54 protein-coding genes and 1 pseudogene (1 of these 55 running past the window's edge) are annotated in these 57,671 nt (G+C 37.6%); 41 read left to right on the top strand and 14 right to left on the bottom strand.

Translation table 11 applies throughout. The features are described 5' to 3' along the window. The first annotated feature begins 279 nt into the window (after positions 1 to 279). The 17 genes from V7127_RS03095 to V7127_RS03175 all read left to right on the top strand — a co-directional run bounded on the left by V7127_RS03095 (position 280) and on the right by V7127_RS03175 (position 19,163). Positions 280 to 1,365, top strand: coding sequence for a CotH kinase family protein (locus V7127_RS03095; protein WP_335483488.1), 1,086 nt, complete (start codon positions 280 to 282; stop codon positions 1,363 to 1,365). An 11-nt stretch (positions 1,366 to 1,376) separates the two neighbouring features. After that, a complete protein-coding gene (locus V7127_RS03100) occupies positions 1,377 to 1,745 on the top strand; it encodes an SET domain-containing protein (protein WP_335347159.1) in 369 nt (122 codons plus the stop codon). Positions 1,746 to 2,042: 297 nt separating this feature from the next. After that, entirely contained in the window at positions 2,043 to 3,488 is a 1,446-nt protein-coding gene (locus V7127_RS03105) for an HD-GYP domain-containing protein (protein ID WP_335483490.1), read from the top strand. A gap of 145 nt (positions 3,489 to 3,633) precedes the next feature. Then, entirely contained in the window at positions 3,634 to 3,846 is a 213-nt protein-coding gene (locus V7127_RS03110) for a hypothetical protein (protein ID WP_335483492.1), read from the top strand. Between the two features lie 67 nt (positions 3,847 to 3,913). Then, on the top strand, positions 3,914 to 4,051 hold the full coding sequence (locus V7127_RS03115) for a hypothetical protein (protein ID WP_335483494.1): 138 nt from the start codon (positions 3,914 to 3,916) through the stop codon (positions 4,049 to 4,051). 83 nt (positions 4,052 to 4,134) lie between these two features. Then, positions 4,135 to 4,950, top strand: coding sequence for an alpha/beta fold hydrolase (locus tag V7127_RS03120; RefSeq protein WP_335483496.1), 816 nt, complete (start codon positions 4,135 to 4,137; stop codon positions 4,948 to 4,950). 114 nt (positions 4,951 to 5,064) lie between these two features. After that, positions 5,065 to 6,201: an MGDG synthase family glycosyltransferase gene (locus tag V7127_RS03125; RefSeq protein WP_335483498.1), complete on the top strand. Its 1,137-nt coding sequence runs from the start codon at positions 5,065 to 5,067 to the stop codon at positions 6,199 to 6,201. A gap of 244 nt (positions 6,202 to 6,445) precedes the next feature. Then, complete coding sequence (locus V7127_RS03130) at positions 6,446 to 6,973, top strand: phosphatase PAP2 family protein (RefSeq protein ID WP_335354109.1); 528 nt, start codon at positions 6,446 to 6,448, stop codon at positions 6,971 to 6,973. Beyond that, on the top strand, positions 6,973 to 7,095 hold the full coding sequence (locus tag V7127_RS03135; protein ID WP_335483500.1) for a hypothetical protein: 123 nt from the start codon (positions 6,973 to 6,975) through the stop codon (positions 7,093 to 7,095). The genes V7127_RS03130 and V7127_RS03135 overlap by 1 nt, the downstream gene beginning before the upstream one ends. Positions 7,096 to 7,361: 266 nt before the next feature. Then, positions 7,362 to 9,506 (top strand): bifunctional metallophosphatase/5'-nucleotidase, encoded by a 2,145-nt coding sequence (locus V7127_RS03140; protein WP_335483501.1) that lies wholly within the window; start codon positions 7,362 to 7,364, stop codon positions 9,504 to 9,506. A gap of 378 nt (positions 9,507 to 9,884) precedes the next feature. Further along, positions 9,885 to 11,849, top strand: a complete 1,965-nt coding sequence (locus tag V7127_RS03145; RefSeq protein WP_335483503.1) for a helix-turn-helix domain-containing protein — start codon at positions 9,885 to 9,887, stop codon at positions 11,847 to 11,849. Between the two features lie 99 nt (positions 11,850 to 11,948). After that, the gene (locus tag V7127_RS03150; protein ID WP_335483505.1) at positions 11,949 to 13,169 is read left to right on the top strand and encodes an MFS transporter; all 1,221 of its coding nucleotides are present in this window, start codon (positions 11,949 to 11,951) and stop codon (positions 13,167 to 13,169) included. A gap of 33 nt (positions 13,170 to 13,202) precedes the next feature. After that, positions 13,203 to 14,624 (top strand): M20 family metallopeptidase, encoded by a 1,422-nt coding sequence (locus tag V7127_RS03155; RefSeq protein WP_335483557.1) that lies wholly within the window; start codon positions 13,203 to 13,205, stop codon positions 14,622 to 14,624. Between the two features lie 118 nt (positions 14,625 to 14,742). Continuing rightward, a complete protein-coding gene (locus V7127_RS03160; RefSeq protein ID WP_335483506.1) occupies positions 14,743 to 15,750 on the top strand; it encodes an asparaginase in 1,008 nt (335 codons plus the stop codon). Positions 15,751 to 16,049: 299 nt separating this feature from the next. Next, the gene (locus V7127_RS03165; RefSeq protein ID WP_335483559.1) at positions 16,050 to 16,928 is read left to right on the top strand and encodes a radical SAM/SPASM domain-containing protein; all 879 of its coding nucleotides are present in this window, start codon (positions 16,050 to 16,052) and stop codon (positions 16,926 to 16,928) included. A gap of 448 nt (positions 16,929 to 17,376) precedes the next feature. Continuing rightward, a complete protein-coding gene (locus V7127_RS03170; protein WP_335483508.1) occupies positions 17,377 to 17,922 on the top strand; it encodes a histidine phosphatase family protein in 546 nt (181 codons plus the stop codon). 452 nt (positions 17,923 to 18,374) lie between these two features. Continuing rightward, positions 18,375 to 19,163, top strand: a complete 789-nt coding sequence (locus V7127_RS03175; RefSeq protein ID WP_335483510.1) for a nitroreductase family protein — start codon at positions 18,375 to 18,377, stop codon at positions 19,161 to 19,163. A gap of 291 nt (positions 19,164 to 19,454) precedes the next feature. Here the strand turns inward: V7127_RS03175 and V7127_RS03180 are convergent, their stop codons facing one another. Continuing rightward, complete coding sequence (locus V7127_RS03180; protein WP_335345813.1) at positions 19,455 to 19,919, bottom strand: hypothetical protein; 465 nt, start codon at positions 19,917 to 19,919, stop codon at positions 19,455 to 19,457. Positions 19,920 to 20,133: 214 nt separating this feature from the next. Next, a complete protein-coding gene (locus V7127_RS03185; RefSeq protein ID WP_335345812.1) occupies positions 20,134 to 20,493 on the bottom strand; it encodes a winged helix-turn-helix transcriptional regulator in 360 nt (119 codons plus the stop codon). A 126-nt stretch (positions 20,494 to 20,619) separates the two neighbouring features. On the opposite strand from V7127_RS03185, the gene V7127_RS03190 reads away from it, so the two are divergent. From V7127_RS03190 to V7127_RS03205, 4 genes are all read left to right on the top strand, one after another. Beyond that, entirely contained in the window at positions 20,620 to 21,000 is a 381-nt protein-coding gene (locus V7127_RS03190; RefSeq protein ID WP_335345811.1) for a DoxX family protein, read from the top strand. Further along, positions 20,997 to 21,350, top strand: a complete 354-nt coding sequence (locus V7127_RS03195) for a DoxX family protein (RefSeq protein ID WP_335345810.1) — start codon at positions 20,997 to 20,999, stop codon at positions 21,348 to 21,350. The genes V7127_RS03190 and V7127_RS03195 overlap by 4 nt, the downstream gene beginning before the upstream one ends. A gap of 14 nt (positions 21,351 to 21,364) precedes the next feature. Then, the gene (locus V7127_RS03200; protein ID WP_335483513.1) at positions 21,365 to 22,132 is read left to right on the top strand and encodes a DODA-type extradiol aromatic ring-opening family dioxygenase; all 768 of its coding nucleotides are present in this window, start codon (positions 21,365 to 21,367) and stop codon (positions 22,130 to 22,132) included. A 206-nt stretch (positions 22,133 to 22,338) separates the two neighbouring features. Further along, positions 22,339 to 22,413 carry a 23S rRNA (pseudouridine(1915)-N(3))-methyltransferase RlmH gene (locus tag V7127_RS03205; RefSeq protein ID WP_335483561.1) on the top strand — a complete coding sequence of 25 codons (75 nt, stop codon included), beginning with the start codon at positions 22,339 to 22,341 and terminating at the stop codon, positions 22,411 to 22,413. A 126-nt stretch (positions 22,414 to 22,539) separates the two neighbouring features. Here the strand turns inward: V7127_RS03205 and V7127_RS03210 are convergent, their stop codons facing one another. Then, entirely contained in the window at positions 22,540 to 23,178 is a 639-nt protein-coding gene (locus V7127_RS03210) for a hypothetical protein (RefSeq protein ID WP_335483515.1), read from the bottom strand. Between the two features lie 482 nt (positions 23,179 to 23,660). On the opposite strand from V7127_RS03210, the gene V7127_RS03215 reads away from it, so the two are divergent. Further along, on the top strand, positions 23,661 to 24,479 hold the full coding sequence (locus V7127_RS03215) for a chemotaxis protein (protein ID WP_335483517.1): 819 nt from the start codon (positions 23,661 to 23,663) through the stop codon (positions 24,477 to 24,479). A 584-nt stretch (positions 24,480 to 25,063) separates the two neighbouring features. On the opposite strand, the gene V7127_RS03220 is transcribed toward V7127_RS03215, so the two are convergent. Next, a complete protein-coding gene (locus V7127_RS03220; protein WP_335354120.1) occupies positions 25,064 to 25,861 on the bottom strand; it encodes an SDR family NAD(P)-dependent oxidoreductase in 798 nt (265 codons plus the stop codon). 427 nt (positions 25,862 to 26,288) lie between these two features. Here V7127_RS03220 and V7127_RS25840 point away from each other — a divergent pair. The 4 genes and pseudogenes from V7127_RS25840 to V7127_RS03235 form a co-directional block, all read left to right on the top strand. After that, a pseudogene (locus tag V7127_RS25840) lies at positions 26,289 to 26,657 on the top strand (ATP-binding protein); the annotation flags it as partial. A gap of 282 nt (positions 26,658 to 26,939) precedes the next feature. Further along, complete coding sequence (locus V7127_RS03225) at positions 26,940 to 28,280, top strand: hypothetical protein (protein WP_335483519.1); 1,341 nt, start codon at positions 26,940 to 26,942, stop codon at positions 28,278 to 28,280. Positions 28,281 to 28,585: 305 nt separating this feature from the next. Next, entirely contained in the window at positions 28,586 to 30,829 is a 2,244-nt protein-coding gene (locus tag V7127_RS03230; RefSeq protein ID WP_335483521.1) for a patatin-like phospholipase family protein, read from the top strand. Between the two features lie 287 nt (positions 30,830 to 31,116). Further along, complete coding sequence (locus V7127_RS03235) at positions 31,117 to 31,530, top strand: ester cyclase (RefSeq protein WP_310196776.1); 414 nt, start codon at positions 31,117 to 31,119, stop codon at positions 31,528 to 31,530. 519 nt (positions 31,531 to 32,049) lie between these two features. Here V7127_RS03235 and V7127_RS03240 read toward each other — a convergent pair. Beyond that, positions 32,050 to 33,978 carry an electron transport protein gene (locus V7127_RS03240; protein WP_438823964.1) on the bottom strand — a complete coding sequence of 643 codons (1,929 nt, stop codon included), beginning with the start codon at positions 33,976 to 33,978 and terminating at the stop codon, positions 32,050 to 32,052. Positions 33,979 to 34,198: 220 nt separating this feature from the next. Between V7127_RS03240 and V7127_RS03245 the strand changes: the two genes are divergently transcribed. From V7127_RS03245 to V7127_RS03260, 4 genes are all read left to right on the top strand, one after another. Beyond that, positions 34,199 to 35,089, top strand: a complete 891-nt coding sequence (locus tag V7127_RS03245) for an SDR family oxidoreductase (RefSeq protein WP_335344738.1) — start codon at positions 34,199 to 34,201, stop codon at positions 35,087 to 35,089. Positions 35,090 to 35,336: 247 nt separating this feature from the next. Next, positions 35,337 to 35,651, top strand: coding sequence for a helix-turn-helix transcriptional regulator (locus V7127_RS03250; RefSeq protein ID WP_335483563.1), 315 nt, complete (start codon positions 35,337 to 35,339; stop codon positions 35,649 to 35,651). A gap of 74 nt (positions 35,652 to 35,725) precedes the next feature. Beyond that, positions 35,726 to 36,355, top strand: coding sequence for a hypothetical protein (locus V7127_RS03255; RefSeq protein WP_335483525.1), 630 nt, complete (start codon positions 35,726 to 35,728; stop codon positions 36,353 to 36,355). 25 nt (positions 36,356 to 36,380) lie between these two features. Further along, the gene (locus V7127_RS03260; RefSeq protein WP_335344740.1) at positions 36,381 to 36,635 is read left to right on the top strand and encodes a zinc ribbon domain-containing protein; all 255 of its coding nucleotides are present in this window, start codon (positions 36,381 to 36,383) and stop codon (positions 36,633 to 36,635) included. 232 nt (positions 36,636 to 36,867) lie between these two features. On the opposite strand, the gene rluF is transcribed toward V7127_RS03260, so the two are convergent. Further along, entirely contained in the window at positions 36,868 to 37,575 is a 708-nt protein-coding gene (gene rluF, locus V7127_RS03265) for a 23S rRNA pseudouridine(2604) synthase RluF (protein WP_335483527.1), read from the bottom strand. Between the two features lie 510 nt (positions 37,576 to 38,085). Next, positions 38,086 to 38,523, bottom strand: coding sequence for an Rrf2 family transcriptional regulator (locus V7127_RS03270; protein WP_335344742.1), 438 nt, complete (start codon positions 38,521 to 38,523; stop codon positions 38,086 to 38,088). A 260-nt stretch (positions 38,524 to 38,783) separates the two neighbouring features. Here V7127_RS03270 and V7127_RS03275 point away from each other — a divergent pair, with 260 nt between their 5' ends. From V7127_RS03275 to V7127_RS03310, 8 genes are all read left to right on the top strand, one after another. Continuing rightward, positions 38,784 to 39,695: a VOC family protein gene (locus V7127_RS03275; protein ID WP_335483529.1), complete on the top strand. Its 912-nt coding sequence runs from the start codon at positions 38,784 to 38,786 to the stop codon at positions 39,693 to 39,695. Between the two features lie 623 nt (positions 39,696 to 40,318). Next, positions 40,319 to 41,506, top strand: a complete 1,188-nt coding sequence (locus V7127_RS03280; protein ID WP_335483531.1) for a M20 family metallopeptidase — start codon at positions 40,319 to 40,321, stop codon at positions 41,504 to 41,506. A 439-nt stretch (positions 41,507 to 41,945) separates the two neighbouring features. Then, the gene (locus tag V7127_RS03285) at positions 41,946 to 42,098 is read left to right on the top strand and encodes a hypothetical protein (RefSeq protein WP_335344745.1); all 153 of its coding nucleotides are present in this window, start codon (positions 41,946 to 41,948) and stop codon (positions 42,096 to 42,098) included. Between the two features lie 131 nt (positions 42,099 to 42,229). Further along, positions 42,230 to 42,616 (top strand): nuclear transport factor 2 family protein, encoded by a 387-nt coding sequence (locus tag V7127_RS03290; protein ID WP_438823962.1) that lies wholly within the window; start codon positions 42,230 to 42,232, stop codon positions 42,614 to 42,616. Positions 42,617 to 42,724: 108 nt separating this feature from the next. Next, positions 42,725 to 43,609, top strand: coding sequence for a VOC family protein (locus tag V7127_RS03295; protein WP_335483533.1), 885 nt, complete (start codon positions 42,725 to 42,727; stop codon positions 43,607 to 43,609). Between the two features lie 328 nt (positions 43,610 to 43,937). Further along, positions 43,938 to 44,774, top strand: coding sequence for an EamA family transporter (locus V7127_RS03300; protein WP_335344747.1), 837 nt, complete (start codon positions 43,938 to 43,940; stop codon positions 44,772 to 44,774). Positions 44,775 to 45,232: 458 nt separating this feature from the next. Then, on the top strand, positions 45,233 to 47,569 hold the full coding sequence (locus V7127_RS03305; RefSeq protein ID WP_335483535.1) for a helix-turn-helix domain-containing protein: 2,337 nt from the start codon (positions 45,233 to 45,235) through the stop codon (positions 47,567 to 47,569). A gap of 336 nt (positions 47,570 to 47,905) precedes the next feature. After that, positions 47,906 to 49,333: an MFS transporter gene (locus V7127_RS03310; RefSeq protein WP_335483537.1), complete on the top strand. Its 1,428-nt coding sequence runs from the start codon at positions 47,906 to 47,908 to the stop codon at positions 49,331 to 49,333. Here V7127_RS03310 and V7127_RS03315 read toward each other — a convergent pair. Continuing rightward, entirely contained in the window at positions 49,330 to 49,560 is a 231-nt protein-coding gene (locus tag V7127_RS03315; protein ID WP_335483539.1) for a hypothetical protein, read from the bottom strand. The two genes, V7127_RS03310 and V7127_RS03315, sit on opposite strands and share 4 nt — an antisense overlap. Positions 49,561 to 49,628: 68 nt before the next feature. Between V7127_RS03315 and V7127_RS03320 the strand changes: the two genes are divergently transcribed. After that, positions 49,629 to 50,816, top strand: a complete 1,188-nt coding sequence (locus V7127_RS03320) for an amidohydrolase (protein ID WP_335354129.1) — start codon at positions 49,629 to 49,631, stop codon at positions 50,814 to 50,816. 208 nt (positions 50,817 to 51,024) lie between these two features. On the opposite strand, the gene V7127_RS03325 is transcribed toward V7127_RS03320, so the two are convergent. From V7127_RS03325 to V7127_RS03335, 3 genes are all read right to left on the bottom strand, one after another. Next, the gene (locus V7127_RS03325) at positions 51,025 to 51,888 is read right to left on the bottom strand and encodes an RNA polymerase sigma-70 factor (RefSeq protein ID WP_335354130.1); all 864 of its coding nucleotides are present in this window, start codon (positions 51,886 to 51,888) and stop codon (positions 51,025 to 51,027) included. Positions 51,889 to 52,154: 266 nt separating this feature from the next. Continuing rightward, positions 52,155 to 52,598, bottom strand: a complete 444-nt coding sequence (locus V7127_RS03330; RefSeq protein ID WP_335354131.1) for a carboxymuconolactone decarboxylase family protein — start codon at positions 52,596 to 52,598, stop codon at positions 52,155 to 52,157. A gap of 29 nt (positions 52,599 to 52,627) precedes the next feature. After that, positions 52,628 to 53,281 (bottom strand): FMN-dependent NADH-azoreductase, encoded by a 654-nt coding sequence (locus tag V7127_RS03335; protein ID WP_335483541.1) that lies wholly within the window; start codon positions 53,279 to 53,281, stop codon positions 52,628 to 52,630. A 200-nt stretch (positions 53,282 to 53,481) separates the two neighbouring features. On the opposite strand from V7127_RS03335, the gene V7127_RS03340 reads away from it, so the two are divergent. Both V7127_RS03340 and V7127_RS03345 read left to right on the top strand, forming a co-directional pair. Further along, positions 53,482 to 53,970, top strand: a complete 489-nt coding sequence (locus V7127_RS03340) for an RrF2 family transcriptional regulator (RefSeq protein WP_335354133.1) — start codon at positions 53,482 to 53,484, stop codon at positions 53,968 to 53,970. 168 nt (positions 53,971 to 54,138) lie between these two features. Continuing rightward, complete coding sequence (locus V7127_RS03345; protein ID WP_335483543.1) at positions 54,139 to 55,479, top strand: cyclic 2,3-diphosphoglycerate synthase; 1,341 nt, start codon at positions 54,139 to 54,141, stop codon at positions 55,477 to 55,479. A gap of 151 nt (positions 55,480 to 55,630) precedes the next feature. Here V7127_RS03345 and V7127_RS03350 read toward each other — a convergent pair whose 3' ends face one another. The 3 genes from V7127_RS03350 to V7127_RS03360 form a co-directional block, all read right to left on the bottom strand. Then, entirely contained in the window at positions 55,631 to 56,773 is a 1,143-nt protein-coding gene (locus V7127_RS03350) for a glycosyltransferase family 4 protein (RefSeq protein ID WP_335483545.1), read from the bottom strand. Between the two features lie 11 nt (positions 56,774 to 56,784). Further along, complete coding sequence (locus V7127_RS03355; protein ID WP_438823963.1) at positions 56,785 to 56,982, bottom strand: phosphatase PAP2 family protein; 198 nt, start codon at positions 56,980 to 56,982, stop codon at positions 56,785 to 56,787. A 62-nt stretch (positions 56,983 to 57,044) separates the two neighbouring features. Beyond that, positions 57,045 to 57,671 carry the 3' end of a UDP-glucose dehydrogenase family protein gene (locus V7127_RS03360; protein WP_335483549.1) on the bottom strand. Its footprint extends 711 nt past the window's final position, so 627 of the gene's 1,338 nt are visible here — the last part of the coding sequence; the start codon falls outside the window, past its right edge; the stop codon is at positions 57,045 to 57,047.

The raw sequence follows: 57,671 nt of genomic DNA on the forward strand, positions 1-57,671 counted from the left end.
CCTTTCTTGCCAGTTCCTTCACCAGTTCCTGCAGCAAAAGGGTTTTGCATTAAAAAATCCTCAAGTCCATTAGATTCCGCTTGGTTAATTAAATCTAAAACATCGATTCTCTCCAATTAGAGAACCTCCTTTCTAATAAAGTTCCTTTAATGTAAGGTACTGTATTGTATGAAACTTTATTGAAGTTGTCCTAGATTCCTGTCCAATTCTAATCCCTTTATGATCAAATATTTTCTTACCCTCATAAGATGGAATATCAAATCATAGAGGAATGATTGAATGACACAAAATATACCTGTCATCGGTATTATGATTAAGCCTCGGCATTATAAAAAACTGATGAACGATGTATGGAACGAAAGGCTGTTACCTTCCAAACTGGTGATAGACGGTAATGAGTATGAAAGCGGTATTGCCTATCGGGGAGATCACGTACGGACATTTCCTAAAAAATCGTATCGAATTAACTTTGAAACATATAATCAAGAGTTTAGCGGGATTGAAATTCATCTTAATGCAGAATATCGTGATCCGTCATTGATTCGCAACAAACTATCATTTGATTTTTTCCAAACGATTGGCTGTCTTGCTCCAAATTCTAGACATGTTTTCCTTGAGCTCAATGGAAAGCCTGAAGGTATCTATTTGCAGCTTGAATCCGTAGATCAATGTTTTCTACAAAAAAGACAGCTTCCAAATGGGCCAATTTTTTATGCAACTACCTATCACGCAAATTTTTCATTATTAACGCCGGAAAATGGACCAAAATCTTCCCTTTTCTCTGGATATGATCAGAAGGATGGTAGTGAAAAGGATATTCATGACTTAGAAACATTCATAGCCAAAATAAATACGATTCCTCGGGAAAATTTCAGTGAAGAAATAACGAAGTACCTGGATGTGAAAAAGTATCTGATATGGCTTTGCGGGGCAGTTTGTACACAGAACTTTGATGGTTTCATTCATAATTATGCCTTGTATCGTAATAGCGAAACGGGATTGTTCGAAATGATTCCTTGGGATTATGATGCAACCTGGGGGAGAGACTGGGATGGAGAAATAATGGAATACGATTACGTCCCCGTCCGAGGCTATAATACGCTTACAGCACGCCTGCTTGATCATAAGGAATTCCGTGATCAATATCGCCTTATGCTTGAAGAAATTCTGAATACGTCATTTACTATCAGTGCATTGGAACTGAAAGTGACAAATATGTATAACCAATTGCGAACGTATATAACTTTAGATCGGTATAAAAGCAGAAAATCTATCAATCTATTTGAAAGTGAGCCAGAACTGATCCTTCAATTTATTTCAAATCGGAATCGTTATCTTCTAGAACAGCTTAAGAATTTGAAATAGGAGGCCATAAAGTGGGACCAATTATAGTAAAAAATGCAGGAAAGTATGGCAGGGGGATATTTGCGGATCGTTATATTAAGAAAGGGGAATTGCTGGAGAAAGCCCCGGTAATTATTATTCCTGACCAAGAATGGAAGCAAATGAGAAAAAGTGTGCTACAAAACTATGTATTTCGTTGGGGAGAAGATAAAGCCATCGCTTTAGGATATGGTTCTTTATATAATCACTCCTATACTCCTAACGCAAAGTATATTACCAATATTGAAAACCAAACTTTAGACTTTTATGCCAGGAAAGATATTCAAAGAGGAGAGCAAATTTTTGTAAATTATAATGGAGATCCAAGTGATCAGTCGCTATTATGGTTTGACGTTTTCTAGGGTGCCTTTCATCACCTTGGTCAGTCCTTGCTGTATTCACGCAGTGATGGACTGACCCTAATACTTGGCTTTTTTATTCTTTGCTTTCGGCAATTTGGGCATTTTCTGATATATCCTCGAATGGGATCGATAAAAAGGACGAGCCAGTTAAAAGTTTAATTAGTTACATATATAGAACCCTAAGGAGGTCTATCCGTTTTTAATAAAGTTGATAGAATATACGAGTTATCTAAAAATTTAGTATAATATGATAGTATAGAAGTACTACAAACTCATATAAAACTTGGAGGAAATAAATTGAAAAACTATAGTTTTATTGGACCTTTAGTAGCAGTTGCCCTACCGTTTGCCATATTTGGATTTTTAAGAGGTGGGCTTTGGGATGATCCTTTATTTATAATGCCCAGAGGACACTTTTATATTGTAAGTGCAGTTTCTATATTATCTACCATACTTGCTATAGCTGTTGGGGTTGTTGGGAAAAGACTAAGGAATATTAAGGTTAGCTTTTTAGCTTTATCCTTCATTTCTCTAGCTCTTGTGTTTGCTTTACATGGTTTATCTACACCACACTTTTTGCTCCCTGAAACACATTTACCAGGTGTTGCATCACAGTTAAGTATGTTATTAGCCACTATATGGTTATGGTTATCTTCTTTACCCTCTGATCATAAACTTGTTGAAAAACTATCACAGCGACAAAGTATGCTTGTTCCAGGTTGGATATTAGCCTTAAGTATTTTTGGCATAGTATCAATGAGTTTTCCAAACATAATGCATTTCATTCCATTAAATGTAAAGCCTCTTAATTGGTTTGTTACTGCTATCGTCTTACTGCTAAATATAATTACTATTACTCGATATTATCAAACTTATAGATTTTCACGGTTCCCCCTCCAGATATCGATTGTCTATAGTGCAGGCTGGTTTATTGTATCCCAGCTTATCATGATTTTGGGAGAGATATGGAGGCTAAGTTGGTGGATGTATCATTTTCTATTATTAGCATCAATGATTGTTATGCTTATTGGATTAATTAAGCAGTATGTAGTGAGGGGGAGTTTTGTAGGTGCTATCCGTGCATTATTTACTAACGATCCATTTGAAAGAATTACAAATAGTGCTTCGCCAAGTGTTAAAGCTCTAGTAGTTACTACAGAAAAAAAAGATACATATACAATGGGCCATACTTTTAGAGTAACCATGTATGCATTGAAACTAGGAGAAGAACTCAAGTTAAAACCAGAACAATTAAGGGCAATAGCTCAAGGAGCACTAGTTCATGATGTAGGGAAAATAAGTATCCCAGATTCGATTCTCAACAAGCCTGGTAAATTATCTAGTGAGGAAAGAGAAATTATAGAGACGCATCCAGTGAATGGTTACGAAATGTGTAGAGGCCTTGGTTTTATGAAAGAAGAGCTCAGTATCATACGTTCTCATCATGAAAAATGGGATGGCAGCGGTTATCCTGACAAGCTTCAAGGGGAAGAAATAGCGCTTTTAGCTAGGATAGTAGCTGTTGCGGATGTTTACGATGCTCTTACTTCTGAAAGATCCTATCGAAAAGCATGGACCCATAACGAAGCCGTAAAGTACTTAATTGAGCAAAAAGGCATTCACTTTGACCCTAAATGTGTAGATGCATGGGTTAACTTGTGTGAACGAAACCCGACTGTTTATCAATATCCATCTAGTACAATAAATAATGATACTACTGGTACATTGATTTCTTCATTTTAGATTTTTTGTGCTATTTGCAAAAAAAGTCTAGAATAAATTGTTCCGAAGCTAATCCGCATGTAATATTAATATAGAACATAAGCCAAATACCGATAAATGTTTTACTTTTTAACACCTTATTCTTGAAAAGACACAATTCTATGACATGGTGTTATATGTCATTAGGGCTTTCTTCACGATTACGATTTTAATTAGTATATTCGTTGTTAAACCTGATAAAGTATACTTGGAAAGTGAAGAATCAAATAGGAAAGAAGAAATGGCAGCAGGTCAATCATTTAAAAACAAAAGTAAAAAAGGATGCCTTGATATTGAAGGCATCCTTTTTTGTGCCCTAATAAATGTGATTTTTATGTAAAGCCAAATTCTTTGCTTTATTACAAAACCATTTCTCCATTTATATTTATTTAGAGGATGACACATTATTGCAAGCAGATGATATGGAGTTTTCTAACCTTCAAGATCTTTTTGGTACAACCTATATGCATACAGATTTTATTTTAATCGCAGGGAAAGAGGTTTTGGATATGAAGGAACTTTTTAAGCAAGTGAAGTATATTTAAAGGGACCAGAGTCTCATACCATTAATACATGTTGGAACAGTGATATGCACAAAATATCTCAAACAATGTTGGAGATGTGAAGGATGCAATTAAATCAAACGTATATCAAACTTTGTAATGTGAAAATCTATTGTGAATACTGGTTAGATGAAAAGCCTCCACTTCTTTTAATTCATGGATTTGCTTCTTCTATTTATACATTTAATCTTCTGATCCCTTTATTAAAAGAATATTTCTCAATCATCGCCATTGATTTACCTGGATTTGGCCGCAGTGAAAAATCGGCCTCCTTTGTGTATTCCTTTCAAAATTATGCCCAGATCGTTGCCGATTGTATCGATTACTTTAAATTAAAAGAGGTGGATATTGCAGGACACTCGATGGGTGGCCAAATTGCATTATATACAGCGAAAATCATTCCTGAAAAAATAAAGAACTTGGTGTTATTATCGAGTTCCGGCTATTTAAAAAGAGCAAACAAAGCGTTAATTTTATGTACCTATCTCCCTTTTTTTCACTACTACATAAGAAGAAAAGTCCAAAGTAAGGAAGTGCGGGAACATTTGAAAAACGTATTTTATAAGCAATCTCTCATAACGGAAGACTATATTGAGGAATATGGAAAACCGTTGCAGGAAGATGGGTTTTACATATCCCTGATGAGATTATTAAGATACCGTGAAGGTGATTTACCAAGTAAGGAATTAAAAAATATTACGATCCCAACATTATTACTTTGGGGAGAAGAGGATCAAGTCGTTCCAGTTCATATTGGTCATCAATTAGCAAATGACTTGCCTAACGCAAAGCTCATTACATATGAAAAAACGGGCCATTTAATTACGGAAGAACGTTCAAATGAAGTTTTTAAACAAATTTTAGCCCATACATCAATTTAAAAGACATTCAGTCATCTTAACTTTATCTTAACAGAAACCTAATAAACTCTTGGTAAAATGATAGTGGTATTTAATGATTTCCAGTTTCGGTGATAGAGGAGTGAGTTCCGCATAATGAAAAAGCCAAAAGTATTAATTTTGACAACAAGTTATGGCAATGGACACGTACAAGTAGCTCGAGCACTCGAAGAACAATTTACTCTTAAAAAAACCGCTGAAGTTGTTATTAGGGATATCTATCAAGATACAAATCCACGTTTACATGAGTTTACGAAAAAACTATATTTGAAAAGCTACACAAAGGGGGGCGGGCAACTATATCGCTTATTTTATTATGGCAGTCAAAAAATTTCTAAACGAAAATTATCTCCTCATTTTCCATATGGTTATTCGGAATTAAGTAAAATCATTACGGAGGAGCAACCTGATGCCATAATTAATACATTCCCTATTCAAACGGTTCCATATTTTCTATTAAAGACAAAAAAGACGATCCCCACATACAACGTTGTCACAGATTATTGTCTTCATTATTCATGGATTCATCCTAGAATTGATAAATATTATGTAGCGACTCCACAGTTAAAATTACAGCTCATAGAAAATGAAATGAACGAAGGAAAAATTGTTGTTTCAGGGATACCTGTACTGGATCAATTTCAACAAACATATTCCCTTCCTTATCTTTTTAAAAAATATCAAATCACCCCCAATTTAAAAACAATCTTATTGATTGCAGGGGCCCATGGAGTATCAAAAGAAATCAAATATATTTGTGAGAATTTAATAAGAGACAAAAAAACTCAGATCCTAATTGTTTGCGGAAAAAATAAAAAACTGTATGAACAGTTGCAAAATAATGATCAACGAGAAAAGCAAATTCACGTGTTTGGCTATGTTTCTGAAATGGCTGAATTGCTGCAGCTAGCAACATGTGTAGTAACAAAACCTGGGGGAATAACGTTAACAGAGGCGATGGTAAAAAACGTCCCAATCGTTTTATTACCAGCAACACCAGGTCAAGAAAACGAAAATGCTATGTTTTTTCAAAAAAACAGTGCAGCGGTCTCATTTGACAAGTTGGAACATTTGGTTAAAGGAATTCACAAGCTAACTTTAGACAAAGTGAAATTACAACAAATGAAATCATCATTAGGAAAGATTCATATGCCTCATGCAGCCGAAACGATTGTCAACGATGTTCTGCAAGAGTATTGGCAGCAAGCAAAAAGCATCAAAAGTGCGAACTGAGACAGGAATTGGCTCGGAGATGTTCGGGTTATTCGGAGTGCGTGTCACAACTGAAAGAACGGCATCTCGTCCTTTTCTCTTGGATTGAGATGCCTTTTTTTGTTTTTCATTAATTTCTTATTAAGATTTTTGTGAAAATTAAGCTATTTGTTAAAAATGATCAACACTAAATTTATACTCCGTTCATATTTCCCTTACATCCCTCGGGTACAATCAAAGTAATTCATAGGAGGGGGGATAACAAATGATAACGAAATGGGTTCATCATTTACATCAATTTGAATGTAATGTCTTTTCACTTATTAACAATCGTTTCGACCAAAAAGGCCTAAATTTATTCTTCCGTCAAATCACTCATTTCGGTGGAGCAACGGCAACCATTAGTCTTACCATCTTCCTCATTTTATACCTTGATTTTCCAACTAAAAAATGGGGCTTTGAAAGTGCCATCTCTCTTCTGATAAGTCATCTCTTCGTGGTTTTCATGAAAAAAATATACCCTCGAACACGTCCATATCTATCTTTAACCAATGCTCGAGTGGGCGAAAATCCGCTGATGGACCATTCCTTCCCATCAGGCCATACGACAGCTATTTTCTCAATAATTACTCCTTTAATCTATCATTTACCAATACTTGGATTTTTTCTTTATCCACTTGCATGTTGCGTGGGAATATCGCGAGTTTTTTTAGGCTTACATTATCCCTCAGATGTACTTGCTGGTGCCATTGTAGGAACAGCTTTTGGGTTACTCGCCATTTATATCATTTAATGGAAGAGGGGGGAATCAAGTTTGCATTAGGTCGATCATGGGATGCGATCTTCTCTGATTTATTGTTTCAATATGATGAGGTGATTGCACGAAATAGGCACAGGAAGGTAGCTAATCTATAAAACTACTGTAAAGGGTATGATAGATGAGGAAGTTAACGTCATTGGAATAGGATATGTTTGGTTAGTTACTGGTGTATGTCTTGCTGAGGCATGGAACTGTGTCATCTCTTTTGATTGAATCTGAAATGGGACTATGAGACTAATCGTAAATCATGGCACTAGGAAAAAATGATTATTTTCCGTGGATTTACATGAAATTAACATGGAATTAACCTTCTATATAAATAACCAGATTATTATGGGGTCATATTAGGAGGAGTAAAATTATGAGAAAACTATTTTGTAAAAGATTTATTAATTTACTAGTTATTGCTCTACTAGTTCTACCAATCTTCTCAAGTCTCGCCATTCGTGCGCATGCAGAAGATACAATGTCGGTTAAATTACTTTCTGTGAACGATTTACATGGCAAGATTGATGTTACAGGAACTATAAATAATGTAAATTATGGACGAGCTGATTATTTGGCCACTTATTTAAAAGCCTATAAAGCTACCAATCCAAATAACACACTAATTATCCATTCTGGAGATATGATTGGCGGCAGTTCTCCGGTTTCAGCCTTACTTCGAGATGAGCCTACAGTTGAAATCATGGAAGCTATCGGATTTGATGTAGGAACTGTAGGTAACCACGAATTCGATAAAGGTACACAAGAATTCCTTCGGATGGTATATGGCGGTGACCATCCAAACGGCACAAAAGGATATACAGGGATGAACTTTCCGGTTGTTGCCGCTAATGTGGAATACAAAGATACTGGAAAGCTCATATTAGATCCTTACGCCATTAAAGAAGTAGATGGTGTAAAAATTGGATTTATTGGTGTAGCTACGGTTGAAACACCTAATATGGTGATGGCCTCTGGTATTAAGGATATTCGTTTCACGGACGAAGCAGCAGCTGTTAATAAATATACGGAGGAGCTAAAAGCACAAGGAATTAAGGCAATTGTCGTTTTAGCTCACGTTCCTGGAAATCAAAGCGATGAAACGGCCACTGGTCAAATTGCAAATTTAGCGAAGAACGTAGATGACGAGGTAGATGTCATTATTGCTGCTCATAACCATGTGAAACTTAATGCGATTGTAGACAACAAACTTATTGTCCAAGCTTGGGAATATGGAAAGTCCTTTGCGGATATTGATTTGAAAATTGATCGTGTTACAGGTGACATTGTTGAAAAACATGCGGAAATCGTTGATGTTATTCAAGAAGGTGTAACTCCTGATCCAGAGGTTAGTGCAATTTTAGCCAAATATAAAGAAATGGTTGGACCAAAATTGAATGAAGTAGTGGGTTTTGCTGCTACTCCAATGAATGGCGGATACCCTATCAAAGGCATCATTGGTGACAATGCTCTTGGAAACTTGATTGCAGACGGAATGAATTATGAAATGAAGTCTGATTTTGCCTTAATGAACGGCGGGGGAATCCGTGACGTTTTGGCCCAAGGCGAAATGACTTGGGAGAATCTTTTCAATATCCAGCCATTTAATAACACACTGGTTACGGTCACCATTCCAGGATCAGCATTGGAACCTATATTGAATGCTCAGTTTTCATCCTATGGACCGGATGTCTCTATTGGTGGATTCTCATATACGTGGGATAGTGCGACAAGGAAAGTAGTAAATATCTATCTTCCTGATGGATCACCAATTGATAATAATGGGACCTATACGCTTACTGTCAACAATTATATGTATGAACATGGGACTGATAAATATAAAATTCGCCAATATGGCAATGACCCAGTTCAAGGACCTGAAGATTTACAAGCCACTGTAAATTTCGTGAAAAGCTTTAATAGACCAGTCCATTATGTAGCGGAAGGAAGAATCTCGGAAGACTTCAAGGCACCCGAACTGGCGGATGCAGTATTACATGGGGCTGACTTTAGAGATGGATCGTATCTTCATGAAGTCAAAGTATCCTTGGCAGCAACAGATGCAGGTATCGGGGTTTCGCATATTGAGTATAGCTTAGATAACGGTGTCACTTGGCAACGTTATGATGAGGGGTTAACGATCAATAAAGAAGGTAAAAACTCTATTCAATACCGTGCGATCGATAAAGTGCATAATGTTTCAGAGACGAAAACTCTTGAGGTATTCATTACATCTGCATCAATCGAAAATACGATTTCTTTAGTGAAACAAGCAGATGGGAATAATGGAATTAAAACATCGCTTATTGCTCAGTTGGAAAATGCAATCAAAACTTTTGAAAAAGATAAAGAAGATGAAGCTTATCAATCTTTAGAAAAAATTTACTTGCATATTAGCAAGCTTCCAAATAAGCATTTAGGGGAAATGGATAAAAGCGAAATCATGTTTATGCTTCAATACATCATTGAACATCGAACAGAAATTAGCTGGAGTGAGTTACCAACCTTGTTAGCGAGTTAATTTTTGATTCGAGCCTTTTAAAATAAACAAAGTGGTGCGATACCAGAATATAGGGATTGAAAAAAACAGATAGAGGGCTAAACTGCACCCCAATTGTTAGACACACACATCTAACAGTTGGAGGTGCAGTTTTTTGTTTCGGTGAACCGTATCATAAGTAAATGAGGTTTTTTAATTCAAAATGACTTTAATTATAAAAATCATCCATTATATAATAAAAGGGATAGACTAAATAATAGATCCTGTTCTCTGACATTGTGCAAGATCCTTATGGGATCTTGATTTTTTTCGTACAAGTTAAGAGATATTCTACAATTTGATGAGATTCTACTTGAATATATTAGAAAACTTACACTTTAAAAATGGGGGGTGATGATGATGGATTTACAACTATTTTTTCGTAGGACGCTAAAGAAGTTTCAGATTTCATTGTTTTCACTTGGTTTCAAGGAAGAGTGGCAGCCGTCCATTGAGTGGATTGTTCAGGAGGAAATACAAGGTAAACGCTATTCATTTTACTATGCCGATACATTGACAGTATTGTTTGAAGTGAATAGATCTCTAGCGGAAGAGGAACTTGCCTATTTTCAGGATTTATTTGAAATTATATTTATCCAAAAGAGTATTTATTATAAAGAAAATGAAATTCAAAAACTTCAAGAAGGGCTACAAGCCATTGTGACAAATGTGCAAGTGGAGTCGTTGCTTGAGAATATTCTACAAAATGCAGTTGATGCTATTCCGGCAGCTTCCACAGGCATTTTAACGCTCTATAATGAGCAAACCAAGATACTCGAAAATATCGCAACAGTCGGTTTGAATAAAGAGATTCGTCATGCTAAATTTCAAATTGGTGAAGCCATTGTGGGAAAGATCTTTGCTGAAGGAAAATCGAAGTTATTTACGAACCGTGCAGAAATCGATACATACTTCCATGATGTTTCTGAAAAAAACTTAGCATTGCTGGCACCGGAAAAAAAACTTAACCAGTCTAGTGGACTCATTGCTGTACCGATTAAGTTGTCTGAAAAAACGGTTGGTGTTATTTTACTCCACCAGCAAAAAAATCAATGGTCCTTTTCCGAGTTAGATGTGAAAACAATGGAGCACTTTGCCTCGCAAATGGCACTGGCCATTTTTAATGCACGTATATACTATCAACTCCAGGAACGCGAAAATTATTTATCCATTCGCAATCAGATTCACGATACGTTAATTTCCCTTTCTTTATCGAACAAAGGTATTCCAGCCATTGTAAAAGAAATTCAGTCCATCCTTCAAATGACTCTGATCTATTATGATTTCATATATAAGGAGGAAATTCAGACCCATCCTAATAAAAGGGCAGCTGCATTTCTCGATGGGCTGTTAAAGAAATTTCAAGTTTGTCCAGAAGGAAATTATGTTGAAATGGAAGGGGAAGCTTTTTACGCACAACCAATTATCCTTGATCATTTAATTGTAGCAGTCCTAGTTGTCGATTCAAAGCAGGAGATTTCCGAGACAGATCGTATGGTGCTTGAACAATGTGCAATGATGATTTCCAACGAGATTCTGAAGAAACAGTCGTTGATGGATCGCTATTTGGAACATAATCAAGAACTCTTTCATCGTATTTCTTCTGTTCCAAGCACGGAGGCCATCCAGCTATTAAATCAAAAAATAGACTATCATTTTAATCAATCCTTCTGTATGATCGTTGTCAGGATCATCCAGGCTAAACATTCTATTTCTTCTGAGTTGGAGCTTCATAAGCTCATTGTTGCTATCGAAAAGCAGCTAAAGGATTATGGAATATTTTTATTCGGGACAAACAATCAAATTACCATTTTTGTACCATATCATGATCAGGTGGATTATAAAACGATTAAAAAGGAAATATCCATCCTGATTAACAACTTTTCGACATTTTCCCATGTACCTCTATACGCTGGTATTAGCACTGGTCAACAGGATTTGGCGTATATAAAAAAACTAACAGATGAAGCACAAAAGGCATGTGATTATGGGGCTCGTAATCAAAATACTCGTGTGATTTCTTATGATAGTCTTGGAATCAATACATTATTTTTGACACAATCAAAGGAATATATGGAGGGCTTTGTGAATGAAATATTTGATCCTCTTCGTCAGGAAAGAAACGATTTGGCAAATACGCTAAGGGCATATGTTGCATGTAATGCCTCTCCAAAGAAAACAGCAGATCAATTATTTATTCATATTAATACGCTTTATCAGCGACTAGATAAAATGGAAAAAATTTTAAACCTTTCATTTGATAATCGCGAGCATTTATTAAGAATACAACTAGCATGCTATTTATATGATAATTATCTTAATTGATATAGAAGAAGCTCCATAGTTTTTTTATAAACTATGGAGCTTCTTCTACATTTATATCTTTTATACTAAATTAAATATTCGAAATATTGGAGGGATTGGATGAAGAACAAGTCCGTAATCTTAGCACTTTTATTTTTTGGATGGGCCTTAGGTAATTTCGATCGTTTTGTTATTAACTATGCGATTGTTGATATTTCTAAAGATTTATCTCTTAATGCAACACATACAGGAATTGTATTGAGCACATTTTTCTTAGGGTATGCCATTATGCAAATACCAGGAGGCTTGTTGGCAGATAAATTTGGCTCACGTAAAATAGTTACCATTTCGGTTCTGTTACTTTCACTATTTACAGGGTTAACAGGGGTTGCCAATTCTTTATTTATGCTTTTAGCCATACGTTTCCTATTTGGCTTAGGTGAAGGAGGCTTTATGCCCGCTTCTACGAAAGCGATTTCAGAAGCCTTCCCACGTAAAGAACGTGGACGTGCACAGTCCATATTATTGTCAAGCGGTGGTGTTATGGCGATATTAACACCCGTTATTTCAGCCTATTTATTGACCTCTATTGGATGGCGGCCGCTATTTATAGGCGTTGCCTTTATCGGTGCCCTAATTGTAGCACTCTATCTCTTTTTCTTAAAAATACCACATGCAACAACAAGTCAAGATTCATCCAGTGTGCAAGTACAACAAGGTAAAAGTCCCTTAAAGACAGTATTAAAAATGCCATTGCTTTGGAGTATTTTTGTCTCCTTCTTTGCCATTTATACGATTCAGTGGGGGCTTACAAGCTGGATCCCTAGCTATTTGTCAAAAGTGCGCGGACTAGACTTAGTATCGATTGGCTGGGCTCAAACCATTCCAGGTGTTGCTATGCTTATAGGAATGTTACTGGGTGGCGTTATGATGGATATAATTCCAAAGGGAAAAGAAAAGATGCCTGGTATTATCGGTACAGTTCTCATCGCTGTTTTAATGTACTTTATGTTTACAGCGACATCTATTACAAGCTTTATTATTTTCCAAACAATCGTCACTTTTTTTATTGCTGTCGTCATTATTCTACTAAACGCCTTCCTTCTTAAAAATACACCAACTTCAGTGGCAGGATCTGCAATGGGATTTGTAAATGTAGGAGGACAGCTAGCTGGCTTTTTTGCACCTACAATAATCGGCTTTATTGTTGATGCATCAGGAAGCTTTGACATGGCATTTTGGATGCTGATTGGTTTTGCTATTGTCTGCTTGATTGCAATCTGCACATTCCGTACAACAGAGCAGCCTGAGCAAGAGAAACCATTATCAAGCGTATCTTAATAAGGAGGTTTTCATATGACAACTTCAACTTCAATGTCATTTTCTCAATTTGTTAAAAATGCGATTAATGATAAAAAACAACAATTTATTGAGGTCAGTGATTTTATTTGGGCACATCCTGAAATTCGCTTCGAGGAGAAGCAATCCTCTAATGCCATGAAAGATGCCTTAATGAAGGAAGGGTTCGAAGTTCAATCTCCTGTTGCCGGGCTTGATACAGGTTTTGTTGCCTCATACGGTTCAGGACACCCGATTGTTGCCATTTTAGGTGAGTTCGATGCACTAGAAGGGTTAAGCCAAAAAAAGGGGACTTTAAAGAACGCTCCGATTGTCGAAGGCGGGCATGGCCATGGATGCGGTCATAATTTATTAGGCACAGGATCACTTGCAGCTGTCGTGGCCATAAAAGAATATTTACAGCAGTACAAATTGAGTGGAACGGTTCGTTATTATGGATGTCCAGCAGAGGAAAGCGGCGGAGGCAAAGTTTTTATGGTACGAGAAGGATTATTTAACGATGTAGACTTCGCTCTTAGCTGGCATCCTGGCAATTACGCTGCCCCTTTAAATATGTCCTTTCTTGCAACTTATACAGTTAAATTCTCCTTTGAAGGTCGAAGTGCTCATGCAGCAGCTGCGCCTCATCTTGGACGAAGCGCGTTAGATGCTGTTGAATTAATGAATGTTGGTGTTAACTTTTTGCGCGAGCATATTATCCCTGAAGCACGTATCCATTACGCCATTACCAATGCAGGCGGCGATGCACCAAACGTTGTACAAGCTCATGCTGATGTTGTGTACTCCATTCGTGCACCAAAACGGGCGCAGCTTGATGAGATTTTTGAACGAGTCATTGATGTTGCAAAAGGCGCTGCGTTAATGGTTAGTGTAAGCATGAGCTATAAATTGGAAGGAGGCTATTCAGAAGTCATTCCAAACTCAACTATGGCTAATGTCATGTATGAGAAAATACAGGAAATTGGACTGCCGGCGTATACACAGGATGAAATGGATTTTGCACGGGAAATTCAGCAGACTTTAGGTGATAAGGATATTCAACAAAATGTGATGCAGTTTGATTTTGAAACAAAGGAAAAACTTCTTGCGTCACCGATTGCTACGGTTATCCCGCCTCTGTCTAAAACTGAAGAGCTTATGGCTGCTTCGACTGATGTAGGAGATGTCAGCTGGATTGTCCCAACCATGCAATGTAATACAGCGACATGGGCGATTGGAACCGCGCCGCATACTTGGCAGGTTGTATCACAAGGTTCAGTTTCCTATGCACAAAAGGCCATGCTCCAAGCCGGAGAAATTATGGCAGCAACGGCACTTGAGATCATGCAATCCCCTGATATACTTGCTGCGGCCAAGGCTGAGCATAAGAAACGGCTTGGGGGTCAAACCTATTCAGCACCAATCCCAGCAGATCTCCAACCACCAAAGCTAAAGTAATTCATTGTGCGAGCGGCTGTTACATAAGCCGTTCATATTTTTAAGTAAAAGCAATTATTTTTAGAACCATACAACGGTTCATAAATACACCTTTAAGACCACTTTGGAGATGTTGCTTATGAAGAAAATATTAATGCTTGCTACCGGTGGAACCATTGCATGTGTGGAAGGAAAAGAGGGGCTTGCTCCGGAATTATCCGTTGAAGATTTGCTGCATTTCCTTCCAGAAACATTCGATAACATAAAAATCGATGGAAAAATTTTAATGAATATAGACAGTACAAATTTGCAGCCTGAGCGTTGGGTGAAAATTGCTGAATCAGTTTATAAAAATTATGATGAATACGATGGATTTGTCATAACACACGGAACTGATACGTTAGCCTATACATCATCAGCACTATCTTATATGCTTCAGGGTCTGAACAAACCAGTTGTGCTAACCGGATCTCAAGTTCCAATTAGTTTTAAAAAAACCGATGCCAAGAAAAATATAGCAGACGCCTTACGATTCGCCTGCGAGGATGTTGGCGGCGTGTTTATCGTTTTTGATGGCAGAGTCATTATAGGAACTCGTGCGGTTAAAATGCGGACAAAAAGCTATGATGCGTTTGAAAGTATCAATCATCCATATGTTGCTTCTATAAATAAAAGTGATGTGAACTATCACTGGAAACCCGCACCCAGTGAAAATAAGGTTGTATTCAATGCGAATTTATGTACGGACGTCTTTCTAATGAAATTATATCCTGGCGCTAAGCCTGAGATTTTTGATTGCTTAAAAGACTTATATAAAGGAATTATTATTGAAAGTTTCGGAAACGGCGGGCTTCCTTTTGAAGGAAGAAACCTGCTTGCGAAAGTCGAGGAGCTAACGGATAAAGGAATTGCTGTAGTCATTACGACCCAATGCCTGGAAGAAGGGGAGGACTTGCTCTTGTATGAAGTGGGACGCAAGGTAGCACAGCATCAAGTTATTTTTTCCGGAGATATGAACACGGAAGCAATCGTTGCCAAATTAATGTGGGCGCTTGGGCAGGCTGATTCTTTAGCTAAAGTTAAGGAAATCATTGAGACGCCATTGGCAGGAGATTTAACCGTAAAATCAGAAAAAGTGGAACAATAATATGGGTTACTTTTCCATTTGTATGTTATTTACCTAATCGTTCGCTGGATGTGAAGACCATTGGAGATAATTCTCTGATGGTTTTTTATTTATATATAAAAAGTACAAGTGAAGGAGATCCTGTGCAGATAGTAGTAGGATCAATAATAGGTAAAAGACAAGTGCGTTTTTTAAAGCTAAAAATCGGTAACGGTAGTTTCCTTAAATAAGCAATTATCCAATAATGAAAAATATGCTGTAATAGTGATAGAATAATAGTCATCCTGCTCTAAGTAGTCAAAAAAAGTGAGGAATTGATGGTGAAAAAATTTAAAAAGTTTTACTTAGAGATTACAAGTGTATGTAATCTTGCATGCAGCTTTTGTCCGCCAACAGAACGACAGAAGCAATTCATTTCTGTGGACGATTTTTCTAAGAGACTAGACCAAATTAAACCACACACAGATTACATTTATTTACATGTTAAAGGTGAGCCACTGCTCCATCCTAAAATAGACGAATTGTTAGACTTAAGTCATGAAAAAGGATTTAAAGTCAATATCACAACCAATGGAACATTAATTAATAAAAAGAGGGAAAAATTATTAAATAAACCTGCGTTAAGACAAATGAATTTTTCACTCCATAGCTTTGATGGCCATATTGGTTCTAAAGATAAGGAAGGGTATGTGAGAAGTATCCTTTCTTTTATTAAAGAAGCAACAAGCCAATCAGAAATGATAGTTTCCCTGAGGTTATGGAACCTTACACAAGACAATACAACGAATATGGAAAGAAAACGAAACAGAGAGTTATTAGAGATAATTGAGAAAGAATTTGATTTAGACTACAAAATTGAAGAGAAGGTCGAACCAGGAAGCGGCGTGAAAATTGCGGAACGTATCTTCATCAATCAAGATTACGAGTTTCAGTGGCCTGCGTTACATGAAGAAGAAGATGATGGGAAGGGCTTCTGCTATGGCCTGCGAAATCAAGCAGGTATTTTAGCAAACGGAACGGTTATTCCTTGTTGTCTAGATGGTGAGGGAGTGATCAATCTTGGAAATATTAATGATCATTCATTTTCTGATATTATCGAGATGGATAGAGCAAAAAACCTTGTAGATGGTTTTTCACGAAGAGTGGCAGTGGAGGAACTATGTAGAAAATGCGGATATCGCAAAAGGTTTGGAAAATAGATTTGCAAATCGCTTGGTTAGTAAGTTAGGTAGGGTCATTTCCACTTATTATCTCATTTAGATATAACGAGGTGAACCTTATCACAAATAATGGTAAAGCAGAGAATGGAAATTCAAATAAATAAAGAAACTTTATCAAGACTGGCTTTTTAATAAAATGAATCTGGTGGAAGAGTTAGTTTTCCAACTACACTTGGCTTTGCAACAGTGTGTTTAGTATTATTTTTGGGTTTACTCATTCTTCTTCCAGACTAAGATAATTTACTTCCATTCATTTGATTGCTATGACAATCAGTTAATTATTTAAAATAATTCTATGATAAAAACAAACGGGAAAAGGTATTAATTATTCCTGTTTGTTTTTTTTAACTGATTAAATTACCCATGTTAAATAAAATACATACATTAGCAGAAAACCAGAATGTTTACATGAAAGGAGAAGATTGCTTTGAATGGATCGTTACTTAATTCCTTTAGAAAAGGTGGATATATTTTCTATGTAAGGCATGGGGAAGCGACCATTGGAAGAGATTTACCCTATTTAAACTTTCAAGACTGTTTAACCCAAAGAAATCTTTCTGAAAAGGGACGTAGGCAGGCTATTTATTATGGAGAAATTCTTCGATACTTACAAATACCAATTAAATACCCTGTTTCCGCAAGTCCTTTTTGCAGGACAATAGAAACAGCACAGTTAGCATTTGGAAGTGGCAATGTTCAAGTTAATCCTTTTTGGTTTGAGATATATAGGTTGGGTGGAAATCTACCTAGTAGTAATAGACAAAGAATTTTAAATAATTTTAAGACTGTTTTGGAAACAGTTCCGGAAGAGGGAAGAAATAAGGTTATTGTTGCTCACAGTTTCCCAGAAGGGGTAGGTTTAGGTCTAATACCTAATATGGGGACAGTTATTATAAAGCCTAAAGGGGAAGGTAATGGTTATGAAGTTGTTGGTCAATTATCTTTAGAAGATTTGAGTAAATTAGATAGTTAGAAGAAGGTTCTTTACCAGAAAAGCATAGGTGAAAGTAACTCTAGATAAGAAGTGCTAAAGAGGCTAACTTAAAATAGAGAAGACCGTCCATGTTGTTTAGACGGTCTCCTTTTGGTTTTCTTAAACTTGAACTTCACTCATTAATGCATGATTGTTAACTTCTGTATCTTTAAAAAGTGTCTGGTGTACACCAGAATTTATTCGGACTTTTCGACATTATTCGAGGTGTGGCATTTTCAAGACCACTTTATATAACACTACCAAATACAATCTGCATTTACCATTTCTCAGATAATTTCGAATATCTGTTATAATAGTAGTTAAAGTCTATTCATATCTCTATATCAAGAGTAGGAGAAAAGATGCCTATCTTACGGTATTAACCGAATGAATAGATTGAACTTTATATATGCAAATGATTCTTCAAACTCTTATATAGAGATAAATAAGGAGTGATTGCTTTGGAATTAAATGATGTTATATTCGGTCATAGATCCATACGGGAATATGAAGATAGGGAAGTAAGTCAAGAACTGTTAGAGCAAATAATAGATGCTGGCATTCGTGCTTCATCAAGTGGCAATATGCAAACTTATTCGATTATCGTCACAAAAGACAAAGAGCTTAAGCAGAAACTTTACACTGCACATATGGAACAATCAATGGTTGTTGATGCACCTATACTATTAACCTTTTGTGCTGATTTTAATAGAATGAGAAAATGGCTTTCGCTCAATGATGCACCCGTCCATTTTGATAATTTCATGAGCTTTATGATTGGGGCAATTGATGCTAGTTTAGTAGCACAAAACTGTGCTTTAGCAGCAGAGAATGCTGGGCTGGGCATTTGTTATATGGGTTCAACGCTTGCAAATTGTGATCAAATTGGTGAACTGCTAAACTTACCGCCCAATGTCGTACCAGTTGTTGGTTATTCATTAGGATATCCCGCAGAAAACCCTGCCCCGCGTGATCGATTGCCAAGGCATGGAATTGTTCACTATGACCAGTATCGTGATTATTCAGATGAGGAAATTCTAGAAATCTACAAAGAAAGAAATGAAAAGGGATGGAAACGCTACATGGACATTCCTAGGCTAAAAGAAATGACAGAACGATTGGGATTAAAGAATCTAGCTCAAGTCTATACCATTGCCAAATATACGCAAGAATCTCATATTGAGTTTTCGCAGACAGTGCTGAATTACTTGGAGAGGCAGAACTTTATGAAAAATGATTGAGTTTTTTTAAGTTGATGCTAATTCAAAGGAGGCATAGTGTGAAACCACTTTATATAAAACAAAAGGTATTCAGTCTCGGTGGCAAATTTACGGTAAAGGATCAGCAGCGACGGATTAACACAGGGACGTACAATAAAAAATGCTGACGGATTTTTTTAGAAATTCAATAAAAAAGCTAGACAAGATATTATTACATGGTGTTATTTCATGTCTAGCTTACCTTACTCAATTATCCCTAAAACCTCATCAATTGAAAAAATATCTTGGATAAGATGATCCTTTGCTTATTCTTTAATTTCTCTCGCAGCCGAAGAAGGTCAAGTCTGGTTGGAGATCTGCAGCTCCCAGAACGGGGCCGGAAGCAAAATCAGCGATACTAAGATTAAACAAAGTATCACTAGAAGAAGGTGGGCCAGTTGTAAAAGAAACCTCAAATTCTCTTGGAGTTGTTTCACCAGTTACAAGTCCCTCACCTTTTATGTCTACTATACATACATCGGCATCCAAAAAACCGCAACTAACGGATTCAGTACTTGCTGGGGTTGCAGAAAACGTAAAACTCCTATCATCGCCTCCATTGCTTTGGTCGAAAAATGTTGCGGTGAAGGTAGTTGATTCTAGTCTATCTGCACAGGCATTAACAGAAAGAGTTATTGATCCAGGCCTAGTAGAACGATCTTCAAAGAAAAACATGTCAAGATTTTCTGTTGCTGCATCAGGGTTTGTACGCACCCCACACGAACATCTTAGTCCCATGATTACACATCCTTTCTTCGTAAATTACTACCAAAATATGTCCAAATGGACAAGCCGGTCTGTATGATACACCTGTGTCTCTAAAAAAAGGTGCTTGTCCGAGTGAACGAGCCTAGGTATTAAATTTTATCCCATTTACATAGCAGTGGATTTCGCAATCGAAATCACACTGCTTTTTAATGATTGTACAGGTGGAAATTATTTTTTATTTTTGTTACGCCTGTTCTTCTTCCCCATAAAGTTCATTTAAATGTGCTATATGTCCTAATCCCCATTCATGCATTGACACCATTAGAGGTATTAGTCCTTTTCCATATTCGGTTATTGAATATTCAACTTTTGGAGGAATTTGTGCATAAATCTTACGGTTTAGAATATCATGATATTCCAATTCCCTTAGTTGAGTAGTAAGCATTTTTTTCGTTACATCTGGAATTAAGCGTTGAAGTTCACTAAAGCGCAGTGTTCCGTTTTGAATTAAATGAAAAAGAATAACAGGCTTCCATTTTCCAACAAGAATATCAAGAGCTGTTTCAATCGTTCCAGCTCCATTTCCTTTACATTCGTCAGCCATTTAGCTTCCTCCTTCTAAGGTATCTTTTTGTATACTATGGCACATTAATGTAACTACTTCCAGTAATTTCCCTTAGGTATTATTCTAACCTTAGAAGTTAAATTGAAACAAGGGGGGATTGTTACAATGAAGTTGACAGTTCGTATTATACAAGGCTTATTAGCTATCGGATTCTTATTATTTGGTTATATAAAATTAAGGGCAGATCCCATGCAGGTTGATGCATTTAACAATGTGTATGGATATGGCACAGGTTTTATGTATGTAGTAGGGGCAATCGAAGTTGTTTTAGGAATTGGATTAATCGTTGGTTATTGGAAGGAAAATTTAGTTCTTATTTTTAGTGGGTTATTAGCAATGGTTATGACTGGAGCAGTTTTTACCCATTTACAAGCAGGCCAAGGATTTGGAGTTGCCATGATGCCGTTTATTCTTCTTATTTTAGCCGTTATCGTGTTTTGGGGTCAGAGAAAAATAAATTCAATTAAAGAGGAGATTATTGTATGAATATAGCACTATGGGCTGTTCAAGTTTTATTAGGGCTAATGTTTTTAATGGCAGGGTCTACGAAAGCTTTGACTTATGAAAAAGCAAAAGCTAGCATGCCTTGGGTAAAGGATTCTTCAAAAGGATTGGTGATATTTATCGGGGTAGCAGAGCTGCTTGGAGCTATTGGTTTAATTGTACCTTATGCAACTGGAATCGTACCTGTATTGACACCGATTGCAGCTTTAGCACTTGGAGTCGTTATGATTCTTGCGGCCGGATTTCATATTAAAAGGAATGAAAATAAGGCTATTGGGATGAATCTTATTTTATTAGCGTTAGCCATATTTGTGGCAATTGGACGTTGGTAGAAGGAGTAAAAAAGATGATGCCTTCATTATTTATCGGTCATGGCTCCCCATATTTAGCTGTTCAACAAAATGAATATTCCCATTTTTTATCTGAATTAGGAAAACAATATAAACCAAAAGCCATTGCCATATTTAGTGCTCACTGGGAAAGTGAGATTGTCTCATTAACCTATACAGATGATATTCTTGATACTGTCTATGACTATTACGGTTTTCCCGATGTAATGTATCAAATCAAATATCCGGTCAAGGGTTCTACTAAAGTCGCCCAAATTCTTGAGAAACGGTTTAAGAATGCAGGAATCAAAACCCAAAGGGAAGAAAGACGCGGATTGGACCACGGTTCATGGGTAGCACTTCGCCACATGTATCCAGACGCAGACATCCCAGTAATACAATTATCTGTTCATCCTTTCTTATCTCCTAAAGAACAATATAACATTGGGAAGGCGTTACAAGGGATAGGAGAGGAAGATATTTTGGTTATTGGAAGCGGTACAACGGTCCACAATTTTCAATGGTTTTTCCCTGACGCAACCGAACCGACTAAAGAAGCAGTTGAATTTGATAATTGGGTCATTGAAATGGTCCAAAAAAGGGATCTAAACGCCTTGGATCATTATCTTCAATTAGCTCCCCATGCACGTTTAGCCGTACCGAGACCTGAGCACTTTGTTCCCCTCTTTATTGCAATTGGGAGCGGAGACGAAAGGAAGACTCCAAAAGTTATCAATCAAACTTATGAATTTGGAGCAATGAGTAATTTGTGTATGGAATTTTAAAGAATGCATGATGGTAAAAGTTTTAATTTTTGAATTAAATATTGGAGAAACTAGCACAGTTTTTGACTGTGCTTTTTCTACGTTCTCATTTAAAAACTAAGCTAGATGAGATATTTCATTGATAACGTATCTTGTTTAGCTTACTTTTTTTTGTTTGGATTGATTACCATTAATAATATAGCATCAATAGCTGTGAAGAACAGTGCATGTCACTGTTGGTTTTGGTGGAGCAGGTTCATCGGGCTTTTAGGATAAATCGAGGTGAACCGTACCATAAATAGAGGCGGTTTTTTGATAGTTAACCGAATATGAAAAGGGGGCGATTCTGTACAAAAGTAAGAATTGCCCCCTGTAATATTGAATAATAGAATGTCCGTAAAAGTTACCCAAATTCCTATTCGCTTACATTATTTCTTTAAATAGAACCCTGTTATGATCCAAGCTAACCCATACAATCCTCCGGATAATAATCCACTAACAAGGGCATTTATGCTGTATATAAAAATCAAGGAGACGGCAACCATGGGTACAGTTAGAAGGAACAAAATAGCTGCGGTTTGAGGAAGTTCTTTCCGGCGGTGTAGCACTAGGCCAAGTGGAAGTGCGCCAAGATACATTACTATAATGCTAATACCGGCGACTAAATGGACCAAATCCATGAAAGATTTAAAGTCAAAGAAGCCGTGTAAAATAAAAGCTAATGCCACAATTGCAAAAATCCCCTGTCCGAGTCCTGAAAGAAAGACCCCTGTTCGCCACATAAAACCTGCTTTTGTAACTGTAACTCGATTATTGAGTCCATGCAGACCAAGTAGTAAACCACACATTGCCACAAACAGCATGGTATCATTAAGGTAATAGACATAATGAGTAACATCTTGCGGAATTCCGTCATTTCCGGGTGTCACCTCAAGGTACCCTTGCCAAATGTTACTGATGGCCAAAAGTGAACCGCCTGTTATTGCGCCTAAGGCAGCCAGACCAAGCCGTCCATTACTTGGGCCCCCTAATGTGGAAGAAATCTCCCCATGTTTGCCATTTTCCATCCTCGCATCCCCCTCTAGAGTGTTCTGAGTTGCAGTATTAAGATATTCTTGTTCTCTGGTTTTGAGTACGTAAAAATGAATTTGGTGACAAATCATTTTTAAATGCGAATTTTGGAAAATGAAGTTATTTTACCCTATCCAACGTTACAGTGAATCGTATGGCAAGTTTACAAAAGCCAAATAAAAAGGGATACAGTCTTAAAAATAGTTTCCGAGAGAAAACTGCTCCCGATTGTTAGACACAACTAGCAATTGGGGGGTGTTTTTTAATGGTGCATCCTTGGATAATTTCCCTTTTGTTACTTAGAGCTCATCTCTTCCTCTGTACTTTTATGCTCGGCAGAGGGGAAATTTTACAAGAGTAGTGAAAGTGTCCTTTCGAATCTACCAATTTTGAATATATTGTCATATAACGAATAGCATATTTTATAATAGAGGAAGATGACAATGTAAAAAAAAAAGCTGTAGCAATTATTCATGGAATGGGAAATCAAACAGAGGGTTTTGCTAAGGAAACAATAGCCAAGATTCATAAAAAATTCACTGAAAAAATGAAGCATCTAGTTGAAGATCCTGCTTCCCAGCTAGTCATCCAACCGGTCCTATGGGCAACTGTTTTTAAAGACAGAAAGGAAAATCTGTTTAAAAAATTGGTTCTGGACAATAAATTAAATTATCAAGGACTAAGGAATTTCCTTATCAATTATTTAGGCGATGCCGTTGCCTATCAACCGGTGGAGACTGCAAGGCAAAATTATGAGAAAGTACATGAGAAAATACGGGAAGGTCTTAACTTACTTTCTGAAAAGGCTGGAGATGATGCACCTTTATGTATCATTTCACATAGTCTGGGTTCTGTAATGGCGAGTAATTACTTTTATGATTTACAATTTAAACAAGATGATGTCACTTCGATTATCAACGAATCCTCTCCTTTGGAAACAGGCGATACGTTAACCTTATTTTATACAATGGGTACAACTCTCCCACTATGGAGTTTACGTTATTTTAATTTTAACCGTCCAATTAATATTCCTTCTAAAAACCTCCAAAGCTACTATCCTGGATTACAAGGTGAATGGATCAACTTTTACAACAAAAATGATGTTTTAGGTTTTCCATTAAAGCCTGTAGATGAAAATTATGATATCGCTGTTAACGAAGATAGGGAAGTAAATGTAGGTAATATACTAACAAGTTGGAATCCATTAAGCCATTTAAGCTATGATACCGATAAGCTTGTTATCGAACCAATTGTGGATGGATTGGTCCGTACGTGGAGACAGATTAATCATATTTAATTGTTTAATTTTTTTTAGCCTGAAGAAAGAACGACTAAAAAGAGCGAAATAAAATAAAAAAAACCGCACTTAAAATAGATACGGTGAACCGTATCATAAGTAAATGAGGTTTTTGTATTGACTGAACAAATTCCCTTGAGATGGGGATGTTAGAATTTTTTTTATTCAAGTTCTTTCCGATACGAACGACAAGAGAGGGGCCGGAGGTAGACCTAGCATCGACGACAGCAAGAGGTGCCCAAACCGGCGAGGTGGAAGGTATAACGGGTGAGAATGTTCGACTGGCTTTGTTAAGCCAGTATTTTAACTGATCAATGGAGCATTAGGGAGCGGAGCACCAAGCAGCCATCGTCATTCCGCTGGCGCGAAACTCGACAATACGCTCGGCCCATAGTTGGCGGGGTTGTTCTTTCGTTGACATAGAGGCAACCTCCTCAATTCGATTACCTCTACGTTCTCATGGTGAAGGTGCCGTTGACGGTGGGTTGGATTTGACGCTTACCTATTAATCAGAAAAAAAATTAGGTTCTCAAAGGTTTTCACCAAAAATTTACACACTCTATTTGACAAGCCTAGCTGGAGGGTCATTCTTTTTTCTCAAGTATTTTTATCTTTTTAGCAATGATGTCCACAGCTTTTTTTGGATTTAAACGATATAAAAAGTCCATTATTTTTGCATCATTTCCGGCTAATACTCGGAATTTTTTACTTTCCATGCCTTTAATAATGATTGCAGCTGCTTTATTTGGGCTGAGCAACTTATATGAATGGTTGCCAGCACTTTCTATTTGAATTCCAGCATTTTGGACGATGTTAGTGTCGACTCCACCAGGAAAGACGACTGTTACGCCTACATTGGTATCTCTTAGTTCTAAATGAAGACCTTCTGTTAACATTTTGACAGCTGCTTTTGAAGCTGTGTAAATCGATTGATGTGGCACAGGAAGAAATCCACCCATGCTCGAAACATTTGTAATGTGAGCCTCTGGTCGTTTTAAAAGGTGTGGTAAGAACGATTTACACATAAAGAGCGTACCGTAAAAGTTTACATCCATAACCCTTTGAATTTGTTCATAGTCAAGATCATTCACACTATGGAATTGCTGAATTATTCCCGCATTATTAATAATCCCATCTATGCATCCGTGAACGGCGATGATTTCCTCTGGAAGCCTTTCCACATCATCTCTGTTGGTTAAATTAGCAATGTGTATTGAAATCTTGCCATCATAGACTGTAGCTAATGATTTTATTTCCTCTAGCCCGGATTTGTTGAGGATGGCCGCGACTTTAGCTCCCCTTTCCAAGAGTTGGAAAACAAGCTCTCTCCCAATCCCTCCACCAGCCCCTGTTACGACCATGACTTTATTTAATACTTTCATACCATTCCTCCATACTTTTAATTAATAATGAACCCATCAAATATACATATGTAAGGGTATATGAAATTCTACTTATTTAGATTTCTAGGGTAGTAAAAACCTCAATTTAATACATGTTGGAGAACCGTATCATAAGTGAAACGCCCCCCAAAAGTTAGACCAAAAACTCTTACTCTCGGGGGTGTTTTCTATAGCTACATATGATGATGAATGTAAAATAGGAATTGTTAGAGCTTACCTAAATAATGAAGGTGTTTATAATAGAATTGCGTCTCAACATACTCTCAATTTACTCTCAATAATATGATGAGATATCAGACTAGATTGTATATACTGGAAATAATTAGTAGTCTATAGGGGGGATCAAATGTCATATGGGGAAACATTTCAATTGGGGTGGGCATGTTTTGTCGGCCGTGTACATGAAATGGATCTGTTGCGGCAACACGTGAAAGGAGATTGGTTGTGGCGCTGGCTTCATATATATGGACAAAGCGGCATTGGAAAATCTACGCTTCTTCGGCGATTCATGACGGAAACAGAAGGATATCATTTCTATTACGTAGACGGAAGTAAAGTGATCCAACAGAAGGAGGATGTTCTGGTACAGTTAGCTGCACAACTTCGTAACGCTGGCGAATCCTACTTTACTGAGGATTCGGAAGGGATTGCCCGCTGTATGAACCGGCGTTCGCGTTCTTTAGGCAACCACGCAGTTATCGTTATTGATGAATTCGACCATTGTCATTCTATCTCCTATTGGTTTTTGAATTGGCTTAACTCGTTGGATGCGTCGTTTCAGATCGTTACGGCTGGCCGTAATTTGCTCACTGGTAGCTGGCTGCGTTCTGAATGGACCGGCCGAATTCATATGACTCAGCTTCAAGCGCTAACCCTTACCGAGGTGGGGTCATACGCAAAGGAGTGTGGACTTACCGATATTGACAGTCACACTGAGCTTTTTCGTTTTTCCAGGGGCGTACCGCTCGCAATGGTTCTTGCCGCAGAAACGATACTAATGGGTAATGACCTCAGGCGGTTGGAACGCGACAAACAATTCCAACTCATATCCGTCCTGATGAGTGAAATGCTACTTGGGCAACCTCCCTTTGTGCATCGGATGCTCGAGGCTGCATCTGTTTATTGGAGATTCAATGAAGAAAGACTTGAAGCGATCATGGACACGGGGCTGGAGGCAGATGCGTTTCGTCAGTTCGTCGGAATGCCATTCGTAATCATGAAGGAAGATGGCTGGATGCTTCATGACGCTGTCAGAGCATGGACGCTGGAAGATTTCATGCTTCGTAAGCCAAATACCTACGAACAAATGCGATCCAAAGCGCTGCAGTATATTCGTATGGAAGAAAGTTTGAATCCGCTTCTGGGTCAGAGGCCGCCTTTGGATAAACTAAATTTACACGAGCACCCGCTCGTTCGTACGCTTTGTTTTTATGGACATATGGACGATATGGAAGTTCGCCAATGTCGAGAATGCGACCTACCGGTTATCCGAGATTTATACATCAAATCACACCAATTTACTTCTACTTCTCGTGTCGACTTGCTGCCGCTAGTAAATCGGATAAGCAAACTATGGGAAGTTGCACCTTCCGCCTTTATTACGATATGGAGAAACGATAACATTGTAGCTTTTTTCGGCAAAATCCCCCTACACGATGAACAAGTCATAAAGGAAATAAAAAGTGACCCCCTGTTACAACCGTTCATCAACGGATGGGAGCCCATCCCGAATGCCTATTTAATAGCGTTAGTAGGAATCGATCCCCAGCTTGAGTGGCGGTATCGATCTTATTTCATCCACACTTTACTCAATCATTACTGCAGCCCCGAGTGGATCTTGGCCTTAACTTCCTGGAGAGAGTGGTTTCCCGTATTTGAGCTTTGCGGATTTGAACGTGCAGCCTGGGCGGATACAACCATTGAACTCGGTACTGATTATCAGGCTTACGTGCTCGATTTAAGAAAAGAGGACTTCATCACAAAGCTGGATAGATCCGTTAACCAGCGTTCTACGGCAGTAGCTTCCACTTTAATGAAAGCGGAGCCATACATTCAGGGGCTCAAAGACATCTTGAAGCATTGGGCTGTTCTTCCCAGCAAACCTTTATTAATCCAGACTTACGGTAGATTGTTTCCGCATCGATTGGCACCAGACATTTCAGGCGAGAAAGCAGGCTATAATGCAAAGAATGATTTAGGTGAAGCGATCCGTTGCTTAACCGAAGGCAACGAGCAAGAAGAAATGTTGGGTAAGTTGTTAACCACTACTTATATAGAAGGAGTTCGACCGCTTGAACGAGCAGCTAAAAGCTTAAATTTATCAACGGCCACTTATTATCGGCATTTGAATAAAGCATTAGAGCTCCTATATCAAGTATTAGTCCGTGAAGGATCGTGATTAAGTAACTAAATGTGCAGCACACCAACATGTTTCTTTCTTGGAAAAAGTGAAACCGCTAATCCATCCAGTATGGAAACATCTGGATTGTTTGGTGAGCTTATTTAAATACCTACTGACTTTTATCTCTCGCCAGAATGACAGGCTATGGCTTAATGAAGTGTCGCTTCTCAATTTGATAACGTATATTTCGTTAGTTCATTAAATACCTTTTGTATAAGCCTTGTCATAAGGCTCAAGAAAATCTTGTTCGATCTACCTCAGCGTATGCCGGGGGGCTAATAAATAAATATGGAGGAGAGATTATGACTGTTGGAATTGTGTTTAGTGGTGGAGGGGCACGAGGTGACTTCCAGGTTGGCGCAGTACGTTACCTTTACGAGCAAAAAAATATTCGACCTGCCATCTTGGCTGGCTGTTCAGTTGGTTCAATCAATGCGATTAAGCTGGCTGAGGGAGAAGAATACTCTGCTCGAGAAGGGGAGCCCATACTAAAAGGGGGCACCCCTCGAAAAGAGTACTTCACTCCAATAGGGGACCCCAATCGAGGTCTTAATGGGCTGATCAAACTCTGGCGTGATATGCAAAGCAACTCTGATATGTGGAAAGAGGAAGCCTGGTTGTCGAATATCCAAAACTCAAAGCTCGCCGCTTTTTTGAAAAGGAAACCGAACAACAACTTCTTCGATCATATTGTATACACCTGGGAAATGCTAGAGGCTATCGGAGATATAGGATATGTTACAGATGAACTCGGTAAAGTAGTGAAAGGCAGTTCACGTTCGCTCTATAATCTTGGGCCTATTAATGCCAAGCTGAGCGACCGGTCCAAGCTCGATTTGGAAAAGGTGCAAAAGAGTGGTATTAAGTTGCGTCTAGCGACAGTAGCATTAGAGAGTGGGGCTCTGCGCTATGTGACTGAAACTGGAGAAATGTTAGAACGCGACAACAACACGCCAGTTCTGGCGCCGTTGGCCAACCTTGCTCCACAATGCCAAACCATCGCTGCGAAGATAGAGGAACTGAAGAAAGAGGCCGACAACTTTCAGGCTCTACTGCAAGAGTCAGTGAACGGAAAACCAGCAATTGTCAAAAAAATGCGTGAACTCAACTCAGAAATTTCTAGACTGGCCAGCGAACTGAGTAATTGCAAAGTCACCTATCCGCCGCCGACAAAGCCCAGCCCGTTACGTGTCAGTCTAATAACAGGCACGATTGCTTCTGCTTCGATTCCTTTAGCCTTTCCGCCAGTTTCGATCGGCAAAGAAAACTACGTAGACGGTGGTGTGCGGGAAATCGTTCCGATCCAAGTCGCTATTCAGTCAGGAGCCACCGACGTTTACGCGATTTTAGCCTCCGATAGCAAGGTGGACAGCGCACGTAGTGTTGCGACTGGTAAGCTTCTTTCGTCATTTAATACGGGGGTGGCTAATATCCTCGATGTGGCGAGCCGTGCTGCTAATGACATTATGACAGACGAGAATGTTCTGAACGAGATAGACCCACCGCGTGGCTGGGGTGTGAATGTGACCATTATTCAGCCTAACTTCGACATCCACGACATCATGACCATTGACCCTGGCCTAATTGATATCCGGATGGCGCATGGTTACATGCGGGCGGATGATACTTTGCAGGCTAAGGAGCGAAAACCGATGGAGTATCGAGGGCTTACAGAGGAGTACGCTGATCAACGTCGCACTAGCTTGATTGTTCGGACCCGATTGGCCATTTGGGGGCTGGAATACGCAGCCAATGGTTTCCTCCTGAAATATGATGACAGTGGTCGCCCAGTGCATCCCGCGCCGACTATGAAACCTGATTTGCAGGCATTGCTAGAGGTCCGTGCCCTCAAGAATACGCTTAAGGACATCGTACAGGAACGAAAGCAGGCGGGTGGATTAGTCCCTTCTGAGGCAGAAAGCTGGTGGAGTGATTGGGAACGACATCCATGGAAGCCTATTCATGGGCTTTGGCTGCTCCAGTCAGGTCCCGCTGCAGAAGGGAATGATATGCTGGCAGGGGAGGTACTTGCGATTGATCGGCCTATACAATCAGCAAACGGAATGTATACTTTCGTCTTTCAGAGTGATGGGAATCTAGTGCTCTATAAAAACAATAAAGTTATAGTTGCCCTCGCTCCGCAGTGCAAGCTCATAGATAACAAGATAAAGGAACTAGAGATGGAGCTAAAAGATCTTCAGGGTGAACTAGGAGGAATCAGAGGTCCTGCTCTAGCGGTCATAATTCGTAATCTGAACACACAGATTAGTCAGGCCAACGCCGAACTACGCGCCTGCAACATTGCGAATCCGCCACAAACTATCAATGGAAAGCCGGAGGCAATCTGGTCTTCAAGAACAGGTGGTCCTGGTGGAGTATGCATCATGCAAGGGGACGGCAATCTGGTAATCTATGATGCAGCCAATAAAGCTATCTGGTCATCTGATACATGGACGCACCCTGGCAGCCGGCTGGTTGTCCAGGACGATGGTATTGTGGTGATAATCCGACCTGACGGCAGACGCGTTTGGGCAACCAAAAGTTAAATTTTGAACTCATAAATTAAAAGGATTTATCGCATTGCTTTTTAAAATCTTTTATATCCAACCTAAAAATATGGGAGTCAAAGCTTGAGTAGTTAATCTGGAATGGGATGACGGGGCTTCGCGCAAGCAGGTTAAGCAATGATCACAATCCAGAAACTATGAAAAGATTGCTTAATGTAGAGGAAGTAATTACATTACTAGATGTTTCTTTAATGTTTGCAGCGAGGCCCCGTGATAAAAGTAAGTGGTTGTAATCTGTTGGTTACGGTGAAGAGGGAGGAATTCTAATGTCAACAAGTCATACGGAACTCATACGTATTTATTTTGATGAAGTTCACAACAACGCGAACTTTGATCAGATAGGAGAGATTATTCATCCGAAATTTGTGATACATCATGCAGGTGGAGAGGAGTATATGACGTTAGAGCAGGCAATCGAAATGACGAAAATGTATCTTTCCGCTTTCCCAGATTTGCATTTCCAGTTGGGGCAAGTTATTGAGGAAGCCGATAAAGTAGTAGTCCAGACTACCTTTACCGGGACGCACAAAGGCCAGATGCTGAACATCCCTGCAACAGGGAAGTCAGTGGTTATACAAAACGTTCATATTTTTCGCTTGGAGAACGGGAAGATTGCCGAAGTATGGCTGCATAGGGATGATCTGGGCTTAATGAAGCAGCTCGGCGTCATTTCAGTTTAATAATTGGCAAATAGCGGCTTAATCATTGGAAGATCTACGACCTGCCTAACCTGAAAGTCTTCCCTATTGGTTGGGGATCAGGTTAAGCACCCGGTCAGATAAATAGTCGGAAAAAATCCTCTTAATTAGTAATTAAAATCAAAAATAGCTTAAATAGACGGAGAGATTCCGCCTATTGACTCGAAAAACGTGAAAATGGGGGGGTTGCTTTGTATAGTCGGAAAACCTTCCCTTATTTACGCCGAAACGAGCTCCGTTCTGTATTTAACCGGAGAATCTCGCTTATATTACTTTCGTTGGTTACTTAATTAAGGATAAGAGTTCTTATTGAAAAAGATGTGAGATGGGTCTTGGGTGCTTTGATCTTAGCATTCTTTTTGTTGGAACCTCAATTAGATGCGTTACGGGGAACCGTATCATAAGTAAATGAGGTTTTTTGGGAGAACCTTAATTATCCAATAAAATAATTACATCATCTTAAAGACAGGCGTTGATTATAACTGCCTGTCTTTAAGAGGGTTATTTCAATGTTAGCAAATACTTTATCAAAGCATCTTGTTCTTGTTGAGAAAAACCTGTTGAAGCATCTACCCAATATTCATGCCCTTCCCCTGTTACATTTGATTTCCTTAGGCTTTCTGCAGATTGATTGGCTTTTATGACTTGAGTTCTCAAGTTTTTGTCAACTAATGCGCGCAAACTGTTATACGGATCAGGTAAAATACTATTATTTAATGTACCTTCTATTCCTAATTGACTTTTAGTGTTTGCTCCAACTGCGACACCACCGTCATGGAGATATGGCGCAGACCAATAAAGGCCAATAAGACTAGGGACCTTGTAGCCCCCCATTGTATTTCCAATTCCAAATGCAAGATTAATTTGCCCAGGGTCTAATCCTTGAGTCGGAACTTTTAACAATAGTGCGCTTTTTGGTACAGGCACAGGTGTATCAGGTGAATATATAACGGGGTCTGTCAAAAACTCGCCAACTTTTCTTAGACCAATCGCTCGCGTTGGTTCCGTACCGATTTTTTCCACTGCTATAATTTGATTATTGGTATAAAAACTTCCTGCATGACACGATATACAGGACCCGCGTGCAAATACCTGTTTGCCTAATTGCTTTTCCTCATCTGTTATCTTAATCGGTGTTTTCGGAGGAACCAGGGTATTTTGAAACGCTGACATTCCGTTGTTTTGTTCCCCGACATTCGTTCCTGGCGAACTGACGATCAGCCCATTCGGTGATATAAGTGAAGACCTCGGATAGGTTGGTAATTTAATCGCTTTGTTTACGCCAGGAGCATCCGGGTTAGGATCGACTTGTGCAAAAAATTCTGAAGGCTTTTTCCCTTTAGCCGGATCAAACCGATATTTAAGATTCGCCGCTTTCTGCAAAATAGTTCCTAAATACACCTCTTTGTCGATTCCAAAAAGAGCTCGACTGGCTTCGGCAATTGTCGTCAAATCAGAACCTTGGGCATGAACAGCATTATTTAACGTACTTAACCCTTTAAACGGTCCAGCCATTGCAAAGCCACTCCAGCTGTAAGGATGATCCCCTAAAGTGAACGAATCCGGAATCTGAGTGGGATTACTAACAAAATCACTGGTAATATCAAAGTTTCCCTTTGGCCATTTGATTACACTTTCGTCAACAGCCGCCTCCAACGCTTTGGAATCCGGTAAGGGTTCCTTTTTCCCTTCACTAGTTACAACCGTTTTCTCTAAGTTTTTTATATAATCCTTTAAAGATGCAATTTCAGTACGTGCAAAGTAAGCTGTTGTGTTAGTACCTAAAGCAAGAAGAAGCCCGAAATTAGCATCCGTATTAACAGCCCCTTCGATTACTTTGTGATTAATAGGATCAACAGTGGCATGGCATGCTGCACAGCTAAGTCCTACTTTTAACTTTTCCTCTGATCTTACAATCGGCAAACCAAGAACTTTGTTAGAACCTTTTACCACATCAAATCCGGTATCCACTTTTGTTCCTTTTTTGTATGTTTTCCCCCCGATTGTTACTGTTTCTGCTAATTCGACCTGTAAATTCGTTGTTCCCTTACCGTTTAACTCTTTTATTGCTTTCTGAAAATTTTCAATTGTGAGCGGACCGTTAAAAGCACCAAGAATATCAGATAAAAAAACTTCATTTCCAAATGTTTCTACGTAAAATGACTTTCTACCTAAATCTAATAGAGCTTGATCAATTTTTACAGCACCATTCTTAGGAGATAATAGTTCTCTTCCCTTTGCTGTTTGCATTAAATCATGGGCCTCTTTACGTGAGAAGGTTTTTCCCCAGAGGTCAAAAGCAGGTTGATCTTGGTCCTTCTGCCATGTTACCTTATCAGGTTTTACAATTTGATCTTTAGAAGGAATAAAAGCATATACCGGTTTATTTAAAGCTAAAATGAACGCTAGAATGGCACCTAAGCATAACATCCATTTTTTTGTTTTCACCCCAACTGCCTCCTCTATGGAAATTAATTGCTAAAAGCCATCTTTAATTTCCACCTATTCAAGAAAAATATACCTTATCGAATCACTGTTTCTATTCAACCTTAGTATTGAATCAAAAGTTCAAAAACAGTAAGACTTAGGCATTCACCTATAATCTTTTTAAGAATATGCTAAATAACACATAACCAAAGGAGGCTTTATTATGTATCAGCATTTTGGGTATGTAAAAAAGTGCGAAACAGTACCTGTTACATTTCCCCCACAATTCCAGCCCCAGCAGCCAGGTATTGAATCTTTGATGATTCCAAGACCTATCTCCGAAAATCCTTATTATACTGGAAGCAACAAACTATTGAATAAAGCTGCCATCATAACTGGAGGAGACAGCGGTATCGGCCGGGCTGTCGCCATTGCTTTTGCAAAAGAGGGTGCGGATGTTGTTATTGTTTATTTAAATGAGCATGGGGATGCATTCGAAACAAAAGACAGAGTTAACCAATTGGGAAGACAATGCTTGACAATCGCAGGAGATATTGGGGATGAGGAGTTTTGTCATTATGTCGTTCAGAAGACAATTGAAGCATTTGGCCATCTTGAAATCCTGGTCAATAATGCAGGGGAAGCACATTCACAAGCAAGCATCAGCGACATATCAGTAATGCAGCTTAAACGTACTTTTCAAACAAACATTTTTTCATATTTTTATCTTACACAAGCAGCTATTCCCTATCTTAAAAAAGGAAGCTCCGTTATCAATACAACCTCAATCGCTGCATACACCGGACTTGGATACGCTATCGATTATGCCGCTTCCAAGGGAGCAATCGTTTCATTCACCCGCTCGTTAGCATTATCCGCCATTAATCAAGGAATCCGGGTCAATGGCGTTGCTCCAGGACCTGTATGGACCCCCCTTATCCCTTCAAGTGGTCCACCAGAAACTTATGCAACATTTGGAAGTGACACTCCAATGAAACGTGCTGCACAACCTTTTGAACTGGCACCTGCTTATGTTTATTTGGCGTCAGACGACTCCTCATATGTAACAGGACAAATTCTTCATGTAAACGGTGGAATTATTATAAATGGGTAAAAAGTGAAACTTCCATCTAATGATTTTAGCCCCTTGTTTTAATTACTGAAAGATGTTAAATATAAAAGGATTCTCATTTTTTACAATTTTCTAATTTTAGTTCGTCTGGGGTTAGCATTTTTACGCAAATTGTTAATGATAGCTTTGGATTAGATGATTTATACGCAGCTTATATAATAAGTAAAGAAGAAATAAGTTCAAATTTGGACGAGGAGCAGAAAAGCCATCTGGAGGTCAAATAAGACACATAAAACTCACAAACCAAGATATTGAACAAAGAGAACATGCTAGGGAGTATAACTTTTATCAGCACGATTGTGAAATGGTCCCTGTGAGTCTGAAGTTCACTCAACATGCCTTAAATGAGTTAGAGGATTATTTTGAATTTGATAATTTGGAATTCAGTGATGACGGGTGGATTTATTTGACTGAAACATTGCCAGAAGATGAATGGGTTTATCGTATGATTTTAAGTCTAGGGGATCAGGTTGAAGTACTTAATCCACAACATATCAGGGAAATTATAAAAGAAAGAGCAAAGGAAATTTGCGATAAATATTAGCATATACGACATAATGGTGTCAGATTAAATGTGATAATGTATGTACAAAAGAATTAAATTTGAAATGAGGGATAATGATGTCAGTAGTGAACCTGTTAGCTTCTCAACTCAGTCGAGATGATGAAGTACCAAATATTGAGCTGGCACATGAATTAGCTAATGAAGAAAATCATGCAGGCATAGAAGAAATAATTGAAAACTTATCTAGCAAAGATAAAAAGATTCAATACGATTGTATTAAAGTAGCGTACGAAATTGGACAAGTTAAACCAGAACTCATTAGTAAATATGCTCTAACTTTTATAGAGTTGTTAAAAAGCCGTAATAATCGTTTGGTGTGGGGTGGAATGACGGCATTAGCAACGATTGCTGAGGTAGCATCAGAAACTATTATGGCTCATCTTGACACATTAAATAGTGCGATGGAAATCGGTTCGGTTATTACAATTGATAAGGGTGTCCTAACTCTTGCGAAGCTAGCAGCCGTCAGTAAGGAAAACAATGATGTGATTTTTCCTTTCTTACTCCATCACCTTGAGAATTGCAGACCAAAGGAAATTCCTCAACACTCGGAAAGCACGCTTTTAGCCGTAACAGATGAAAATAAAGAGGAATTATTGAATGTGTTACGAAAAAGAGAAAAATACCTAACAGCTCCTCAACTAAAAAGAGTCAAAAAAATTTATAAAACATTAGAAGCTTAATTGAAGTACAATTTGAGGTGATAGAATGAAAGAATATAAAAAGTGCCAAAGCTGTGCTATGCCATTAAAAAAAATTGAAGATCGTGGTACGGAGAAGAATTTAGATAAAAGTTCTATGTACTGTATGCATTGTTATCAAGAAGGGGAATTCACGCAAAAGGACATTTCTGTAGATGAAATGAAACAATTTGTAAAAGATAAATGCATCGAAATGGGTTTTCCGAAGTTATTGGCAGGAATGTTTGTAAAAAATCTTCATAAATTGGAGAGGTGGAAATAGACATTACAATCTAAGTTGAAAGAGGATTATGTAATGCTTACCTCATTTTTTTATATTACGGTGAATCGTATCATAAGTAAATGAGGTTCTTAAGGGGATAGATTGACCGCTTGCATATCTTCTTAGTGCTTCTTTCTGGGAAAGAAGCACTAAGATTTATTATTTTTGATTGTCCATTTGGCTATACAATAAACCAATTATGATTCTATCTAAATTTTATCTTCCGCAGTTTTTACCATTCTCTTGGCTCATAGTTTAATTCTCTAAATAATTGAGTTCGCTCTTTTTTGGATAAGTCTCTCCATTGTCCAGGAGGAAGATTGCCTAAATGAATATTCATGATTCGGATTCTTTGCAAACTGTAAACATCGTATCCCAATTCAGCACACATGCGGCGAATTTGACGATTAAGGCCCTGTGTTAAAATGATTTGAAAATCAAATTTAGATAATTGGGTTACTTTACAAGGAAGTGTTTTTGTCCCTAATATTTTGACTCCCTCTGACATCTTCTTCAAGAACTCAGGAGTAATGGGCTTGTCCACAGAAACAATATATTCCTTCTCATGCTTACCTTCTGAACGCAGAATTTCGTTAACAATGTCGCCATCGTTCGTAAGAAGTATTAAGCCCTCTGAATCTTTATCCAGGCGCCCAATATTAAATATTCTTAATGGATGGTTGACCAAATCAACAATATTTCCCTTTACACCTTTTTCGGTTGTACTCGTAATGCCGACAGGTTTATTTAAGGCAATATAGACATTGTTCCTTGCTACTCGGATTAGATTACCATTTACAAGAACGTCATCCCCGGGATTAACTTGGCTGCCTATTGTTGCACGTTTACCATTTATCATAACTCTTCCATCGGTAATTAATTTATCTGCTCCCCGCCTAGATGCTACTCCAGAATCGCTTATAAATTTATTAATACGCATGTTGACACATCCTTAATCAGAGGCTTATCTTATTAGACAATTAACTATACTTTATTTTAAGAATAAATTACACCCTTATTCAGATAAACAAATAAAAGTTTGTTTCAAAAAGGCTACTACTTAATGCGGACATTGATTTCAGTGGAGAAGAGGTTCAAGAAGTCCGCCTTCAAACGAACAAAATTAAAGAAATTAGAGGCGCTGAACGTGTGAAATCATGGACGATTCCAAATGGTGTGGATCTCTCTGAAATTCATTCTAATGGAGAAGTGATTACGATTGAAGTAGAGTAGAATATTATAAGAAATGATGAATGAAATCTGAGTTTGCTTTTTCGAAAACTCTGTAGAAAAACTACAGGGCTTTTTTAAACATTATTGGGAACCGTATTATAAGTAAATAAGGATTTTAGATTTCAATCATCTCTCTCAAATGAGAGACACGCTAATTTTTGTTTTGGCCATTATCTTGAACAACATATTAAAGACATTCCTTTTAGAATGCCTTTTATCAACAGTTTATATTCTCTTTATTGACAATATCCCTCACAACACTCTCTAAGTTTACATTCTCCAAAACTTTCTCCATAGCTAATTGCGCAGCTGAAAATAATGGTTCTATTGTATTTTGGATGTTCCTGCCTACGGGACATTCTGGATTTGGATTTTCATGTAAGCTGAATAACTCTTTATCTTGCACAACATTAACTGCCTTATAGACGTCAAGCATTGTTATGTCAGATAGTTCCTTTGCTAGTTTAGCTCCCGCGATACCAGGATGTACTTCTATTAACCCGGCTTTTTTTAGCATCCCCATAATTTTTCTAATCACTGCTGGGTTCGTGTTAACACTCTCCGCTAAAAATTGAGATGAGCTCACTCCATTTTTATTTATTTCAATTAGAGCCATTATATGAATTCCAACGGATAATCGGCTACTGATGGACATTTTAAGTCACCTTCCTTCTTTATTTTAAAACAAATAACTTAAGGATTCCATCATGTAATTAATTTGATTACAAGCTTATTATATCCTAAAAAACGTATAGATTAAAACTGCTTTTGTTGACAGCAGAAAATCATGTAAATATAATAGTTACATGTAATTAATTCAATTACAGGCTGATTAATTCTTATAGAAGAGCAATAAAATAAGGGTTTTCATAGAATTTCTAACGGAATGGAAAGAGATATAGAGAGGGTTAAGAAATGCTTATTAAAAAGAATATTATTTGGTTATCCATTGTTGTACTAACAGTGATAGTTTTAGTACTTGTAACACTTAAGCCTTGGGAAAGGGATGCTAAACAATTAAATTATACCGGAGAAATGGAGCCTAGACTTGGTTACGTGGAATTATCGGTTTCTGATTTAGATAACTCATTACGCTTTTATCAAGAGATAATTGGTTTCAAATTGTTAGAAAGGAACGAAAGGACTGCTGAATTAACAACAGATGGAACAACGCCAATTTTAACATTAATTGAAGAGAACTCGTTTGTGGAGCGTCCATTTAGAACAACTGGTTTGTTTCATTTTGCTATTTTAGTGCCAAATAGGGAAGAACTGGCTTTGGTATTAAAATATTTAATAGAATCTGAATATCCACTTCAAGGGGTTTCCGATCATCAATACAGTGAAGCCATTTACCTTGCAGATCCTGATAATAATGGAATAGAAATTTATGTGGATACAGATCCGGACCTTTGGTTAGAAGATGAAAAAGGTGGATATGTCGGAGGAACTTATCCGCTAGATATTAATAACTTACTGTCTGAAATAAAAGCAGACAAATGGGAAGGATTACCTAGTGAAACAAGACTAGGTCATATGCATTTACAAGTATCTAATATAGAGGACTCAGAAAAATTCTATGTGGATGCATTAGGATTTGATGTGGTATCTAAGGATTCTCAGATGTTATTTGTTTCCAAAGATGACTATCATCATCATATCGGGATGAACACTTGGGCTGGGAAGGGATTACCTAGTCCACCAGAAAACGCCTTAGGTTTAAAGTATTATACGACACATTTTACGGAAGATGAATTTAACAATGCAAAATCAGAATTAAAGCGGTTAGGATTTCCATTTACAGAAGAAGATAATGTCATAGACTGAAGATCCTTCAGGAAATCAAATAAAAATTGTGTTAACTAAATAATATTATATTCATCTACTATTTATATAAGATATTACTTTTTTGCGCTTGTTGATGCTGTAAATTATTTTTACCGGGAAAATCCGGTCCATCACTCTAAGCATTGGGAATCCTCCCACACAACATTACTTTCAACTCGCTCCTAATACAAGGAGCGAGTTTTTTGATTTGTATCAGGAATAAAAAAACTTGCCCCACATAGCTTCCGGAAGTAGGTTCAAAAGCTATGGAGATATCATTTGGTAGATTTAACTCTTTCCAACGTAAATTTGCTTGTTCAGCTGTTAATTAAACAATTGGCAAGTGAAATTCTGTAGCACTCTTAATGACATTTCCATATACGGATCATCTTTTAGTGTGAAATTCAAAATGGAATGAACTTATCCTACGATGGGCTCTGTTATATCAACTGATTTTACTATTATGTGGACAGAATCCATAAAAGTGATGAACCTTGTCATATCATTTAAAAATTAGGGTATTATAAATATGATTTTTTGCAGAATAATGAAATAGCTGTTGTCGCTAAATGCTTCGAGCTGAGGCACTTAAATCATTATATAAAAACTTTGTGAGGGATGAAATGAGAGAACAATTAATGAGCATGTTAGAAGCCCGCAAAGATGAAATGGTTCAAATTCGCCGTTATTTACACGAAAATCCGGAAGTTTCTTTTAAAGAGGAGAAAACCGCTCAATATATTGCCGATTTTTATAAAGGAAAAGATGTTGACATCCTTAGGAATGCAGGAAACGGCTATGGGATTATCGTGACAATTAAAGGGGGTAATCCGGGAAAAACGATTGCTCTTCGGGCAGATTTCGATGCACTTCCGATTTTGGAGGAAACAGATGTACCCTTTAAATCGAAAAATGAAGGGGTAATGCACGCTTGTGGCCATGATGCCCATACTGCCTACTTGCTTGTTTTGGCGGATTGTTTGATCCAATTAAAGGATTCACTCGCCGGAACAATTAAAATTATTCATCAGCATGCGGAGGAAGCACCTCCTGGGGGAGCGAAAAGCATTGTGGAAGCCGGTGTGCTGGACGATTTAGACAATATTTATGGTATTCACATATTCCCTACCCATCCAGCAGGCTTTGTTGGCTACAGAAGCGGATATGCGTTAGCAGGCAGGTCATTTTTCAAATTAATCATTCAAGGTAAAGGTGGCCATGGGTCATCTCCACATTTGGCAAATGATGCAATTGTTGCTGGAGCCCATTTTGTAACAGCGGTACAAACAGTAATCAGCCGCCGGATCAATCCTTTTGAGATGGGAGTCATTACGATCGGCTCATTCGATGGTAAAGGCACCTTCAATGTGATTAAAGATTGTGTCGAGCTTGAAGGGGACGTCCGCTATATGACGGTTGAAACGCAGCAGATTATCGAGAAAGAAGTACATAGAATAGTAAAAGGCATTGAGACGGAATTTGGCGTACAATGTAAGCTTACATATACGGCTGATTATCCGCCGCTGTACAATGATCCGGAAGTGACAGAAAAGGTGGTCACCAGCTTAAAAAACATAACCGACCCGGACATTAAAGAGGTTGGGGAATACCCGATGCTCTCCGGTTCTGAGGATTTTGCTTATTATCTTGAAAAAATCCCTGGTTGTTTCTTTTACATTGGCTGTAAACCAAAAGGCAAGGAGACTGCCTATTTTAATCACCATCCAAAATTTGATATTGATGAAGACTGCCTTCTTGTTGCGGCCAAATCAGTTGGGTATGTAGTTTGCGGGTATTATGGTTTTGAGTAATGGAAAAGCATGAATAATAAAAGAGTAAGCTAGACGAGATTTCTTTGTCTAGCTTTTTGAATTGATAATAAATTTTATGTCCAGAAACAAACTTTTTTTTAAAAATGTGTCCTTTCTTTAACCTAATCTATATATAAAAGATGAATCGACTTTTGGGAAAGACTCAAGAAAGTGAGAGAAACTTTTGATTTGTCTAATATATTGGAGGGCAGACGTTACGTCAACGATACGGGGCCAAAAAGAAAAAGAAAAAGAAAAAGAAAAAGAAAAAGAAAAACAACTACTAAGTTATCGGTGTAGTCAGGTATTGATTATTTCGCATTTTTCACCATCATCCTTCAGTACGGGAGAATCTCTTTGATGAAGTATTGTTCGATGAAATTCAGTATAATGAACAGGTAAATGATTCATGTATTATTTTTCAGTGGAGGGAAACCTTTTGAAGCAGCTATCTAAAAAGCATAAGAAACCTATCGTTATTTTAATTATTTTCCTTTTTGTTCTAGCTGGTCTACTTGATATTAAATACGAAGGATTGCTCTTTCAACTATTACCTAATTCGATTCAAACCTACTTAGCTGATATTTTGTAAAATCGCCCAGAATATACAAAAGGGATAGCCCATAGTGAGTTTTTTGTTTAGAACCCAATTATTGACAATTTATTATGTTCAACATAACATTATTCTAGAACTTTAAATTCCTTAAAGAAAGGATGTTTGTGATGAATATGAAAGCAAACCTCTCCCATAAAGACCAAGCAGTATCGTTCCTGCAACTTGTAGCTTCTGGGAATGTAGACGAAGCATATCAGAAATACATAGGTCCAGGCTTTCGCCACCATAATCCCTATTTCCGTGGCGATGCCAATTCCCTTATGCTCGCGATGAAAGAGAATGCCGCCCTGAACCCTAACAAGACACTTGAGGTCAAACATGCTATTGAAGAGGGAGAGATGGTTACGGTTCACTCTCATGTGAGACAAAATCCTGAGGATCTTGGAGGAGTTGTGGTCCATATCTTCCGGTTTCAGAATGATCAAATTGTGGAATTATGGGATGTAGGTCAGCCAATACCCGAGGATTCTCCTAACGAGAATGGCATGTTTTAATGTTCCTGCGGAAAATAATTTAATCTGAAAAACTATACCCAATTATACATAATGGGAATTTTCGTCAGCGAAGAGGGCACTAAATAAAATCTTATTGAGGAGGTCCTTATGCAAAAAATCATTCCACATTTATGGTATGACAAAGAAGCAAGAGAAGCCGCTTTGTTTTATATTAGTTTATTTGAGGACTCTAAACTATTAAATGAAACAGTTATAGAAAACACTCCTTCTGGAGATTCAGAATTAGTCAGCTTTGAATTGGCTGGGCAAGAATTCATGGCCATCAGTGCAGGTCCTTACTTCAAATTTAATCCATCTGTTTCATTGATGGTCGCTTGCGAATCGATAGAAGAGGTTAATACCAAATGGGAAGCTTTAGTAGAAGGCGGTACCGAACTCATGCCATTAGGTGAGTATCCCTTCAGTAAGCGGTATGCCTGGGTGCAGGATCGCTTTGGCTTGTCATGGCAGTTGATGCTTAAAGACAATGGTAAAGCTGTTCAAAAGATTACACCAAACTTGCTCTTCTCAAGTGATTCATGTGGGAAAGCGGATGAGGCAATCCAGTATTACACAGACATATTTGAGGATTCAAAAATAGAAGTAATAAGTAAATATGAAGCAGGAGAATCCAGTTCATCAAAGGCAAAGGTGAAATATGCTGCTTTCAACTTATCCGGATATCATTTATCAGCGATGGATCATGGATATGATGTAGATTTCAATTTTAATGAAGCATTTTCACTCATGATCAACTGTAAAGATCAGCAGGAGATTGATTACTTCTGGAATAAGCTTTCTGCCGTACCCGAGGCAGAACAATGCGGATGGGTAAAGGATCAATTCGGCCTTTCATGGCAGATCGTTCCGGGCAATATGAATGAGGTCTTGTATAAAGGATCAAAAGACGAAAACCGCAGAGTGTTTCAGGCCCTCTTAAAGATGAAGAAAATTGATTTAAATGCTTTGGAAAATGCCCGTTTTGAAAAATGATAAAGTTTAAGTAGTGAAACCTGCATTAGCTTTGTTTAGAGCTAATGCAGGTTTCACCTATTCCATATAGCTACTAGATAAAAATCAATACGTTCCTTCCGAACTGAACTGCCCAATGCCCTTTAATTCATCGTCAAAATGTCGACTACAGATTCTGTCTTTCGTTCTTCAGACTACTTTACCTTAAACATCCAAATACATGTTTTTTTTTACATTTTATCAGATAATGAATCGATATTAATACTCTAGTTTAAAAATTATAAAAACCATTTGAAATATTAGAAATCTATATTAAAATGATTCTATCAAAGAGAGAGAAGGATTTTTAATGTGGATTGTAGCAGCAGTTCTGACGATGTTGTGCTTTGGAATCAATAATATGATTTTTAAGGTCACGTCAGGCAAAGGACTATCAAAGGTGCATTTGCAGTTTTTCTTTTATCTGATTGCGTTTTTAATCATGTTTGGCTATGGAACAGTCGTAGGGTTTGCTTCATTTAATGGATTAACGATTGTGCTAGGGGCGGTCATCGGCATATTGAATGCTAATGGGAATATTCAAATGTCAAAGGCGTTTGAAAAAGGACCTGCTAGTTTAACATCACCGCTTATTAGCACAAATACGATCATTCCTATCCTAAGCGCAGCGCTTATTTTTCAAGAGCACATTACACTCATTCAGTGGATTGGCATTATTGTTATTCTTGCTTCTGCAGCGGTCATCCAATATGTGCCAGGCAGTGGCATTAAGATGGATTATAAGCCGTGGATGTACCGCGTCTTACTATCGATTGGATCGTTTGGTGTACTCGGTGTGCTTATGAAGACGTCCTCGCATTTACATATTGATTCCATCAATACACTTGTTTGTATGTATGGCGGCGGTGCGACTTATTTACTGATAAATAGCTTTATGATGAAGGAAAAATGGCAGCGTACAGAGCTGAAATTTGGTGTCATTATTGGATGTATTAGTGTCGTAGGTTATAGCAGCTACTTTTTTGCTCTGAATATTGGAGTAGCCAGCATTGTATTCCCGATTGTTAGTTTAAATTGTTTAGTTGTCGTTCTCAGCAGCTGTTGGCTATATAAAGAAAGGCTTAAAATGTACCAGGTCATCGGGGTTATTTCCGCACTAGCCGGCATTGTACTAACAAAAATTTAACAGACATACAAAAAGTTAATCAGGGCTTAAGGCTCTGATTTTTTTTATGGATATAAATCTAATCCTTCATTTAAGTACATTGTTGGTATTTCTTCTATTTTTGTATATATTTAAATCCTTTGATGGCAGAAACCATAATCAAAAACTTAACGGTGAAATATACCATAAAATTAAATGAGTTTTTTATAACCTAGGGTGCCGGAATATGGATTTTTCTATTTACGGAAGCCTATAACGAACCTCTAATGAAATGCCCACTTGAGTGGGTATTTTTTTATATGATAATGTAAACCTAGAGGTTAATGATAAGAAGAGTGGGCAGGTATTGTAAAAATAGTAAGTAACACTCGCTTTTTAAATCTTTGAGATAGAATTATGATAATTTTGGTATGAAAGTGTGAGGTCATGCTTTTTGGAGCATGCTCATTATCGATCAAAAGTAGTTAGGAGTGATTGGATTGAACGATCCTTTGTTAGATTTTCAGATATCATTTCAACATATTGAGTTGTTAGTTCCAAGAATAAATAAAGGGGTTCAATTTATTCTGGTCATTAGTGGTGAATTAAAAATAGAGACATCCAGTCGCTTTTATCATATGGCAGAAAACGATTTGCTTGTTATTAATCGTAATCAGCTTTACCAGATTCAAGGAAATGAACAGAATAGGGTAATGATATTATCCATTTCAGACAGCTTCATGGACCGTCATTATGCTGATTATCGCAATCAGCGCTTTGAATGCTATTCAAGAGAAATTGATCTTGGAAGAGAAGAGATGATTCATGCCATTCGCAAGCTATTGGCAAATGTGATGATTAGTTATTATAGACAAGATGAATGCTATCGAATTGAAGTTAAAAGCTACATCTGTCAAATGCTGCTTATATTGATCCGCAGTTTTAAAGAAGAAGGCAGTGTCATCCAGAAAATAGATACAGAGGATCGGCGCCTATTGCAAATTATTGACTATATGGAGAGAAATTATGATCAGCTGATTACATTAGAGGAGGTTGCAAAGAAATACTTTCTTTCAACAAGCTATCTATCCCGATATTTTAAACAGAAAATGGGGATGGGGTTTAGTCGTTATTTAATGAATATCAGGCTTAAGCATAGTTTGAAGGATTTACTTTACACAACTGATTCCATATCACAAATCGCGATGAATAATGGCTTCCCAAACACAAAGTCTTTTTCAGCCTTTTTTAAAGAAGTGTATGGAATGACGCCACATCTATATCGTGATAGCCATACTGTCCAAAAGGAGGATTCAGTTCGAAGCTATAGCAAGGTAGATGCTTCAAATCTTATCCAATCATCAGAGATTATCGCAAAATTAAGCAGCATGAATTTAGATGATCAAAAATCTTATAACCATACAGAGACTAGGTATGAAAAGCTGCCAATCACCTTGTCCTCCCTAGAACCGATGGGCTTACATCATCCTAATCATATCCTGATTATTGGAGAAATTTTTGAGCTATTAAAAGAAGATGTTCGCTCTCAAATATTAGATGTCAAAAAGGATTTGAAGTTAAAATATATCGGAGTTCGTAATCTCATTAGTAATACGGCCATTCCGCCTGAAGTAGAGACAGATGAAGAGATTCCGACAACATCACCATATTTTAATATTGATAGTGCTTTGGCATTCATGAAAAAGCATGATTTATCTTTGTTTATACGGGCAGATTATATAGATATTTCGAGAGATGAAGAACAATATTTTACAAAACTCATTCAATTTATCAGACATTGCTTACAGCTTTACGGAGAGTCGTTTGTTAAGCAATGGCATGTGATGTTTTACGAGCCATATTATACAGGAGTTGAAGCAAAAGATCTTCAGAGGATTTATTTAAAACTGCATGATGTATTAAAAACGACCCTCCCTTCGATTCAGGTAGGCTTGTATATGCCTTTTTCTTTTCGTAAAGAAAAAACGAGCAATCATCATGAATGGCAGTTAGAGAAGGGGGAGTTTATTGATTTTATCGGTTATAATGCAAATCAAAATGAGGTAATTGATTTTAAAGAAATGGCGGAAATGAATTTCGATTTAGCAAAAGATTACATAAAAGAAAAAACAAATAAGCTGAAGCACTACTTAAAGAGGAACCATATAGAAAAACCACTTCATCTCGTTTCATGGAACACGTTATCAGGCAATACTCGGTATACGAATGGCACTTTTTTTCGCGGAGCATTGCACTTGAAAAATGTATTGGATATATCCAATGATGTGAAAACAGTTGCTCTTTGGATTAATACGATCGTACATGAGGACACAGGGAAAGATCAGCGTTATCGAATGGACGGTGTCGAATTATTCCATTATCTAAAGGGAAAACGTCCAGCTTATTTTGCATTGATGTTTCTAAAACGTCTACATGGTGAAATTGTTGCACAGGATAAGGATTACGTGATGACAAGGAATGAGCGGGGATATCAGTTGATCCTGATGAATTGTAATATTATCAATCCATATTTATCCATTGAAGAGACATTTCTGCAAAAACTCAATAAAGAAATTCACGTAACGATTTCTGGAATTCCTAAAGGAGAATATCAAATACGCAAGCATGTGTTTGATAAAAATCATGGAGCGTTATATACGAACTGGTGGAATTTGAACAGTAAGTATGGCATGGATTCTGAAATTATTGATTATATTATTAATTCCTCCAGGCCTTCTTTAGAAATCTTCGATGAAACGATTGAAGAGGATTGGTCATTTTATTCCTATTTAACAAGCAATGCCATTCACTTTTTTGATATTCGAAAAGCCTACTGACAAAAGTGTTGCAAATCATGTTATAAGGCTAGCCCCAAAACGTCTGGGTCTGCTGCCTTCTATCCTTTGAATGGTATAGAAGGCAGTGAAGCCATCCCCTTTACTTGTATAAATGACAAAAATCTGCCCCACAATTTTCCCTTAGCAAAATGATAGGTTAATTATTTCGAGCTTTAGTCTGTGATTTACACAAAAATTGACTCTCTTAATACAGCTGAAATTTTTATAATTATAGTATAGAAACGCAACAAGTGCTCCTGTTACTCCTTATTTGTTGCAGTAATGTTTCTTATTAGACATATTAAAAAATTTAGTTAAGGTGTGGGAGGTTCAATCATGGAGACAAGTTATAAAGGTACGGATAAGCTGATCACAGGGATTGTGTTCGGGGTTATCACGTTCTGGCTTTTTGCCCAGGCAATGGTCAATGTCGTCCCAGCTGTTCAATCAGATTTAGGGGTTTCATATGGAACGATCAATATAGCCATCAGTTTAACAGCCTTATTCTCAGGTATGTTTATTGTAGCTGCTGGTGGGATTGCAGATAAAATTGGACGTAAAAAAATTACGTATATTGGGTTAATTTTAAGTGTTATCGGTTCCTTATGTCTTGTATTAGCACAAGGATCTGTCTTGCTAATTATTGGACGTATTATCCAGGGGATTTCCGCCGCTTGTATTATGCCGGCAACGATTGCTTTAATGAAAGCTTATTTTGAGGGAAAAGACAGACAGCGTGCTCTTAGTTATTGGTCAATTGGATCTTGGGGCGGTTCAGGTGTTTGTTCGTTTGCAGGTGGCGCCATTGCTACGTATATGGGATGGAAGTGGATTTTTATCTTCTCCATTATTTTTGCCCTCCTTGCTATGTGGCTAATTAAAGATACACCTGAAAGCAAAGCAGAAGGAAATGGTTCTTTTAAATTTGATTTTAGTGGTTTAGCTATCTTTATCGTTACGATGATTGCATTAAACGTCTTTATTACATTCGGTGCGGACTTAGGCTGGACTAGTCCAATCACTATTATTCTTGCCATCGTTACCATTATCGGAGCTATTGTCTTCTTCAATGTTGAAAAGAAGAAAGATATTGCACTTATTGATTTCTCTTTATTTAAAAATAAACCATACGCAGGTGCTACTTATTCAAACTTTTTATTAAATGCAATTGCCGGGACACTTGTTGTTGCAAATACGTATGTTCAAGTAGGCCGTGGATTTACTGCATTTCAGTCAGGGATGCTATCAATTGGATATTTAATCGTTGTTCTTGCAATGATTCGTGTCGGAGAAAAAATCCTGCAAAAAGTAGGAGCAAAATTACCAATGGTCTGGGGTGCTATTATCACGACAGTTGGTGTAGCGATGATGGGTCTAACCTTCTTGCCTGGTTTTACTTATACAGTTGTAGTATTTATTGGGTTTGTTTTATTCGGGCTTGGACTTGGCATATATGCAACACCATCTACAGACACATCTGTTTCCAATGCGCCATCGAACAAAGTAGGTGAAGCTGCAGGGGTTTACAAAATGGCTAGCTCATTAGGCAGTGCGATCGGTGTTGCTATCTCTGCAACGGTTTATAGTTCAGTTGCAGCGGCTGGAAGTGTTGAGACCGCAGCATCGGTAGGGATTATCGTAAACGTAATATTCGGTATACTGTCGATTCTTTCAATTGTGATTATGGTACCAAAAAATGCTGGTAAAACAACAGATGCTCTATCGAAAAAAACATTTCAAACACCAAATAAGATAGCTAATTAACTTAATAGAGTATAGATAGAAGTCAGTTTCAGCTCATTTTTATAAATAGGAACCGAATGAAAGGTTATATCATTCTGTTCCGTTAAAGAAAACTCGCCGATTGGCGAGCCTTGGAAAGGCGAAGATAGAGGCGTAGTTGCACTTATCGCGCTCATAAATGCCACGTCCTGTGGCATTCGCCCGACTAGGACATCCTGTCCATCGTACTTAATTCCTAAAATTGGCACCCGCGTCGAATCAACTTCTGCGCTGACAATTTATAATTTCTTAACGTGCAAAAAAGGAGACGAAAATAATGAAATGTGAATTGATGAGCATGTTAGAATCACGTAAAGATGAAATAATTTCCATCCGTCGCCATTTACATGAAAATCCAGAGATCTCATTTAAAGAGGAGAAAACAGCTCAATATATTGCGGATTTTTATAAGGGAAAAGATGTGGACATTCAAACGAATGTTGGGAATGGTTATGGCATTGTCGTCACCATTAAAGGTGGAAAGCCTGGAAAAACAATTGGTCTGCGCGCAGATTTTGATGCCCTTCCAATTGTAGAAGAAACAGATGTACCGTTTAAATCAAAGAATGAAGGGTTAATGCATGCATGTGGGCATGATGGACATACTGCTTACTTGTTAGTTTTAGCTGATTGCTTAATTCGATTAAAAGACTCCATTCCAGGGACAATAAAAATCATTCACCAACATGCAGAAGAGGTTCCGCCAGGTGGGGCGAAAAGTATCGTAGAGTCTGGTTTGATTGATGACTTAGATGCTATTTATGGCATTCATTTATTACCGATGGGACCTGCGGGCACAGTAGGATATCATGCTGGATATTCCTTTAATGGACGGGCATACATGAAATTAAAAGTCCAAGGAAGAGGTGGCCATGGTTCCTCTCCTCATCTAGCTAACGATGCAATCGTTGCTGCTGCTCATTTTGTTACAGCTGCGCAAACCATTGTCAGCCGCAGATTAAGCCCATTCGATATCGGTGTGATTACTATTGGATCTTTTGATGGAAAAGGGACATTCAACGTGATCAAGGATAGCGTAGAACTTGAGGGCGATATTCGCTATATGACTGTAGAAACAAAAGAAACGATTGAGAGAGAAGTAAAACGGATTGTAAGAGGAATTGAAGAAGAGTTTGGCGTAACATGTGAGCTTACTTATACTCCTGATTATCCGCCTTTATACAATGACCCTGAGCTTACAGCTAAGGTGGCAGAAAGTTTACGAAGCATGGATGATAAAGACATTAAAGAAGTGAAGGAATTTCCGGCAATGTCTCCATCTGAGGACTTTGCTTATTATGCTGAAAAATTCCCAGCCTGCTTTTTCTACATTGCATGTACACCAAAAGGGGTAGAAAATCCTTACTTCAATCATCATCCAAAATTTGATATCGATGAAGATGCACTCCTCGTAGCTGCGAAAGCTGTCGGACAAGTTGTTTGCAGTTATTATGAATTAGACTAAATGAAAAAAAATAAGCTAGACAAGATAGTTCATTGATAACGTATCTAGTCTAGCTTACTTTTTTGTCTGGACTGCTTACCATTAATTATGTAGCATCAATTTTGGAGTACACTCGCCATTTATCGCAGACGAGTAAATCAGATTTTTTTAGTCCCCGATAAATAAATACTGCCAAGAATGACTTTTTCTCACCGTACCTCTACAGTTTTTAGTGAATAGGCAGTTTCTCAGGATTCATTGTTATATACATTTCGTTTATTTTTTCATTACTAATATAAAAACTTAGGATACTATGAATCTTACCATTCATGTATATCACGATTGCTGGTTGATAATTGATATTTTTCATTTCAAAATTAAAGTCTTCAGAGGCTTTTTTCATGATTCCGTATAATAAGGCTAAAACGTTGGATACGGATACGATTGGACGTACAGCAGCCGTAGCTTTTCCACCGCCATCAGAGAATAGTGTAACATTTTCTGATATAAGTTCTAATAAGACAGCCGTATTTTGCATTTGAAACGCTTCTACAAAGCGATTAATGATTGATTTATTTTCCTCATAGTTTAAACTTTCACCTTCCACACGTGAGATCTTTTGCTTGGCCCTGCTAAAAATTTTTCTGCAGTTTTCTTCTTTTTTTCCAATAATATGTGCAATCTCTGAGTATGGGAAATCCAGTACCTCTCTTAAAAGGAGAACTGCCCGTTCATCTGATGCTAAATGCTCCATCATGCGTAAATAGGCAATACTCAATCCTTCTTTTTGTATAATCATTTCAGATGGATCATAGGCATGTAATTTCTCTTGTAATAGCGGCTCAGGGTTCCATGGTCCCACATAATGTTCTCGCTTGTATCGTGCAGACTTTAATGAATCAAGACAGAGGTTTGTCATCATTTTACAGAGATAGGCTTTCTTATTCTTTATGTCTTCCTCACTTATTTGGTAAGCTTTTAGAAATGTTTCGTGAACCATGTCTTCTGCTTCCGCAACTGATCCTAACATCCGATAACCTAATGAGAACAACAATGGTTTATATAGTTGGTAATCTTCTTTCGAAATTTGCACGATTTCTCCCCTTTTCGTTTAAAATGATTCCTTCAGCTGCTTATTTTTCACTGCTCACTGCCCATCTGCCAAAATTGAGTTGGGCGATGTCCAGTCTCCAGCTATATATAATCCTGGAATTCTTGTTTTAGAACGCAGCTGCCCTTTGCACACCAATTGCCCTAGGTACCCTTTTCCTTTTATGCTCTAAATAACCGAAAGGCATCCAAATATGCACTTGGATGCCTTTTCTATACAATCTGAGACGTAGATGTTCACCGAAAGTATTATTTTTCAGTTGCCGTATTCCCCATTGCAATGGAAATCCTATTCCAACTGTTGATTTGGTTAATTATTAAAATAAGGTCAACATACTGTCTCTCGTTATAATGTTCACGTACTCGTTGATAAAGCTCATCTGGCACACGTTTTGTCGGGATTAACGTCACGTATTCTGTTAACTCAAGGGCTATTTTTTCTGCATTTGTGTAAAATGTGCACTCTCTCCAAGCACTAATACAATATAAACGTTGTTCCGTTTCTCCCATTTTTCTAGCATCAGCTGTATGCATGTTAATACAATATGCACAACCATTTATTTGCGAGGCACGAATTTTTATTAGTTCACGCAGTTTACGGTCTATACCTGTAGTTTTCGTATACTTCTCCATTTCCATCATTATTTTAAGTGCTTCTGGCGCTACATTGTAATAATCAATTCGTTGTTCCAATATAATTACCTCCTTTTATTTCTTTCCCTTTAAGAAAGTATTAATTTAGGTGCTAATCTTGAAGCAGCTTCTTCAGCTTCTTTATATGCTTTTTGTAATACTTCAATTGGGTCTAGTAAAGCAGTTCCTTGTGCGCGAATGATTTGATAATCTTCAATGCCAAGAAAATTGAACATTGACTTCAGGTATTTATTAGAGTAATCAACTTCTGTATACCAATCATTGTTAGTATATATTGATCCACTTGCTTGTATGACAAGCATTCTTCGTCCGTCTTTAAGAAGCCCCACTGACCCATTTTCAGTATATTTAAAGGTTTCACGTGCAATCATGATATTGTCCATATAATCTTTTAACTTTGATGGAATATTAAAATTATGCAAAGGTAATACGATGATATACGTATTTGCACTTTTAAATTGTTGTAAGATTCCGGACATACGCTCCGTTACTTTTTGTTCTTGGCTAGTTAGTTCCTGTTCTTTTCGTTGTTTTTCCCATGCACTTAAAACCGTTTTATCTATCATAGGCACTACATCACTGTACAAGTTAATCTGTTCAATTCCTTCGCTATCAGGAATTAATTCTTTATAAGCCTCCAAAAAGTGGTTAAAAACCTGCAAGCTAACTGAAGAAGTATCATCTATATTTGGATGTGCATTAATGATCAGTGTTTTGTTCATTTGTATTTCTCCTTTAAAATGAATTTTAGGCGCCAATTAAAGACTAACTTAATCGTCGATTAACATTATCTATAATATGTGCTATAATTATTTTTGTCAAATGAATAAAATTTACCAACAGAGATTTCTTTATTTGACTAGAACTCTAAATACTCCTAAGATACAATTTGATAATCCATAAACAAAAGTAGGTGAGTTTTATGCAATACAGTGTCGGAGTTGAATATGCTTTACATTGTCTTGTTTATTTAATTGATGTTCCTTCTAAGGAAAGTGTTGGGATCAAGGATTTGGCAGAATTCCAAGGACTTTCTGAGACATTTCTTTCAAAAGTTTTCGGTAAATTGTCTAAGGCTGGTATTGTAAGTTCTGTCCCCGGTGTAAAGGGAGGATATAGGTTATCTAAGTCCCCAGAAGACATTTCCTTTTGGGATGTAGTTGAAGCAGTTGAAGGTCCAAAGCCTATTTTTCAATGTAAAAATATTAAAGATAATGGTTATTTGTATAGAGAAAGCTGCTGTTCAGCTCCCTCCTTTTGCACCATCAATTTAGTTATGCTCTCTGCGGAAGAAAAAATGCGTGATGACTTGCGTAGTAAAACACTATCATGGTTAAATGAAGAGCTTGATCGTGTATTACCCAAACAAATACGTGAAGATACTCGAAAATATTTTTCGAAAAACGACTAATAAAACGAACCTCTTGTGAAATTCCTTAATTAAAATATTCTAAAGAGCTTATTCATAAAAGCAACATCCTTATCTTTTAATTTCTAGCAATTTTGAAAATGCTATTGTATTAATATACATTCCTAGTTATTATTATAATAATTGATTGAAAGTATAGGAGAGAGTGCTATGAGTAGAAAAAATATTATTATTATTGGGGCAGCAGGAAGGGATTTTCATAATTTTAATACGTATTATCGTAATAATGAAATGTATAATGTTGTTGCTTTTACAGCAACGCAAATTCCAGATATCGATGGACGAAAATATCCAAGTGAATTAGCGGGCGAATTGTACCCTGAAGGTATTCCTATTTATTCACAAGATCAATTACCAGAATTGATTAAAGACTTGCAAGTGGATGAATGTGTGTTTGCGTATAGTGATGTTAATTACGAAGACGTGATGGGCGTGGGTGCGATTGTGAATGCAGCAGGTGCTAACTTCACATTACTAGGGCCAAAAAGCACGATGTTAAAAAGTAATAAGCCAGTTATTTCCGTTTGCGCTGTGCGAACTGGAACTGGAAAAAGCCAAACATCGCGTAAAATTATCGAAACACTGCTGGAGCATGATTTAAAAGTCATTGCAGTGAGACATCCGATGCCTTACGGCGATTTGAATGCACAGCGTGTTCAGCGCTTTGCGACAGTAGAGGACTTAAAAGAGCATAATTGCACAATCGAAGAAATGGAAGAATATGAACCACATGTGGCGCGTGGAAATATTGTGTATGCTGGCGTTGATTATGCAGATATTTTGGCAGCAGCTGAAAATGATCCAGATGGCTGTGACGTTATTTTATGGGACGGAGGAAATAACGATTTCTCTTTCTTCGAGCCTGATTTAGCTGTTACTGTCCTAGACCCGCATCGTCCAGGTCATGAGCTGAAATACTATCCTGGTGAAGTATGCTTAAGAACAACAGATGTGGCTATCATTAACAAAGTGGATAGTGCGCCAGAAGAAGCTGTTCAAATCGTAGAAAATAATATCAAATTCGCAAATCCAAATAGCACGATTATTAAAGCAGAATCAACGATTACAGTGGATCAACCGGAGAGTATTGTTGGAAAACGTGTATTAGTCGTAGAAGATGGCCCAACATTGACACATGGAGAAATGAAACTTGGCGCAGGTACAGTTGCAGCTGAACGTTTAGGTGCGAAGGAAATCATTGATCCACGTCCATTTGCAGTTGGTACATTAAGCGAAACGTTTAACAAATACAAACATATTGGCAACGTCCTTCCGGCAATGGGATACGGCGAACAGCAATTGAAAGATCTGGAAGAAACAATTAATAAGGCTGACTGTGATGCCGTAATCATTGGCACACCAATCGATTTATCGCGCGTCATTACAATTAATAAGCCATGTACACGTGTACATTATGATTTAGCTGAAATTGGCAGCCCGAATTTAAGTGATATTTTAAAAGATTTTATCCAAAAGCATAAGCTTGTGTGATGAACTTAAACAATTAGAAAAAGACTAGCGACACATTATTAGTGTCGCTAGTCTTTTTCCTTTCTTCCTACATTTTAACTTCCTTCATAAAAGCTCCCATGTGTTTTTCCATTTTACCATTTAACCGCAAGTGGCTTAAGATTATCAATGGCTAAGCAAGTTCCTGCTTATTTTCCTTGTCAATCGTAGTAGAATACGATTTAAGCAACTTTTCAAAAATAGTATCCCATTTTTGTTCGAAAGCATATTTTCTTCCTTCAATCCCCATCTGACTCCGTAATGAATGATCGTACAATAACTCTATGACCGCTTTTGTAAATTGAGGCACATTTCCAGGTGGACATAGGCGGCCAGTTACCCCTTCCTGAATAATACATTTGACACCACCTGAATTTGCACCGATAACAGGTGTGCCACTTGCAAATGATTCAAGAACAACATTGCCAAATGTTTCAGTTGGAGATGGAAAAACAAATAAATCTGCAGCCGAATATATTTCAGCTAATTCTTTCCCTTGGAGAAATCCTGTGAAATCCATATTTTCTAGTGCCGCGTTTTGAAGCTGAGCCCTACTTGGACCGTCTCCTACAATTAGCCAATGTAAATTTTCATTTATATACGGAGGCAAGGCTTTTGCTATTTCTAGAAGTGTGTTGACATCCTTCTCAGGTGCTAGTCTTCCTACATAAATGAGAAGATACTTTTTGCGTATTTGATATCTTTTGCGAACAACTAGCTTATCATAGTAAGGGTGAAATAGTTTGCAATCTACCCCTCTTGACCACACTTCCATATTTGTAAATCCCCTTTTCCTCAACTTTCCAATCGATTCAGACGATGGAACATAGATTTTCTGTAACGGACGATGAAACCAATTCATATATTTCCAAAGATATTTTGAGAGATTTGGTAAATCATAGTATTGTAAATAATAATCGAAATCCGTATGATAAGAGCCCACTAGTGGAATATTTAACTTTTTTGCATAATATGCCCCGCAAACCCCCAAATTAAACGGAGTGGCAACATGAATGATATCCGGTGCAAAATGAATGAGCTCTTCTCTCATTTGAAATGGGTTAGGAAAAGCGAAACGGCATTCAGGATATAAGAAAAAGGGCAGACTTTTAAAGCGGTGAATATAGGGTGTCAAATATTCACTAGATAAAGTGCTCGGTGCAAAAACCTTGAATGAAATATTTTCTCTAGTTAAATAATCAGTAAACTGCTTTAATGTTCGTGCAACCCCATTAATTTCCGGATAAAAGGTATCTGTGAAAAATGCAATTTTCATTTGCCCCTCCTTCAAAATGTCCATATAAAATAAAAGCTAATAAAGCCACAATTAATTCCGAGCATTCCACCTGCTAGTACATCAAATGGATAATGTAGCCCAAGGTAAATTCTTGATAGTCCGACAAATAAAGCAAGAGGAAGCAGGATGACAACCAAACTTATTGAAGTGACAATTAATTTTATGAAATAGGCGACATTCAAACTCATATAGGTCATATATCCGCTTCGTCTTCAGATGTCCCCTCTCATCCTTTTGCTATCATTGGACATTAATGTGTTATAGCTGTATTTAATAAAATGTTCTTTTTTACGCTTGGTCTACCGATGGATACGTAGGTAATGTCGTGGTTTTGAGTTTTTTCAAGAGAATAGCAATTTCGTCCGTCAACAATGACTGCATCCTTCATATAAATTTCGAACAATTCTAAAGGAAACTGCTTAATTTCATCCCATTCCGTTGCGATAATGGCTACTTCAGCATTAAACAAAGCACTTATCAAATCTGATGTATACTCAATCGCATCCCCAACTAGCTTTTCTGCATTTTGAATGGCAATTGGATCATAGCCAACCACATTTGCACCTTCATTAAGCAAGTCATTGATAATGGTTAAGGAGGCTGCTTCGCGAATATCATCTGTTCCTGGTTTAAATGCAAGACCTAAAAGTGCGACTTTTTTTCCGGCTAATGAGCCGACTAATTCTTTTGCTTTTATAACTGGGAGTGAACGTTGGCGATTATTTACATTAATAACAGCCTCAAGCAATTCAAATGAATGTTCAACATCCCCCGCTATTTGTACAAGTGCATTTGCGTCTTTAGGAAAACAAGAGCCCCCATACCCAATACCTGCTTGAAGAAATGAATGACCAATACGCTTATCTTCCCCCATTCC

It is taken from the genome of Bacillus sp. JJ1773 (genome assembly GCF_036962035.1).
In the GTDB taxonomy this organism is placed as follows: Bacteria; Bacillota; Bacilli; order Bacillales; family Cytobacillaceae; genus Cytobacillus.

Coding starts and splice junctions, on each gene's coding strand:
- V7127_RS03095 (WP_335483488.1), top strand. CDS start 280: ATGACACAAAATATACCTGTCATCGGTATTATGATTAAGCCTCGGCAT.
- V7127_RS03110 (WP_335483492.1), top strand. CDS start 3,634: ATGGTGTTATATGTCATTAGGGCTTTCTTCACGATTACGATTTTAATT.
- V7127_RS03120 (WP_335483496.1), top strand. CDS start 4,135: ATGCAATTAAATCAAACGTATATCAAACTTTGTAATGTGAAAATCTAT.
- V7127_RS03125 (WP_335483498.1), top strand. CDS start 5,065: ATGAAAAAGCCAAAAGTATTAATTTTGACAACAAGTTATGGCAATGGA.
- V7127_RS03130 (WP_335354109.1), top strand. CDS start 6,446: ATGATAACGAAATGGGTTCATCATTTACATCAATTTGAATGTAATGTC.
- V7127_RS03135 (WP_335483500.1), top strand. CDS start 6,973: ATGGAAGAGGGGGGAATCAAGTTTGCATTAGGTCGATCATGGGATGCG.
- V7127_RS03140 (WP_335483501.1), top strand. CDS start 7,362: ATGAGAAAACTATTTTGTAAAAGATTTATTAATTTACTAGTTATTGCT.
- V7127_RS03145 (WP_335483503.1), top strand. CDS start 9,885: ATGGATTTACAACTATTTTTTCGTAGGACGCTAAAGAAGTTTCAGATT.
- V7127_RS03150 (WP_335483505.1), top strand. CDS start 11,949: ATGAAGAACAAGTCCGTAATCTTAGCACTTTTATTTTTTGGATGGGCC.
- V7127_RS03155 (WP_335483557.1), top strand. CDS start 13,203: ATGTCATTTTCTCAATTTGTTAAAAATGCGATTAATGATAAAAAACAA.
- V7127_RS03160 (WP_335483506.1), top strand. CDS start 14,743: ATGAAGAAAATATTAATGCTTGCTACCGGTGGAACCATTGCATGTGTG.
- V7127_RS03180 (WP_335345813.1), bottom strand. CDS start 19,919: ATGGGACTAAGATGTTCGTGTGGGGTGCGTACAAACCCTGATGCAGCA.
- V7127_RS03185 (WP_335345812.1), bottom strand. CDS start 20,493: ATGGCTGACGAATGTAAAGGAAATGGAGCTGGAACGATTGAAACAGCT.
- V7127_RS03190 (WP_335345811.1), top strand. CDS start 20,620: ATGAAGTTGACAGTTCGTATTATACAAGGCTTATTAGCTATCGGATTC.
- V7127_RS03195 (WP_335345810.1), top strand. CDS start 20,997: ATGAATATAGCACTATGGGCTGTTCAAGTTTTATTAGGGCTAATGTTT.
- V7127_RS03200 (WP_335483513.1), top strand. CDS start 21,365: ATGATGCCTTCATTATTTATCGGTCATGGCTCCCCATATTTAGCTGTT.
- V7127_RS03210 (WP_335483515.1), bottom strand. CDS start 23,178: ATGGAAAATGGCAAACATGGGGAGATTTCTTCCACATTAGGGGGCCCA.
- V7127_RS03215 (WP_335483517.1), top strand. CDS start 23,661: ATGGGAAATCAAACAGAGGGTTTTGCTAAGGAAACAATAGCCAAGATT.
- V7127_RS03220 (WP_335354120.1), bottom strand. CDS start 25,861: ATGAAAGTATTAAATAAAGTCATGGTCGTAACAGGGGCTGGTGGAGGG.
- V7127_RS03225 (WP_335483519.1), top strand. CDS start 26,940: ATGAGTGAAATGCTACTTGGGCAACCTCCCTTTGTGCATCGGATGCTC.
- V7127_RS03230 (WP_335483521.1), top strand. CDS start 28,586: ATGACTGTTGGAATTGTGTTTAGTGGTGGAGGGGCACGAGGTGACTTC.
- V7127_RS03235 (WP_310196776.1), top strand. CDS start 31,117: ATGTCAACAAGTCATACGGAACTCATACGTATTTATTTTGATGAAGTT.
- V7127_RS03240 (WP_438823964.1), bottom strand. CDS start 33,978: ATGTTATGCTTAGGTGCCATTCTAGCGTTCATTTTAGCTTTAAATAAA.
- V7127_RS03245 (WP_335344738.1), top strand. CDS start 34,199: ATGTATCAGCATTTTGGGTATGTAAAAAAGTGCGAAACAGTACCTGTT.
- V7127_RS03255 (WP_335483525.1), top strand. CDS start 35,726: ATGATGTCAGTAGTGAACCTGTTAGCTTCTCAACTCAGTCGAGATGAT.
- V7127_RS03260 (WP_335344740.1), top strand. CDS start 36,381: ATGAAAGAATATAAAAAGTGCCAAAGCTGTGCTATGCCATTAAAAAAA.
- rluF (WP_335483527.1), bottom strand. CDS start 37,575: ATGCGTATTAATAAATTTATAAGCGATTCTGGAGTAGCATCTAGGCGG.
- V7127_RS03270 (WP_335344742.1), bottom strand. CDS start 38,523: ATGTCCATCAGTAGCCGATTATCCGTTGGAATTCATATAATGGCTCTA.
- V7127_RS03275 (WP_335483529.1), top strand. CDS start 38,784: ATGCTTATTAAAAAGAATATTATTTGGTTATCCATTGTTGTACTAACA.
- V7127_RS03280 (WP_335483531.1), top strand. CDS start 40,319: ATGAGAGAACAATTAATGAGCATGTTAGAAGCCCGCAAAGATGAAATG.
- V7127_RS03290 (WP_438823962.1), top strand. CDS start 42,230: ATGAATATGAAAGCAAACCTCTCCCATAAAGACCAAGCAGTATCGTTC.
- V7127_RS03295 (WP_335483533.1), top strand. CDS start 42,725: ATGCAAAAAATCATTCCACATTTATGGTATGACAAAGAAGCAAGAGAA.
- V7127_RS03300 (WP_335344747.1), top strand. CDS start 43,938: ATGTGGATTGTAGCAGCAGTTCTGACGATGTTGTGCTTTGGAATCAAT.
- V7127_RS03310 (WP_335483537.1), top strand. CDS start 47,906: ATGGAGACAAGTTATAAAGGTACGGATAAGCTGATCACAGGGATTGTG.
- V7127_RS03320 (WP_335354129.1), top strand. CDS start 49,629: ATGAAATGTGAATTGATGAGCATGTTAGAATCACGTAAAGATGAAATA.
- V7127_RS03335 (WP_335483541.1), bottom strand. CDS start 53,281: ATGAACAAAACACTGATCATTAATGCACATCCAAATATAGATGATACT.
- V7127_RS03340 (WP_335354133.1), top strand. CDS start 53,482: ATGCAATACAGTGTCGGAGTTGAATATGCTTTACATTGTCTTGTTTAT.
- V7127_RS03345 (WP_335483543.1), top strand. CDS start 54,139: ATGAGTAGAAAAAATATTATTATTATTGGGGCAGCAGGAAGGGATTTT.
- V7127_RS03350 (WP_335483545.1), bottom strand. CDS start 56,773: ATGAAAATTGCATTTTTCACAGATACCTTTTATCCGGAAATTAATGGG.
- V7127_RS03355 (WP_438823963.1), bottom strand. CDS start 56,982: ATGAGTTTGAATGTCGCCTATTTCATAAAATTAATTGTCACTTCAATA.